General features: G+C 41.6%; 35 protein-coding genes (1 of these 35 only partly in view). 22 read left to right on the top strand and 13 right to left on the bottom strand.

Translation table 11 applies throughout. The features are described from left to right. Positions 1–312: 312 nt before the first annotated feature. Both Q4567_RS17400 and Q4567_RS17395 read left to right on the top strand, forming a co-directional pair. Entirely contained in the window at positions 313–3,348 is a 3,036-nt protein-coding gene (locus Q4567_RS17400) for a TonB-dependent receptor (RefSeq protein ID WP_216049741.1), read from the top strand. 95 nt (positions 3,349–3,443) lie between these two features. After that, positions 3,444–7,226 carry a VCBS domain-containing protein gene (locus Q4567_RS17395; protein WP_303501246.1) on the top strand — a complete coding sequence of 1,261 codons (3,783 nt, stop codon included), beginning with the start codon at positions 3,444–3,446 and terminating at the stop codon, positions 7,224–7,226. Positions 7,227–7,597: 371 nt separating this feature from the next. Here Q4567_RS17395 and Q4567_RS17390 read toward each other — a convergent pair whose 3' ends face one another. Then, positions 7,598–8,323, bottom strand: coding sequence for a YebC/PmpR family DNA-binding transcriptional regulator (locus Q4567_RS17390; RefSeq protein ID WP_216049739.1), 726 nt, complete (start codon positions 8,321–8,323; stop codon positions 7,598–7,600). A 66-nt stretch (positions 8,324–8,389) separates the two neighbouring features. After that, positions 8,390–9,496 (bottom strand): cell division protein ZapE, encoded by a 1,107-nt coding sequence (gene zapE, locus Q4567_RS17385; protein WP_303501244.1) that lies wholly within the window; start codon positions 9,494–9,496, stop codon positions 8,390–8,392. Positions 9,497–9,606: 110 nt separating this feature from the next. Between zapE and Q4567_RS17380 the strand changes: the two genes are divergently transcribed. The 4 genes from Q4567_RS17380 (at position 9,607) to Q4567_RS17365 (ending at position 13,402) form a co-directional block, all read left to right on the top strand. Next, entirely contained in the window at positions 9,607–10,041 is a 435-nt protein-coding gene (locus tag Q4567_RS17380) for a DUF1043 family protein (protein WP_216049737.1), read from the top strand. A gap of 316 nt (positions 10,042–10,357) precedes the next feature. Then, the gene (locus Q4567_RS17375) at positions 10,358–11,722 is read left to right on the top strand and encodes a DegQ family serine endoprotease (RefSeq protein WP_216049736.1); all 1,365 of its coding nucleotides are present in this window, start codon (positions 10,358–10,360) and stop codon (positions 11,720–11,722) included. A 136-nt stretch (positions 11,723–11,858) separates the two neighbouring features. Then, the gene (locus tag Q4567_RS17370) at positions 11,859–12,905 is read left to right on the top strand and encodes a trypsin-like peptidase domain-containing protein (RefSeq protein WP_303501252.1); all 1,047 of its coding nucleotides are present in this window, start codon (positions 11,859–11,861) and stop codon (positions 12,903–12,905) included. A 41-nt stretch (positions 12,906–12,946) separates the two neighbouring features. Further along, on the top strand, positions 12,947–13,402 hold the full coding sequence (locus tag Q4567_RS17365; RefSeq protein ID WP_216049735.1) for a hypothetical protein: 456 nt from the start codon (positions 12,947–12,949) through the stop codon (positions 13,400–13,402). A gap of 5 nt (positions 13,403–13,407) precedes the next feature. Here the strand turns inward: Q4567_RS17365 and murA are convergent, their stop codons facing one another. The 7 genes from murA to Q4567_RS17330 are packed head-to-tail and all read right to left on the bottom strand — an operon-like array spanning position 13,408 to position 18,013. After that, positions 13,408–14,667: a UDP-N-acetylglucosamine 1-carboxyvinyltransferase gene (murA, locus tag Q4567_RS17360; protein ID WP_216049734.1), complete on the bottom strand. Its 1,260-nt coding sequence runs from the start codon at positions 14,665–14,667 to the stop codon at positions 13,408–13,410. A gap of 11 nt (positions 14,668–14,678) precedes the next feature. Then, positions 14,679–14,936 (bottom strand): BolA family protein, encoded by a 258-nt coding sequence (locus Q4567_RS17355; RefSeq protein WP_216049733.1) that lies wholly within the window; start codon positions 14,934–14,936, stop codon positions 14,679–14,681. A gap of 28 nt (positions 14,937–14,964) precedes the next feature. Next, positions 14,965–15,288, bottom strand: a complete 324-nt coding sequence (locus tag Q4567_RS17350; protein WP_303501243.1) for a lipid asymmetry maintenance protein MlaB — start codon at positions 15,286–15,288, stop codon at positions 14,965–14,967. Then, positions 15,289–15,936: an ABC transporter substrate-binding protein gene (locus Q4567_RS17345; RefSeq protein WP_216049731.1), complete on the bottom strand. Its 648-nt coding sequence runs from the start codon at positions 15,934–15,936 to the stop codon at positions 15,289–15,291. It lies immediately after the preceding gene. Positions 15,937–15,961: 25 nt separating this feature from the next. Further along, positions 15,962–16,429, bottom strand: a complete 468-nt coding sequence (gene mlaD / locus Q4567_RS17340) for an outer membrane lipid asymmetry maintenance protein MlaD (protein ID WP_216049730.1) — start codon at positions 16,427–16,429, stop codon at positions 15,962–15,964. Positions 16,430–16,439: 10 nt separating this feature from the next. Then, a complete protein-coding gene (gene mlaE, locus Q4567_RS17335; protein ID WP_216049729.1) occupies positions 16,440–17,216 on the bottom strand; it encodes a lipid asymmetry maintenance ABC transporter permease subunit MlaE in 777 nt (258 codons plus the stop codon). Then, positions 17,216–18,013, bottom strand: coding sequence for an ATP-binding cassette domain-containing protein (locus Q4567_RS17330; protein ID WP_216049728.1), 798 nt, complete (start codon positions 18,011–18,013; stop codon positions 17,216–17,218). Before Q4567_RS17330 ends, mlaE begins: the two co-directional genes overlap by 1 nt. 453 nt (positions 18,014–18,466) lie before the next feature. Here Q4567_RS17330 and Q4567_RS17325 point away from each other — a divergent pair, with 453 nt between their 5' ends. The 13 genes from Q4567_RS17325 (at position 18,467) to Q4567_RS17265 (ending at position 28,547) form a co-directional block, all read left to right on the top strand. Next, entirely contained in the window at positions 18,467–19,423 is a 957-nt protein-coding gene (locus tag Q4567_RS17325; RefSeq protein ID WP_303501241.1) for a calcium/sodium antiporter, read from the top strand. Between the two features lie 16 nt (positions 19,424–19,439). Continuing rightward, positions 19,440–20,408: a KpsF/GutQ family sugar-phosphate isomerase gene (locus Q4567_RS17320; RefSeq protein WP_303501240.1), complete on the top strand. Its 969-nt coding sequence runs from the start codon at positions 19,440–19,442 to the stop codon at positions 20,406–20,408. Continuing rightward, positions 20,408–20,962 (top strand): 3-deoxy-manno-octulosonate-8-phosphatase KdsC, encoded by a 555-nt coding sequence (gene kdsC, locus Q4567_RS17315; protein ID WP_216049725.1) that lies wholly within the window; start codon positions 20,408–20,410, stop codon positions 20,960–20,962. The genes Q4567_RS17320 and kdsC overlap by 1 nt, the downstream gene beginning before the upstream one ends. After that, entirely contained in the window at positions 20,959–21,519 is a 561-nt protein-coding gene (lptC, locus tag Q4567_RS17310) for an LPS export ABC transporter periplasmic protein LptC (protein WP_216049724.1), read from the top strand. The genes kdsC and lptC overlap by 4 nt, the downstream gene beginning before the upstream one ends. Beyond that, positions 21,506–22,063 (top strand): lipopolysaccharide transport periplasmic protein LptA, encoded by a 558-nt coding sequence (gene lptA, locus Q4567_RS17305; protein ID WP_216049748.1) that lies wholly within the window; start codon positions 21,506–21,508, stop codon positions 22,061–22,063. Before lptC ends, lptA begins: the two co-directional genes overlap by 14 nt. Continuing rightward, on the top strand, positions 22,063–22,788 hold the full coding sequence (gene lptB / locus Q4567_RS17300; RefSeq protein WP_216049723.1) for an LPS export ABC transporter ATP-binding protein: 726 nt from the start codon (positions 22,063–22,065) through the stop codon (positions 22,786–22,788). Before lptA ends, lptB begins: the two co-directional genes overlap by 1 nt. A gap of 61 nt (positions 22,789–22,849) precedes the next feature. Next, the gene (locus Q4567_RS17295; protein WP_216049722.1) at positions 22,850–24,328 is read left to right on the top strand and encodes an RNA polymerase factor sigma-54; all 1,479 of its coding nucleotides are present in this window, start codon (positions 22,850–22,852) and stop codon (positions 24,326–24,328) included. A 27-nt stretch (positions 24,329–24,355) separates the two neighbouring features. After that, positions 24,356–24,643, top strand: a complete 288-nt coding sequence (hpf, locus tag Q4567_RS17290; RefSeq protein ID WP_216049721.1) for a ribosome hibernation promoting factor — start codon at positions 24,356–24,358, stop codon at positions 24,641–24,643. 18 nt (positions 24,644–24,661) lie between these two features. Beyond that, positions 24,662–25,108, top strand: a complete 447-nt coding sequence (ptsN, locus tag Q4567_RS17285) for a PTS IIA-like nitrogen regulatory protein PtsN (protein WP_216049720.1) — start codon at positions 24,662–24,664, stop codon at positions 25,106–25,108. Further along, on the top strand, positions 25,105–25,950 hold the full coding sequence (rapZ, locus tag Q4567_RS17280) for an RNase adapter RapZ (RefSeq protein ID WP_216049719.1): 846 nt from the start codon (positions 25,105–25,107) through the stop codon (positions 25,948–25,950). Before ptsN ends, rapZ begins: the two co-directional genes overlap by 4 nt. Further along, a complete protein-coding gene (locus Q4567_RS17275) occupies positions 25,947–26,222 on the top strand; it encodes an HPr family phosphocarrier protein (protein ID WP_216049718.1) in 276 nt (91 codons plus the stop codon). Before rapZ ends, Q4567_RS17275 begins: the two co-directional genes overlap by 4 nt. Before the next feature lie 88 nt (positions 26,223–26,310). Next, entirely contained in the window at positions 26,311–27,669 is a 1,359-nt protein-coding gene (gene mgtE, locus Q4567_RS17270) for a magnesium transporter (protein WP_303501237.1), read from the top strand. A gap of 59 nt (positions 27,670–27,728) precedes the next feature. Continuing rightward, positions 27,729–28,547 carry a DMT family transporter gene (locus Q4567_RS17265; protein WP_342806798.1) on the top strand — a complete coding sequence of 273 codons (819 nt, stop codon included), beginning with the start codon at positions 27,729–27,731 and terminating at the stop codon, positions 28,545–28,547. A gap of 133 nt (positions 28,548–28,680) precedes the next feature. Here the strand turns inward: Q4567_RS17265 and arcB are convergent, their stop codons facing one another. Beyond that, positions 28,681–31,026, bottom strand: a complete 2,346-nt coding sequence (gene arcB, locus Q4567_RS17260) for an aerobic respiration two-component sensor histidine kinase ArcB (protein ID WP_216049716.1) — start codon at positions 31,024–31,026, stop codon at positions 28,681–28,683. A 775-nt stretch (positions 31,027–31,801) separates the two neighbouring features. On the opposite strand from arcB, the gene gltB reads away from it, so the two are divergent. Continuing rightward, positions 31,802–36,268: a glutamate synthase large subunit gene (gene gltB / locus Q4567_RS17255; RefSeq protein ID WP_303501236.1), complete on the top strand. Its 4,467-nt coding sequence runs from the start codon at positions 31,802–31,804 to the stop codon at positions 36,266–36,268. 15 nt (positions 36,269–36,283) lie between these two features. Further along, on the top strand, positions 36,284–37,699 hold the full coding sequence (locus Q4567_RS17250; protein WP_216049714.1) for an FAD-dependent oxidoreductase: 1,416 nt from the start codon (positions 36,284–36,286) through the stop codon (positions 37,697–37,699). Between the two features lie 79 nt (positions 37,700–37,778). Here Q4567_RS17250 and Q4567_RS17245 read toward each other — a convergent pair whose 3' ends face one another. The 3 genes from Q4567_RS17245 to Q4567_RS17235 all read right to left on the bottom strand — a co-directional run bounded on the left by Q4567_RS17245 (position 37,779) and on the right by Q4567_RS17235 (position 42,782). Beyond that, on the bottom strand, positions 37,779–41,426 hold the full coding sequence (locus tag Q4567_RS17245) for a VCBS repeat-containing protein (protein WP_303501234.1): 3,648 nt from the start codon (positions 41,424–41,426) through the stop codon (positions 37,779–37,781). Between the two features lie 136 nt (positions 41,427–41,562). After that, complete coding sequence (locus Q4567_RS17240; RefSeq protein ID WP_216049746.1) at positions 41,563–42,198, bottom strand: DsbA family oxidoreductase; 636 nt, start codon at positions 42,196–42,198, stop codon at positions 41,563–41,565. A gap of 47 nt (positions 42,199–42,245) precedes the next feature. Next, complete coding sequence (locus tag Q4567_RS17235) at positions 42,246–42,782, bottom strand: DUF2937 family protein (protein ID WP_303501232.1); 537 nt, start codon at positions 42,780–42,782, stop codon at positions 42,246–42,248. Between the two features lie 106 nt (positions 42,783–42,888). On the opposite strand from Q4567_RS17235, the gene Q4567_RS17230 reads away from it, so the two are divergent. Beyond that, positions 42,889–43,175, top strand: partial view of a hypothetical protein gene (locus tag Q4567_RS17230; RefSeq protein WP_303501230.1) — the 5' portion only. 100 nt of this gene lie beyond the right edge of the window; 287 of the gene's 387 nt are visible here — the first part of the coding sequence; it begins with the start codon at positions 42,889–42,891; the stop codon falls past the right edge of the window.

Below are 43,175 nucleotides of genomic sequence, written 5' to 3'. Positions count from 1 at the left end.
TAACTAACCATCCATGGTTGTTGAGTAACTGTAAGCCTAGAACATCTAGAAAAAATTACCAAATAATCATGGATGTCCATTTTATATTGCCAAATAATCATGGATGTCCATTTTATATTCTTTATAACATCTCCGATAAATTGGTAATTGAATTGGTAATACAATCACTTGCGCGTTTGGTAATATAATTGTTAACAATTGGTTGATATATTGGTTTTCATTGAGTATATTGCTTTGTAACAATAAGGCAACATCATTATAACAAGCGATCCGCAACCATATGACCTCACAAAAACCATCGGAGAACTCGATATGTCGTTGATATCAGGGCACAACACAAAATTAATTTATCAAAAAGAGCTTTTTACACTTACACCTATTGCAAAATGGGTAAAAGCTGCAGTTTTTGCTTCTGTAGCTGGCTCATTTGCGTTTTCAGCAACAGCACAAAATGCACCTACTGAAAATGAAAACAATGCAGACGACGTCGAAGTTATTAATGTCGTTGGTACTCGAAAAACAATTCAAGACCAAATCGCCATCAAACGTGAGGCAACGACTGTTGTTGACGGTTTATCTGCTGAAGACATAGGTGACTTACCTGCACTTTCAATTGGTGAGGCATTGGAATCAATTACCGGTGCTGCATCTCACCGTGAAAACGGCGGAGCGACTGAAATCACGATTCGCGGATTAGGCCCCTTCTTAAGTGCGACCCATATTAATGGTCGTGAAGCGACAAACGGTAGTGGTGACCGTTCAGTTAACTTCTCTCAGTTCCCGTCAGAATTAATGAAGAAAGTAGCGATATATAAAACCCAAGACGCCTCTATGATTGAAGGTGGTGTTGCTGGTGTCATTACATTAGAAACTCTGAAACCGCTAGATTACGGAAAACAAAGTTTTCAGGCAGAAGCTAAACTTAACTACAACCCTGACGAAGCAGACATCGAAAATTCTCTACAAGGCGACTTAGGCTACCGTGGGACTATAAGTTATGTTGACCAGTTTGATTTTGATAACGGTGCAGCCGTAGGTATATCGGTGGGTTGGCAACGTCAAGATATCAGTCAGCCAGAAGCTGAATACCGTAGTTCCAGTCCTTCAGGTACCTCTTTGTGGGCTTGTTTAAATGATCCAACTAACATGAATGAAGGGTTTTTCCGTGGCGCAGCTGGTGATTGTGAAGACCAAGTTAGCGGCAGCAGTAACCAAGGTTACAACACAGAAATTGATCCAGAAACTGGCCGAGCAATCGATGCCGATACGCCTTATGCTTGGACTGGGTCCAGCCGTAGCTTCCGTCAAAATGAAACCTCAGATGAAAGAGATGCGTTATTTTTTGCAGTACAATTTCAACCAACAGAAGCGTGGGACATCAACTTTGACGCGCAAATTTCAGATCGTAACCAAGCCGAAGCGCGTCACGATCTAATCTTCCTACAAAAACGTGTTACCCCTGGAGTAACTGGTGAAAACCTAATTACTAACAGTGTAGGTAGTATTTTACATTGGGAAGGTGAAGATCGTATTGAATCTGCTGGTGAGCAATTCTCTCGTGAAGAAAACTATCGTGGCTACGGTTTAAACGTTGAACATTATGTGAATGATCAATTAACCATTCGTGGCGATATTTCTTACTCGCAAACAAAACGTGAAGAATTACAAATATCTAACCGAGGTAGAACCGCTGCATACCAGTCTTTTTCTTGGGACATGGGTGAGCAAATTCCTAACTTTACTCTCTCCGATTTTGACGTGACCGATATTTCAAACTTTACTGACAGTCTACGTACTCGTCTTGACCGTGAAAACGTGCGCGAAAATGAAATCACCTCTGCCCGTGTTGATTTCGATTATGCATTAAATGATGGTGCCTTCACTAGCATACAAGGTGGTTTGCGTGTTTCTGAACTGTCTTTTATCCAATACGGTGGTAGCAATGGAAACGGTTCAAGAACTGAGGTTGAATTAGATGAAACCGCTGCTAACGCAATCGACGTCCTCGAAAGCTGCCAAATTAACTTTCCAGAGTCCGGCTTCTTATCGGGAGTTTCTGACGGTGATATTGTTACTAATGTAGATAGTGACGGTAATGTTATTAGCAGTGGCACGGGCAATTCATGGGCAACATATGACAACGTATGTTTCTCACAAGCACTCACCTCCGCTGGCGGTGTAGAATTTGGATACCCTGATGTAGAGTACGAAAATCAGGGCACTATCGATGTAACTGAAAAAACCACTGCGGCCTACATGATGGCTAACTACGACACTGAAATGATGGGTAAATTCATTCGTGGTAACTTCGGTGTGCGTGTAGTCAAAACAGAAGTCAGTTCCGTTGGTTTTAGACAAGGTTACGTCTTCACACAAGACCCATTAACAGACTTATGGAGCTCTTCAGAAGCGGGAGATATTACCCGTACTGTGGCAGAAAGTGATTACACCGAAGTATTACCTAGCTTCAACTTAGTGATTGATTACAGTGAAGACATTCTATTCAGAGCCGGCGTATATCGTGGTATGTCTCGCGTAGACCCAGCAGATCTGAGTTATGATCGCACGATTGAAACCGATGATGAAGCTGAAGCAGCAACACGAGAAGAATTGCTAACGGGCGTGGATGGCTCTGGTAACCCAAGCACTAAACCTCTAATGTCATGGAACTATGATGTGGCGGTAGAGTGGTATCCTAACGACGATTCAATTTTCGCGTTTGGTTTCTATTACAAACAATTTAACGGTGGTTTCCAACAACAAACCGTATTAGAAAACTTCGTAATTGACGGTGTAGAAGTTGGATTACCGATCACTAACTCTGTCACAACAGATGAAAGTAGTGACCTGTTTGGTATAGAGATGTCGTTAGCTTACCGTTGGGATAACGGCTTTGGTGTGAAGATTGGCTATAACTACGCAGACTCAGATTATGAGTTTGAAGATGGTCTATATGGAGACACCTTCGTCACAGATCTAGATGGAGTAACGACTCAGCTTACAGAAGGTATCGTTGAGCCAGGAAACGTACCTGGATTCTCTGAGCATGTATTCAGTGGTCAAGTGTATTACCAAATCGGAGACTTCGATACCGCGCTAATCTACAAGTATCGTAGCGAGTACTTTCAGCCGTACACAAGTAACGGCACTAGACTTCGTTTCGTTGATGAAGCTGGAGTTTGGGAAGCCCGCGCGTCATACAAAATCAATAAACATTTCCGTGTAAAAGTTTCTGCAATTAACTTGTTCAGTGAACCTAAGTCTCAGGACTTCTTCACGATAGGCAACACAGGTGAAGTGAACGACTACGGTCCGCGCTTATTCGCAGGTATTAGCTTTAAATATTAATCACGCACAATGCATAGTTAGGACATACCTAACAATTAATCAATTTTGTTACCTAACTATGCAATATAAAAGAATAATTTTCAGGAGTAGAAAGCATGTTTAAGAAAAAACTTATACCCCTTGTTGTCGCCACAGCCTTGGTTGGTTGTACCGGTGATGATAAGGCTGAGTTGGATGGCAATACTCGCGGAAGTGTCGCAATCTCCGGTAGTGATTTTTTTGCCGGTGCCACACTATCAGCAACGGTGACTGATGCAGATGGAATTGATGGCGAGATCACTTATGCCTGGTCTACAGGCGTAACTGGCGATACTTATACTATTACCGAAGCAGACGAAGGTACGGTTGTCTCTGTGTCTGCTAATTATACCGATAACGCAGGTTTCACTGAAGGCGTGGGTGCATCCACTCCGATGATAAACCCGACTTTAAATGTCACTGCTAACGTAGTGAAGGGCCCTGTAAGTGGCGCAAGCTGCGACATATTTGCAATAGATGATGATGGTGCGGCAGTCTCCCCTGCACAAGCCACCGCAACGACAGCAGATACAGGTGAAGTAACCTTTAGCGACGTTCATTTTGAAGGCTACGGTCTTGTTTCCTGTACTGGTGGTACTTATACCGACGAATCAACAGGTGAAATTTTAGATGCACCAATGCTAAGAGCTGTGGTGGATGTTGTTGAAAATATAATTGATGAGAATGGCGTGGTACAGCCACCACCTACCTATGTTGTCTCTCCTTTGACTGAAATGGCGGTGCAATCAGCAGGCGCTGATTTAAATAGTTTTGCTACTGTGATTGATGCGATTAATGCCCGTTTTGGCATTCGTTTTGATGTAACAGAAGTTGCGCCTACAACGGTGGGGGTCGATGCCCTTGGTGCAGATGGAGCAGATAATGCCGACAGATATGGTTCAGTATTAGCCCTTTTGTCACAGTTAGATGCTGACGATGCCGATAAAGATTTGGCTGCGATTTTAGCTGACCTTGTTGCTGACATCGCTGACGGTACCTATTCCGAAGCTACCTTAGATGCATTTGAAATGGCGCAAACCAACCTGCAAACTACCTCCGAAGTTGCGAGTGATGTTGACGTAAGTCTACTAGACGCAATCGGTGCAGCAGTTGGTTACAATAACGATCCTGTTGTAGCAATCATCGGTGGTGTATTGAGTGCTACTGTACAAAATACTGAAACTGACACTTATACAGCTTCGGCAACAGTCACAGATCCCAATTTTGAAGAAGACGCTTTCATTGCGCAAACAGACGTCGTACTTGATTATGGAACTTTCAGTATTACCGAAGATGGTGAATGGTCTTATACAGTTGATACCACAAATGACATAGTGGCTAGCCTTGAAGTAGGCAGCTCAGTCAACGATATCATCACTATATCAACCATTGATGGTACCACTGCCGATATCGACGTTCGTATTGCAGCGCTTACTCAAGTGGTTAAAATTTCCGATACCGGTGATGACACAGGTGAGATTAGATTTGCCGTGAATAATTTACGTCAAGGTAAGCTTAGCGCTTCGTTCTCTAAAGAAGCGGCACTTGGTAGCGATGGCAATAATAAAGATGCGTATATCTCACTTTATGGCTCATCTGGAAGTTCTAGTGAGTCGCTCATTGATTTACGTATTCAAGGAAGCCAAACTGACGCTGACGGCAATCCTATCGACCCACGCTTCTTAGTGCGTAACACCGATAGTGACGATTACCCCGGCATCATGATTACTGCCCCATTTGTGGAAGAGCAGTTTTATAATGTTGAAATTGCTTGGGATTTGGACGCTACTGAACAATTAACAGTCACTATCGACGGTGAAGTTATCGGTGGTGGTTCTTTCTCAACAGCGGCCGTTGTTGATTCAGATTTCACAGATTTAGACCAATGGTTTGCAGATGGTGTGCAAGTTATCCAATTCAGATTTGGTGATAACAGCAGAACGATTCCTTTTGGTTCTTTCTATGTTGATAACATTGAAGTGTATTCCGACACAGATGGCACTGTAAGTGTATTTGAAGATGATTTTGAAAATTATGATGAAGGCGATACATTAAATGGTGACAGCAGCCTTTATGGTTTAGCTATCTACTCTGAAGTTGTAGTATTTGATGTAGGCGATGGCTCTGCAGAGCCTACTCCTGCAGCTTTCTTCGATTTGACAGCTACTGTTGCAAGCGATACCACTGTGCCCTTAACAGGTACTGTGAGCGTGATTGATCCAGACGCAGGTGAAGCCTTTATCATTGAATCCACGATTACAGGCACTTACGGCGTGCTGACAATACTAGAAGATGGTTCATGGACTTATACCCTTGATACTGCCGATCCAACAATCGCAGCCCTTGAAGTAGGCCAACGTGAAACCGATACCATTACCATTGAATCTGTCGATGGCACTACCGCGGAACTAGTCATCACTATAAACGGTACCATAGTGGTCGACACCGGCTCAGACAAGGCTGTTAGAATCACCGACTCTTCAACTGAAGATGCGGGCGAACTACGATATAAGCCTGATGAAGCTATTTTGAAAGGTAGAATGACCGCAACGATACAAAGAGAAGCGGGCGCTAAGGCTGAAGACCCATCTGAAGATGCACAAATAGCGATATTTGGCTCTAGTACCAGTACTAGTAACGCAATGGCATATATCTCACTAGATATTAGTGGTGATGATTACGACCTACGCGCTGATGGTTCTTCTAGTGGTGGCGGTTCTACTGCTGGTTTCCAAGAAGGTCAAGATATTGATTTCGAAATCTCTTGGGATGCAACATCGGCAAGTGACACTGTTGCGCCACTGGTTACTGTTACCATTGACGGTCAAGTCGCCTTTGAAGGTGAGTTCTCTTCACCCAGCGCAGATCTAGGTAGCGTGCAAGGCGGAGTTGAAACTATCTTCTTTAGAATCGGCGGCACCAGTGATGTAACCGCTTTTGGTTTGCTTGTTGATGACTTTACGGTTTACTCATCAGACTCAGGTTCAGAAGTTGAAGTATTTACTGACGATTTTGAAAGCTATACAGTTGGTAACTCGTTAGATCCTAATGCAGATACCGCAGACACTGCACCAATCGCAGGTGCAATCGTTGAAGCCAGTACACCATACGATAGCAACTCATTTGAAGCTTTTGTGGTGGAAACGGGTAGTACAGAGGAAAATAGTCAGTTTGCAATTATTACTGACTCCTCGTCTGAAGATGCAGGTGAGTTAAGATTTAAGCCTGATGATGCCATTGTAAAAGGCAGATTCACCGCGACGGTACAAAGAGAAGCCGGCGCAAAGGCTGAAGACCCTTCTGAAGATGCACAAATAGCGATATTTGGCTCTAGTACCAGTACCAGTAATGCTATGGCATATATCTCGTTAGATATTAGTGGTGATGATTACGACCTACGCGCTGATGGTTCTTCTAGTGGTGGCGGTTCTACTGCTGGTTTCCAAGAAGGTCAAGATATTGATTTCGAAATCTCATGGGATGCTTCAGCTGCAAACGATACAGTTGCCCCATTGGTTACCGTAACCATTGACGGTCAAGTCGCCTTTGAAGGTGAGTTCTCTTCACCCAGCGCAGATCTAGGTAGCGTGCAAGGCGGGGTTGAAACTATCTTCTTTAGAATCGGCGGCACCAGTGATGTAACCGCTTTTGGTTTGATGGTTGATGATTTCAAAGTGTATTCATCAGACTCAGGTTCGGAAGTTGAAGTGTTTAGCGATAGTTTTGAAACCTATACAGTAGGTAATTCATTGGATCCTAATGCAGATACTGCTGACACTGCACCAATCGCAGGTGCAATCGTTGAAGCTAATACACCCTATGATAGCAACTCATTTGAAGTGGTAGTGGGAGAAAGATAAGTTATAAGGGTGGATAACCTCCACCCAAACTTTAATCATTTAAGAGACCGACGGCCCAACCGTCGGTCTTTTTTATTTGTGTAGCGAGTCAATCTCCCTTCTTACGGATACCAACCCATGGCACGGGGTTATTCATGGTCAGTTATTCATAGCTGTTAGGGGATTTCGCCCTAGGGCGTCAAAGCATCTTGGCGGGTTGTCTAGCACACTAAAAATTTATTCGATTTAACGGCTACATTGGAGTGAATAAGTGAAGAAAAATGTTAGATTGCAAACAAAAATGCCCTCATATTTCGAGGGCACTTTTAATCGTAAAATTTCAGTGTAATGGCCTTATCTAATTCCCTTACACACCTTATTTACTATGAACATCATTCACGTTCAACAACCGCATTGTGATAAACATGTTGAACATCGTCGCAGTCTTCTAGCATATCCATAAATTTATCAAACACAGCAACATCCTCACCACTGACGGTTGATTCTGTTTGTGGGATAAAGGTAATTTCTTCAGCCTCGAATTGAATTTCAGGATTGTCTTCGGTCAATGCTGTGCGAGTACTGTTGAATTCAGTATGGGGAGCGTAAACAGTAATAATACCATCTTCACACTCAACTTCTGTTACATCCACATCTGCTTCCATTAACACTTCTAAAACGGCATCTTCATCGTCGCCTGGAAACGCAAACACAGCTTGATGATCAAACATGTGGCCGACTGTTCCTTCAACTCCCAATTTTGAACCTGTTTTTGTAAAACAATTACGTACATCGGTGATCGTGCGATTATGATTATCGGTTAGACAATCAACTATCACCATGCAGCCACCAGGACCAAAACCTTCATATCTTGCAGGCACGTAATCTTCACCTGCACCACCGGCGGCTTTATCAATTGCTTTATCAATTACATGACTAGGAACTTGGTCTTTTTTAGCTTTATCAATTAATCTACGTAGCGATAAATTGGCCTGTGGATCGGTCCCACCGTTTTTAGCTACCACATAAATTTCTTTACCGTATTTAGAATAAACTTTAGTTTTTGCTCCGGCTGTTTTCGCCATAGCGACTTTACGAACTTCGAACTTTCTTCCCATTGTAATTCAGCTCTTCTTGTATCGATTTAATTTCTATTTAAACGAATTCTACCTAAAATCGAGGGTCTAGGGCAAATGTTGTGTCGCTAAATAGTCATGAGACTGCATTTCTTTAAGCCGACTTAAACAGCGTTTAAACTCAAAATTTAATTGTCCCTGACCGTATAATTGCTCCATTGGAACAGCTGCAGAAATAATTAACTTAACATTTCGTTCGTAAAATTCATCAACCATTGCAATGAATCGTCGCGCAACGTCATCAATTTCCTTGCCCATTTGTTCAACATTAGCCAACAGCACTGTGTGGTAACATTGACTTAATTCCATGTAATCATTTTGGCTACGGGGACCGTCACATAGGGCGCGAAATTCAAACATCACTATTCCATCCGCGTCTTTAATCGAAGGGATTTTGCGTCCTTCAATTTCAATATCCCGTTTAATACCCCCTATTTCAGGTGCTAGTTGTGCGAAGTACTTATCTAAGTTTTGATTAGCAGCTTTATCTAATGGATAGTGAAATATCTCGGCCTGTTCCAAGGTACGCATTCGATAATCCACACCGGAGTCTACATTCACTATTCGACAATTTTGGTTTATCAATTCAATCGCAGGTAAGAATCTAGCCCGTTGTAAGCCATTACGATAAAGCTCATCAGGAATGATATTGGAAGTGGCCACTAAACAAATTCCGCGAGCAAAGAGTTCTTGCATCAAAGTACCTAAAATCATCGCATCAGTGATATCTGACACAAAAAATTCATCAAAACAGATGACTTTGGTTTCTTTTGCAAAAATATTCGCAACAATCTTTAACGGGTCGCTTTCTCCACCAAGGGATTTTAGTTCTTCGTGTACACGATGCATAAATCGATGAAAGTGAATACGCATTTTATTTTTGAACGGTAAACACTCGTAAAACGTGTCCACTAAGTATGTTTTGCCGCGCCCTACACCACCCCAGAAATATAGCCCTTGGATACTCGGCTTATGCATCCCTTTACCAAATTTACTGGCAAGCTTTACTCTCCAAGTGCGTTTCTTTTGGGGCTGTGTTAGCTCATCAAATAGTCGTTGTAATTCTTTTACCGCGTTCTCTTGAGCGGCATCGAAATGAAATTCAGGCTCTTTAAGGTCCTGTTGGTATTTTTCCCAAGGCGTTTTCATATACATCCGCTAATATTAAAAATTGTTACTAAATCATCTTGAACAAAAAAAAATTGTCCGCATAGTTTGCTAAGCGAGTATGATTAAGTAAAGCATTTATACAATTTGGAGACATTATGGACTGGATAGTAGGGTTATTGCTATTGGTTGTAGGCATGATTTTAGGATTTTTTATCTCAAAATTCTTTGCTGATCGAAAATTAGCGGATCAAAATTCGAAACAAAACGAAAATACAGTTAGGGAAGTGATGGCGCAAAACGCCACTGATCACATTGGTCAAACTCGCGATATCGTAACGGCTTTACAAAATCAGTGTGAGAGTTTATCAGAACAACTTGATGCATTTGAAAGTGCGATTGAGAGAACACAGGCAGATGATGGTGAAAAGTTAACTTACTTTGGTGAACAGGCATCGGTATATATCGGTCATCAACAATCTAAGCATAAACGCAAATCTGAAAATACTGAATTTCAACCCAAAGACTTTTCAGGTGAAAGGACTGGACTGTTTACTGACGCAAAAAATAAGCAAGTCGTCGACGAGAAGTAATTAAATCTGAACTTTGCGCACCATTGTACGGTCATTTGATTCAAGAACCTGAACTAGGGATAAGCAGGGTAACTCGATAATGGTATTTTGTGTCTAGCGTCGTTGTGTCTTCCAGTAATAGTTCACTATTAACTAAGAAAACTGACTTCGCTTTATACATCAAATTCATCATCGAGCGCATATCCACTTTTCGAGTTATTAAGCAATAGCGCAGATTGTTAAGCACAATGTGTGATTGATAAACGCTTCTTATCCCGAGTTTAGGTTAACTACATTAATTTGATTTTTAGTAGAATACTTTGGAGACAAATCTACGATGAAAAAAGTTGTTAATCGTTTCATACTTACCACCGCTATTGTTGTTGGAGCAGCGTCCATCGCTATGTCGGCCAACGCCGCGTTACCATTTTTTTCTTCCGACAAAAATGAAGTGCCGACCTTGGCTCCGATGCTAGAGGAAACCACTCCAGCTATCGTCAGTATCGCAGTAGAAGGCACGCAAGTTTCAAGGCAACGTGTGCCTGAAATGTTTCGTCATTTTTTTGGTGGTTCAGATGAACAAGTTCAAGAACGACCTTTTAAAGGATTAGGCTCTGGGGTCATCATTGATGCCAAAAAAGGCTACGTAGTGACTAATAATCATGTAGTCGACAACGCCAACGAAATTACTGTCAAACTAACAGATGGTAGAGAGTTAAAGGCCAAAAAACTCGGTGCTGATGAGCAAAGTGATATCGCCTTGCTTCAAATTGAAGCTGAAGATTTACAAGCCGTTCCATTGGCAAACTCTGATAAATTGCGAGTTGGCGATTTTGTTGTAGCCATTGGTAACCCTTTTGGTCTAAATCAAACAGTGACCTCAGGTATCGTCAGTGCATTAGGGCGTTCTGGTTTAAATATTGGTGGTTACGAGGACTTCATTCAAACTGATGCGGCCATTAACCGAGGTAATTCTGGTGGTGCATTAGTTAACCTTCGTGGTGAGTTAATTGGTATCAATACCGCTATTTTCGGACCAAACGGTGGCAACGTAGGTATCGGTTTTGCGATTCCCAGCAACATGATGAAAAGCCTAGTAGATCAAATTATTGAGTTTGGTGAGGTTCGTCGTGGCTTACTGGGTGTTATTGGTCAAGATGTAGATGCTGGATTGGCAGATGCGATGAACCTTGACGTCAATAAAGGTGCCTTCGTGAGTGAAGTTAGCCCAGATTCAGCAGCCGAAAAAGGTGGCATAGAATCAGGCGATATTATCACTCATATCAACGGTTTGGCGGTTAGCAGCTTCCAGGAATTACGCGCCAAAATAGGCACTATGGGTGCTGGTTCTGAAGTTGAATTAACGATTATGCGTAAAGGCAAATCTCGTAACATTGACGTCACTCTTGGTGATGCTACTGGCGCAGTGGTTGCTGCCCGAGAAATCCACCCGGCTTTGGAAGGAGCAACCTTAACTAATGGTAAAACCGTACGCGGTAACGATGGTGTGGTTATCTCCGAAATACAAAACCGCTCACCTGCAGCCAGTATTGGTTTGCAAGATGGCGATGTGATAGTCGGTGTTAATAGAGCCAGAGTAACTACAGTAGCTGACTTACGCAGACAAATGGACGAAGCACAGGGTGTAATAGCATTAAATGTTCAACGTGGTAAGACCTCGTTGTATTTAGTAATTCGATAGTTTATTAACCGTTTTAAGCATAACAGCCAACAAATCTGCGGCTGTTATGCTTTTATCCACCTTAGATACCTACCATCAATGATTATTCAGTGTTACTCTTAATAATCAGTCGTTTAACTTGATCTACCACGTGAAAATACCAGTCTGGCTCCAGTTTTTAACAAAATCCGTCGCTTTGGGATTAATTATCTCAGCGCTTATATTAGCATTAGTGCCAGAACTAAGACGTGGCAGTGGCTTGAGCTTTGATGTGTTTAATCGCAGCGAAGCAGAGCCTGAAAAACAAAGTTATTACGACGCAATAAGTCGCTCAGCCCCCGCAGTGGTTAATATATACAGCAGTAGTATTGATATTGTTCGACGTCGGCAAGTAAATCGCACTAGTCTAGGCTCAGGTGTGATAATGACCCAAAGCGGCTACATCCTCACCTGCTGGCATGTTATCCAAAATGCTGAAAGCACTATTGTAGGACTTCCAGACGGACGCCGTGTTACCGCTGAACTTGCGGGATATGATGAACTTACCGACCTAGCAGTGTTAAAAATTACAGCCGATAATTTACAAGTTATTCCGCAAATTGAAGATCCGCAAATTCGCGTCGGTGATGTGGTTTTAGCCATAGGTAACCCATTGAATATTGGCCAGACCATTACCCAAGGCATCATTAGTCGTTCGGGCCACACCATTACCCAAAATTTCAGAGAGTTTATTCAAACCGATGCGGTAATGCATGAAGGTAACTCTGGCGGCGCTTTGGTCGATAGCAACGGCGTTTTAATTGGTATTAATAACGCCAACTTCAAAACTTTGGATAGTCAACGCAGAGTGATTGATGTGAACGGCATCTTTTTCGCGGTACCTTACACATTGGCTCGTCGAGTCATGGATGAAATCATCGAAAATGGTAAGGCAACTCATGGACAACTTGGTTTTACTGGTGGTATCGATCCTAATCTAGCCGGCATAGTTGTTACCAACGTTGCCCCTGGAGGCCCTGCTGAATTGGCAGGTTTACAACAATACGATATCATTTTATCGATGAATCAAGTTGAGTTAGAAACATTGGATCAAACTTTCGACATGATTGCGAAAAGCCGCCCTGGTGAGCAATTAGATTTGTCGATATCTCGCAATGGTAAAGTTATCAATATTAAAGTGACGGTTGGCGAAGCTAGCACTTAACAGAAATTCAGTTATTGAAGTTAGTAAGGAAGTTTTAAACTATGGAAAATCCCTATAGCGCACCGAAAAGCGACATGGGCCAATCGTTATCCACTGACAGCACCTCAATCTTTTCACCGAATCAGATAACCTTAGGCGCTTTTATCGGTGGTCCTCTGGCCGCAGTATACTTTTTATATCAGAATTTTTCTGCTTTGAATCAGTTCGATAAAGCTCAACAAACCCTACGATGGGGGTTATCTTTGTGCTTGGTTTTTATCTGCTTATTGCCGATTATTCCTGAGAACTTCCCAAATACAGTTATTCCTATTGTCTATTGTATTGTTGCCCGTCAGATAGCTGAAAAACACCAGTGCAGTAAACAACAAATAATCGAAAGTGATTTGTTTAGATTTCAATCCAATTGGCGAGTTTTGGTTATTACTGTTACTGCACTAATACTGTTAATGGTATTGGTCATACCGGTGATTTTCGCGTTTGAAATGTTCAGCGCCTAACGTGGTTAACTGATACGTTGTATGTTGGCGCCCAATTTGGTCAATTTAGTCTCGATATGCTCGTAACCACGATCTAAATGATAAATTCGATCGACTATGGTTTCGCCTTTAGCGACTAAGCCGGCAATAATCAAGCTGGCAGAAGCCCGCAAATCAGTTGCCATTACTTGTGCCCCAGTAAGCTGCTCTACTCCTTCACAAACCGCGTTATTGGTTTCTAGGGATATTTTAGCGCCCATCCGCTGTAACTCTGGTACATGCATGAATCGGTTTTCAAATATAGTTTCAGTCACTACACCAGTACCGTCGGCCACACAATTTAACGCCATAAATTGCGCTTGCATATCCGTTGGAAATCCAGGATGAGGAGCGGTTTTAATATTGACACTTTTAGGGCGTTTACCATGCATATTCAATGACACCCAGTCTTCACCAGTTTCAATATCAGCTCCGGCCTGAGTTAATTTAGTCAGCACAGCATCTAGGGTATGTGGTGCAGCATTCGTACAGCGGATATTTCCCCCTGTTACTGCCGCAGCAACTAAAAAGGTCCCAGTCTCTATTCGGTCTGGTAAAACCCGATAGTGACAGCCTTGAAGACGTTTAACGCCGACAATTTTAATACTGTCGGTACCCGCTCCTGTGATTTTCGCTCCCATGCGATTTAAACAATTGGCTAAATCTACAATCTCAGGTTCTCGTGCGGCATTTTCCAACACGGTTTGACCATCAGCCAATGTCGCCGCCATCATCAAATTTTCAGTCGCGCCAACGCTGACAATATCCATGAAGATATGCGCTCCTTTGAGACGCCCATCGACTTCAGCACGCACATATCCCGCATCGACGCTGATCTTAGCGCCCATCTGTTTTAAGCCTTCAAGATGCAAATTCACAGGACGAGCACCTATGGCGCAACCTCCAGGTAAAGATACATTGGCTTTACCATACTTGGCTAACAAAGGGCCAAGCACAAGAATTGATGCGCGCATGGTTTTTACCAACTCATAAGAGGCGGTCATATTGTTAATCTTACTCGGGTCCAATTCTAACTCTTGGTTATCATGACGTTGCGCTTTTACGCCCAAACCACCCAGCAATTTGATGCTAGTGTTGATGTCCCTAAGGTGCGGAACATTGTCAAAAAAACAAGAAGAGTCCGCCAAAATACACGACATTAATATTGGTAGCGCGGCGTTTTTCGCACCGGATATCACCACATCCCCATGCAACGCAGGGCTGGTATTTATACTAAGTTTATCCATGATGCGCGAAGTTATTGGGGCACATTGAACATACGTTCACGTTGCCATTGCTTTTCGGAAAAGGTTTTTATGGAAATAGCGTGCATAGTGCCATCGGCAATTTGCTCTTTTAACGGGCCATAAATAAATTGCTGCTTTTTAACTCGACTCATGCTTTCAAATTTATCGCTTACAGCAATAATTTGAAAATGGGAGCCTTCACTAGTTACATGAACTTCGGCTAATTCCAACTGCTCTTTTAGCAGATCTGCTATTTGTTGATTATCCATTTGTACTCTTTCGATTGATAAATTTCGGCTATTGTATCGACAAAATAGTGCTAACGTTGCTTAAATTGGCAAGTTTTATTAATCCTTCAGGCAAGTTAAGCAATTCTAGAGGCACATTTTCCGATTTACAGTTTTTCGATAGCCGCATAACCCAGGCCAATCCAGCTGTATCAACCTGATTCACTCCGGCAAAATCGACCTGTAGTGTTGATGCGTTTGTCTTACAGGTTTGAATGTCACTTTGTTGTTGCGGCCAACACTTCATTACCGTATCGCGATTTAAATCACCTTTTAAATAAAAGGCGCCGCTATTACTTGTTGTAACTTCAATCGCGTTTGATTGCTCAGCCACTTAAGCCTCTTTCTTTTCAAGCGAAATAGGTTGTTCTATTTTCTCACGCATTAACTCAATGACTTTGTCGATGCCTTGTTGACGTAAAATGCTTTCGAATTCACTTTGTTTCGAAGACAACATACTGATTCCCTCAGCAACCATATCGTAAGCTTTCCATTCGTTGGTTTTTCTGTCTTTTCTAACTTTAAACGCAATCTTAATGTCTGGACGTTTTCCGTCTTTTACTATGGCTCGAACTGTCACGCTGCGCTCATCTTCAAAATCAGACTCAGGCTCGAACTCTACAGTTTGGTCGTCGTAATAGCCCATAGCCACTGCATAAGTGGTGACCAGGTATTCTCTAAAAACAGCAACGAATTCTTGTAGTTGCGCCTTTTCAGCTTTAGTAACGTATTTACCTAAAACCTTGAACGCAGAAAACTTATAGTCAACATGGGGTAACAATTCTTCTTTCATGATCACCCGCAATACTTCCGGATCTTCAGAAATTTTTTGCTTTTCACGTTTGATGCGGTCAAAAGTCTGAGACGCAACATCTTTTACCATGCTGTATGGGTTAGTCTCATCAATGGTTTGCCCGTGAGCATTTAAACCAATCGTCAACAATGCGATTGACGCTATCTTTATTAAAAACCTGTTTCTCATAATTTTTCCCAACGAGATTGGCAGCTTAGTCACTGCCTTTACTAAATAAAAATTGACCTATTAGATCTTCTAAAACGAGCGCTGATTTAGTGTCGGCAATATAGTCACCATCAGCTAGATTTTCGATATCATCGATAGTGAACCCCGGTTGAAATCCCACATACTGCTCGCCCAATAAACCAGAGGTTAAAATCGATGCTGAACTGGTTTCTGGAAATTGGTTATAGGTAGTAGAAATACTCAAGGTAACTACGGGTGTAAAGTCTTTTGGATCCAATTTAATTTTCTCGACTCGACCAATCACAACGCCGCCCACTTTTACCGAAGAACGCTCTTTTAAACCACCAATGTTGTCAAACTTGGCATACAGGGTATAAGTATCTCCCTGCCCCACAGAACCTCGACTGGCTACGTTTAGTGCTAACATTAGTGAGGCTGCAATCGCCATTGCAACAAACAATCCAACTAATACTTCAACTTTCCTTGATGTCATGCTCAATTCCTCACTCTATTCCAAACATAATTGCGGTTAAAACGAAATCTAATCCAAGTACAGCCAATGATGAATACACTACGGTTTGTGTTGTCGCTGCACTTATTCCTTCCGAAGTAGGCACTGAGTCGTATCCTTTGAAGATAGCGATCCAGGTGATCACAAACGCAAAGAAAACACTTTTAATGACACCATTCATCACGTCTTCGTTCCATTCAACGGTAGACTGCATGATTGACCAGTAACTTCCCACGTCAACACCAAGCCATTCAACACCAACTAAGTGTCCACCTAAAATACCTACCGCACTAAAAATCATAGTCAACATCGGCATTGATATTAAACCAGCCCAGAGCCTAGGAGCGACTACTCGACGTAGCGGATCAACGGCCATCATTTCTAAACTACTCAGTTGTTCTGTGGCTTTCATCAAACCGATTTCAGCGGTTAACGCCGAACCAGCGCGGCCAGCAAACAGCAATGCTGTAACAACAGGTCCTAGCTCTCGTAAAATAGACAAGGCAACCATAGGGCCTAAGCTACCTTCAGCACCATAATCAACTAAAATAGTATAGCCTTGCAGCGCCATAACCATGCCAATAAACAAACCAGAAACGATAATAATGGAAAGTGACTGCACACCAACCACGTAAACTTGTTTTATCGTCAATGAGATATTTTTAATTTGAGGGGCAGCTAACACTGCTCCCATAAGCATACCGGTCGCTCGCCCAATGGCTGCAAATCGATCAAGTGTTGATTGTCCAAGTTTTGCTAACCAATCCACTAACTCACTCCTAAAAATTCTTGCTCCAGCGATTTCGCTGGATAGTGGAATGGCACAGGTCCATCTGCTTCACCACGTAAAAATTGTTGCACTAACGCTGAGTCGCTTTGCTTAATTTCCTCAGGAGTCCCTGAGCCAATAATTTTCTTTTCGGCCAGAATGTAAACATGATCGGCGATACTCATCACTTCTTTTACATCGTGGGTTACCACCACACTGGTCAAATTCAACGCGTTATTTAATTCTTTAATCAGTTTAACCAGTACACCCATAGATATCGGATCTTGTCCGGCAAAGGGTTCATCGTACAAAATCAACTCAGGATCTAATGCAATAGCCCGAGCAAGCGCTGCTCGACGCGCCATTCCGCCAGATAATTCACTGGGCATTAAATTGACTGCACCGCGTAGCCCTACCGCTTGAAGTTTTAATAAAACAATGGTTTTAATTAAATCCTCAGACAAGTTACTGTGTTCACGCAAAGGATATGCAATGTTGTCGAAAACACTGATATCTGTAAATAAAGCACCACTTTGGAACAACATACTCATCTGACGGCGAACATGAAATAATCGTTTACGGCTCATTCCTGGAATGGATTCACCACGAAATTGAATATCACCACTGTTGGGGCGCAACTGCCCACCAATCAGTTTTAAAAGCGTTGTTTTACCGATCCCACTAGGACCCATTATTGCCGTGGTTTTCCCTTCTGGTATGTGTAACGAAATATTGTCGTAAATTACACGGTTACCACGTTTAAAGGTCAAACTATCTATTTCTATTAAATTTTTCACCGAAACTCCGAGTGGCCTGGATGAGTAGACACGACAAATACCTAAAATGTTTCAACCGATGCGACGATTTGAGGCCATTTTATCGTTTTTCAAGGTTAATAAACAATTATTCCACTCAAAATGACCAAAATTAATCACGCTATTTAAATGAATGATAACAGTATAGATTATGGGGCGTTATTGACTAACTGCTTCGATTTGTAACAAAGCGTAACGCAAAACGAATTGTATCTGTTGTTGTGGCTATAATATTTTAGATAACACCTATTCAGCCTTGATATAAATTGATAGGTCACAATATCTTGATCAAAGATTGTAAATACAAAGTAAAGGTCCGTTTAGATAAGTAAAATTATGGCTTATCTGAGACGATAAATTATTATTGTAAAGTCATTAGGAATTACATATGTATTTTGCGATAATCATATCATTGTTTTTTAAAGAAATAGTCAAGTGATATTAGAAATCCTTATTTTTATAGCCGGTCTAGCTGTTCTTAGCTGGAGCGCCGACAAATTTGTTTATGGTGCCTCAGCACTCGCCACCAACATTGGCGTTTCGCCCATGGTTATTGGATTAACAATAGTTGCCATGGGCTCATCTGCGCCTGAAATAGTTGTCTCAGCGACAGCATCTTTAAATAATAACCCTGATACCGCTGTCGGAAATGCCATTGGTTCTAATATTACTAATATTGCCTTGGTACTGGGTATAACCGCGATATTAAAGCCATTGATGGTTTCAAGTAGTACGATTAAGCGCGAACTTCCTGTTCTGTTATCTGTGACTTTGTTGGCCGTTTACTTTTTAGCAGATGGTCATTTAAGCTTTATTGAAGGTTTAGTGTTAATCGCTTTATTTGTGTTTACGATTGGGGGGTTAACCTGGATATCTCTAAGTGCTGAAAAAAATGATCCATTGCACACAGAAACCGCCGATGAAATTCCCCGCGATGTACCGCCATCAAAAGCTATTTTTTGGGTTGTTTTAGGGCTTATCTTCCTCCCCTTGAGCGCGCACTTCATGGTTGACTCTGCTGTTCATATCGCAAGATACTTGGGAATGAGTGAATTACTTATTGGGTTAACCATTATAGCGCTCGGTACTAGTTTACCGGAATTGGCAGCCTGTATAGCCGGAGTATTGAAAGGCGAAGACGATCTCGTATTAGGCAATATCATTGGTTCAAACATTTTCAATATTCTTGCCGTATTGGCTATGCCTGGACTTATATCCCCAGGAATAATAGACGAAAATGTCGCCAATCGAGATATGTACGCCATGTTATTCGTGACCGTCTTACTTATTTTATTTAGTTTTAATATCCGAGGCACAAGGCAAATAAACCGTTGGGAAGGTGTAGCCTTCGTCGTTTGTTATCTAGCCTATTGCGCATTCTTGTTTATGTAAATAAAGGGAATTAACTATGTCTTCAGATTATATCGCATCGGCACTTAAGGTTTTGGAAATAGAGTCTAAAGCGATTCTACAGTTGCGAGAATATATTGATGAAAGTTTTGAAAGAAGTTGTCAAATCATTCAAAACTGTAAAGGAAAAGTGGTTGTTTGTGGCATGGGGAAATCAGGTCATATAGGCCATAAAATTGCCGCCACGCTAGCCAGCACTGGCACCCCCGCCTTTTTCATGCATCCTGGAGAAGCTAACCATGGTGATTTAGGGATGATAACCAACCAGGATGTATTGTTGGCTATTTCTAACTCTGGTGAAACGGCGGAGTTACTGAATTTAATCCCCGTGGTTAAACGAATGGAAGTCCCCATCATTTCAATGACAAACAGTACTACCAGCTCGTTAGGTAAACACTCTGATGAAGTACTGTGTATTAAGGTAGAACAAGAAGCCTGTTCGTTAGGGTTAGCACCAACCGCCAGTACGACTGCAACTTTGGCAATGGGTGATGCATTAGCTATAGCATTATTAAACGCCAGTGGGTTTACCTCCGCCGATTTTGCGCTGTCTCATCCAGGTGGAAGCTTAGGTCGTAGGCTGTTATTAACAATTGCAGATATCATGCATACAGGTGATGAGTTACCCTTAGTGAAATTAGATCAAACCGTGCGCAATGCTTTGTTCGAAATTTCTCGAAAAGGGCTAGGAATGACAGGAATAATAGACGAAACTGGCAAGTTGGTTGGGATTTTTACAGATGGTGACTTGCGCCGCATCCTTGACGATAGGATTGATATACACTCAACCCCAGTTTCTGAGGTAATGACAGCTAACAGCAAAACGGGTCGACCGGAAATGTTAGCAGTTGAAGGACTTAATTTGATGGAGAAATACAGTATCAATTCAATGTTTGCAGTAGATCATGAAAATAAGCCAGTTGGCGCATTAAATATGCATATGTTACTAAAAGCCGGAGTTGTTTAGTGTCAATTATTGAAACCCTTTATGGTCCAGTTAATAACCATTTCATTAATAAGCTTAGTAAAATTAAATTACTGGTGTGTGACGTAGATGGCATCTTCTCTGATGGCAGCATTTTTATGGGAAACAATGGTGAAGAACTTAAAGCGTTTCATACACTTGATGGCTATGGCGTAAAGTCAATGTTGGAAATTGGCATTGATGTGGCAATAGTCACTGGTCGCCAGTCCGCCATTGTGGAAAATAGAATGTCAGCCCTAGGCGTGTCTCTGATCATTCAAGGTGTCGAAGACAAAAAGACCGCAGTACATAAACTCAAAACGGGATTAAACCTGAAAAAAGAGAATATCGCGTCAATGGGTGATGATATGCCTGATGTAGGTATGTTTGAACAAAGCAGTGTGTCGATCAGTGTTCCTAATGGCCACCCATATGTGAAATCAGTGGCAGAATATGTCACTAAAACAACTGGTGGTGCTGGCGCAGTGAGAGAAATCTGTGATCTAATTTTGTTTGCCAACAACAAATTAAATCGTATTTACGGTAGTAGTGTATGAATCGTATCACCCTAAGCATTGGCATCTTGTTTGTGCTAGTCTTGATGGTATATGTGCCAGGGTGGATGGGTTCAGATCCAGAACAGACAGATTCTAGTAATGAAGATTCCTGGCAGCCTAATTATCAGGCGAGAAATATGCGCAGCACTCTTTACAATGAAAACGGCGAAGTGAATCATCAGGTATTCGCGCTTAAAATGGAACATTATCAAATCCTAGGCTTCACTTTATTCAGCCAACCTAAATACACCATCTATGTTTCCGATGAGCAAACGCCTTGGCATGTAGAAGCTGAGGAAGGCACGCTGTATGAAGATAATCGAATTCAATTAGAAACTGATGTAGAGATTAGAAGCCTCGATGAATCGGGATTTGTGCAAACAATCAGAACCCAGTTTTTAGAAATTAATTTAGTCGATAAAACAATGATGTCTGACGAACCGGTTGAGATAAACGGGAAAGATTTCATTGTTAAAAGTAACGGTTTTGTAGCAAATTTAACTACACAGGAATATGAACTTAAAAATCATGTGCAAACTCAATATGCGCCGCGTTAGCGCTTTATTTATTAGCTTAATGTTCAGCGCCGCTATTATTGCCGGTGAGAACGATTTTAGCTTGCCAATCAAAGTTGACTCAAAGTCGAATTTTTTTGATGGCAAAACCAAAACGTCGATATTTAGAAAAGACGTCAAAATCACCCAAGGTAGCCTTGAAATTTTGGCTGACGAAGTCGAGGTTATTGCGGGTTTAGGGGAAGGTAAAGAAGTTTTTATTGCCCGAGGTAAACCAGCAAAATACAGCCAAACCCTCGATGATGGCAGTAATATTAGCGCCGCGGCCAATGAAATTAAATATGAAGTATCGAATCGTACTCTGACACTCAATGGTGCAGCCGAATTAAATCAGGATAGTAGCCTTGTTAAAGGTGAATCGATTCAATTTAATATGGAATTAGAGCAATTGATAGCAGAAAGTGACGGCAACGCAGAAGGCGGTGTCACTGCCATTTTCCAACCCGAAAGCATTCGCAATCGGCAAACTGACGACACTAAAAAAACTGAAGAAGAGCAAGACAAGTTGCAGGATGAAAAACCTTAATGGCAACGTTAAAAGCGACCAATTTAGCGAAGTCTTATAAATCTCGGCAAGTGGTGCGAGATGTAAGCATTGAAGTTTCTACTGGACAGATTGTTGGCCTGTTAGGTCCCAATGGTGCTGGTAAAACGACCACCTTCTATATGATTGTTGGGTTAGTGCCACTCGATAAAGGCGAGATTTATATTGATCAGACCGAGTTAACCTTACAACCCATGCACATCCGTGCACGAAAAGGAATTGGTTATCTTCCTCAAGAATCATCTATATTTCGTAAGTTAACCGTTTACCAAAATATCATGGCAATTTTGCAAACCCGAAAAGAATTAAGTTCTGATCAGCGAGAAGAGCAAGCGGATGCATTATTGGATGAATTCAATATTAACCATATTCGTAACAGCCTTGGCATGAGTTTATCAGGCGGGGAGCGCAGAAGAGTCGAGATCGCTCGTGCATTAGCGGCCGCCCCTGAGTTTATTCTATTGGATGAACCCTTTGCTGGTGTTGACCCGATTTCAGTAAACGATATAAAAAAAATAATTCAACACCTACGCGATAGAGGTATTGGTGTATTAATAACTGATCATAATGTGCGTGAAACGCTAGACGTGTGTGAAAAAGCGTATATTGTGAGTCATGGTGAATTGATAGCTTCTGGAACCGCAGAAGAAGTTTTAAATAATCAACAAGTCAGAGATGTATACCTTGGCGAGCAATTCAAGCTATAGTAGAGGTATGTTGTTTTTAACCAAAGCTTTGTGGCTAAACAAGTAAGAATAAAAAAACTAAATGAAACCCTCGTTACAATTAAAATTCAGCCAGCAACTAACAATGACGCCTCAATTGCAACAGGCTATACGTCTATTGCAATTATCAACGCTGGATTTACAACAGGAAATACAGGAAGCGTTAGAATCGAATCCACTTTTAGAAGTAGAAGACGGTTCAGATATCCCTACTGGGGATTCCGCTTTAGCAGACAGTAATGACAAGTTCTCAGAGGAGACGGTATCCGCAAGTTCTGATTCCATGGATACAAACGAGGCATTAGAAAAAGCAGATATCCCAGACGAATTACCCATAGATAGCACATGGGACGAATATATCAGTGCCTCCTCAGCCCCCGCCTCAATAAGCGGTGGTAGTGGCGGCGATGACGACCAAATTTTCCAAGGTGAAACAACCGAAAATATTCAAGATCACCTATTGTGGCAGATGCGCTTAACGCCTTTTTCTGAAGTTGATACTGCCATAGCAATCGCAATTATCGACTCTATTGATGAGTCTGGTTACCTCACTATCAGCACCGAAGATGTTCTTGCTAGTCTCGACCATGAAGAGGTTGAACTTGATGAGGTGGAATGCGTTTTAAAACGTATTCAAATGTTCGACCCTATTGGTTCAGGCTCAAGAAATCCGCAAGAATGTTTAATGGTACAAATGAATCAATTTGCACCTGACACCCCTTGGTTAAATGAAGCTAAGTTATTGATCAGCGAATATGCTGACTTATTAGGCAGTAAAGATTACCGAACTTTAATGCGTAAAACTCGTCTAAAAGAAGACGAATTACGAGAAGCTATGCGGTTATTGCAAACACTCAATCCACGCCCTGGTAGTTCATTGTTAATCGGTGAATCTGAATACGTCATTCCAGATGTTTCAGTGATGAAGAAAAATGGTCGTTGGCAAGTTGAGCTAAATCCCGATAGTTTGCCTAAGCTGAATGTAAATCAGCAATATGCGGCAATGAGCCGGAACGCTAAAAACACCAGTGATAGTCAATTTATTCGGTCGCATATGCAAGAAGCCAAGTGGTTTATAAAAAGTCTAGAGAGTCGTAATGACACTTTACTCAAAGTCGCAAACTGCATTGTTCAGCAGCAGGTTGGTTTTTTTGAGCATGGACCTGAAATGATGAAACCAATGGTGTTAAATGATGTCGCAGAAATGGTAGATATGCATGAATCAACTATTTCCCGTGTTACCACACAGAAATATATGCATACGCCTAGAGGAATTTATGAACTTAAATACTTTTTCTCCAGCCATGTAGCAACTGATTCTGGAGGAGAGTGCTCCTCAACGGCAATTCGCGCATTAATTAAAAAACTCGTCGCAGCAGAGCTTCCTACCAAGCCTCTTAGCGACAGTAAGATTGCTGATCTACTGGCAGACCAAGGTATTCAGGTCGCCCGTAGGACAATAGCAAAATACCGGGAGTCTTTATCGATCCCACCGTCTAACCAACGCAAGAGCCTGCTGTAGGCTCAACAACAGAAGGAATACGCTAATATGCAAATTAACCTTACTGGCCATCATGTAGAAATTACAGATTCTTTGCGAGATTATGTAGACAATAAATTTACAAAGCTAGAAAGGCATTTTGATCATATCAACAATGTCCATGTCATTCTTAATGTCGAGAAGCTTAATCAAAAAGCTGAAGCGACAGTTCATCTTAGCGGAGGTGAAGTATTTGCAACCTCAGAGCACAACGATATGTACGCAGCAATTGACGGATTGATAGATAAGCTTGATCGACAGGTAATCAAGCACAAGGAAAAAATTAAGCGTCATTAACATATATTAGATTAATTAATGGAAATTAAAGACATCCTTTCCCCTGACTGCACAAGTTGTGCAGTCCAGGGGACAAGTAAAAAACGAATTCTTGAAACTATCAGCCTGATAGCGGCAGAAAAAATCGATGACATTGATCAGACAACGATTTTAAATAGTCTGGTTAGCCGCGAAAAGATGGGCAGCACAGGAATCGGGAATGGTATTGCATTGCCACACGGTAGACTTTCGGGTTTAAAGGATGTGGTCGCAGTTCTAATCACCAGTGATCCTTCTATCAACTTTGACGCTGTGGATAATTGTCCTGTGGACATATTTTTCGCAATTTTAGTACCTGAAGATAAAGCCGCCGGACACCTGCAAACCTTAGCAACCATCGCGACAAAATTAAGTGATAAGGAAATTCTGAAACGTATTCGTCGTGCAGAAGATAATGCTCAGTTATACGAGGCAATCGTTGCATGAAACTGATAATTATTAGTGGCCGCTCTGGTTCAGGAAAGTCTATTGCACTGAGGTCTTTAGAAGACTTAGGTTACTATTGTGTCGACAATATCCCAGTTAACCTATTACCGACTCTAACCCATACGGTTATGGATGAATATGACCAAGTGGCCGTGAGTATCGATGTTAGAAACCTTCCCAAGGTACCTGGTGAATTAGTCGAAATTCTTGATTATTTGCCTGCCACTTGGGACATGACCATAGTCTATTTAGATGCCAGTGATGACATGCTGATAAAACGCTTCAGCGAAACTCGTCGACTGCATCCGTTATCTCGTCAAAACAAATCTCTTTCGGATGCGATTCAGGCAGAGGGTCAACTGTTAGCCCCTATTGCGGAACGCGCCGACTTATATCTAGATACAGACAAACTTTCGGTGCATCAATTAGCTGAATTGGTTCGAGAGCGAATTCTAGGCAAGAAAAGCTCTAGGCTAGTTTTGGTATTTGAATCCTTCGGTTTTAAATACGGCATTCCTAAAGACGCCGATTATGTATTCGATGCGCGATTTTTACCTAACCCACATTGGGAGCCAGACTTAAAGCACCTCAGTGGATTAGACTCTCCGGTCGAGATATTTTTAGGCTCACAGCCAATAGTGACGAAATTTATCTGGCAAATTCAAAATCTCATTTCAACTTGGCTTCCTCATCTAGAAAGAAACAATCGTAGTTACGTGACAGTAGCAATCGGTTGTACTGGAGGCCAACATCGCTCAGTTTATGTGGCTGAGTCACTCGCTAAAACATTTTCAGCGTCTCACCCAGATGTTCAAATAAGGCACCGAGAGTTAAATCGATGAATCGATTTGAAAAGCAAATAGTCATCGTTAACAAACTTGGATTACACGCAAGAGCGGCTACTGAATTAGTCAAAGTAGCCAATCAATTTGATGCCGTTGTTACCCTAGTTCAAGGGGAGAAATCGGCTTCCGCAAATAGTGTATTGGGCTTGATGATGTTAGAAAGCTCCCAAGGCAAAGAAGTTAACGTCATTAGCGAAGGAGTCGATGCTGAACACGCCCTTGCCGCGATTGAAAAACTCATAGTTGAGAAATTTCACGAAAACGAATAGTTAAGCAATGTGCAAATAATTGCTGACCTGCTGCCCTTAGTCCTCTAGACTATTAGTATTAGTAGTTTTTTCATTGAGCTGCATATTCATGGCAGAAGCATTAGAGGTTAAACACGCCCAACGACAACTGAAGGCTATCAATCAAGCCTTGGCCAGTGGTCGCTTTATGCATGTCCGCAAAACAATTCACGACATGCCAGCTTGCGACATCGCCCTTCTTCTAGAGTCTTCCCCAAGCAAATCAAGAACTGAACTGTGGGAAATGTTGGACTCCGATTTTTATGGCGATGTATTAGAAGAACTGTCCGAAGATGTACGTAATGGCATCATCGGACAAATGCTTCCAGACAAAGTTGTTGATGCCCTAGAAGACATGGAGATTGATAACTTAGCGGAAACGTTAAGCAGTTTACCGCAATCGGTCTCAAAAGACGTGCTGAAATCGATGGATGAGCAAGACCGTCAGCGCGCAGAAAAAGCCCTTTCTTATGGTGAGGATACCGCCGGGTTCATTATGAATACCGACACCATAACCCTACGCAGCGATGTAAACATTGATGTCATTCTGCGTTACTTGCGACTCAAAGGTGAAATTCCAGAAAGCACTGACACATTTTATGTTGTGAGTCGAAATGACACCTTAATTGGAACTGTACCAGTCACTAAGCTTCTAACGGCTCTGCCAGACTCCAGTATTGAAGATATTATGGATGAGGAAGCTGAAGCCATCCCCGTTGATATGCCAGAAACAGAAGTGGCAAAATTATTCGAACGCTATAACTGGCTGTCAGCACCGGTAGTCGATTCTAGCCGACAACTATTGGGTCGTATCACCATAGATGATGTAGTGGATATTATTCGCGAAGACGCCGAACACTCTATGATGAGTATGGCCGGTTTGGATGATGAAGAAGATACCTTCGCCCCGGTATTGCAAAGTACGCAGCGGCGTTCAGTATGGTTGGCCGTAAATCTAGTAACGGCACTTCTTGCCGCAGCCGTAAGTGATCTTTTTGAAGCAACACTAAGCCAAATGGCAGTGTTAGCTATTCTCAATACAATTGTCCCAAGTATGGGCGGAGTAGCAGGCAATCAAACACTAACCTTGGTTATTCGTGGTATGGCGCTAGGCCACGTAAGTGCTGATAACTCAAGATGGTTGGTGAGCAAAGAATTAGCCATTGGATTTTTTAATGGTGCGATTTGGGCGGTGTTAATTGCATCGGTCATTGCCATTTGGAAACAAGATTGGATGTTAGGAGGAGTCATTGCCTTTGCCATGATGATCAATATGGTTGCCGCTGGTTTAGCCGGAGCAACCTTACCATTGGTAATGAAAAAGTTGAAAATAGATCCTGCCCTAGCAGGAAGTGTAATTTTAACCACCATTACTGACGTCGTAGGTATTTTTGCCTTTTTAGGTACAGCCACTTTGTTGCTTGTTTAGTTTTAGGAAATAAAACGATTAAATCGATTGCACAGCTCGTCGTATACATTGGCATAGCCTTGCTTGCTTTTGCGGGGAATTCAATTCTATGTCGTTTGGCGTTAGCAGACTCAAGTATAGATGCCACTTCTTTTACCTTAATCCGCTTAATATCTGGCGCAATTATGCTTATCTTAATTTTGCTGATAAAAGGAAACGTCAATCAAATTAACAACAAAGGCAGTTGGCCGGCTAGCTTAGCGCTTTTTATATATGCTGCAGGGTTTTCCTACGCATACATTGAGCTTGATACGGGGGTAGGGGCGTTAATTTTATTCGCTTGTGTACAAATAACCATGTTAGTCATCAGTTGGTATTATGGTGCGCGATTAACCTTAGTTGAATCCTTGGGTGTGTTAGTCGCATTTGCCGGTTTTATTTATCTTGTTTCGCCTGGAGTAAACTCTCCTTCGATTTTTGGCGTTACACTAATGGCATTGGCAGGCATAGCTTGGGGATGTTATTCAATTATTGGTAGTCGCTCTGCAACGCCATTAATAGACACAAGCTCTAACTTTATAAGAGCATCGGTTATTAGTTTAGTGCTAACTCCAGTGTTATTTATTGAATCAAATCAATTACAAACAATGGGCGTGGTTTACGCCTTAGCATCAGGCATGATCACATCAGGAGTTGGTTATGCCATCTGGTACAAAGTGCTCCCACACATTCGCTCCAGTGTGGCTGCGGTGTTACAACTCAGCGTACCCGCAATAGCAGCCCTAGGTGGATTGTTGTTATTAGAAGAGCTACTCACGATGAAAATGTTAATTTCAAGTGGCGCTATACTCGGTGGTATAGCGCTGGTGATTTACGGCAAACAACAGCAAACAAGCTAATTAGTCATTCAAACAAGGCTCAATTAATCTAATCTTTTATGTTTTCGCAATATAATCCTGCGCTTTATGCCTAACAAAGCGCAGCTTAGTAAGTTAACAGCCGCAATTGACTATAGATGATTTACCCAATAAGTTAATCATCTATATTTTGTGAGCTTAGCCAATCGTTTAACTTCGCAGTGTCCTGCTTTTCTGCCATTTCGAGCTCTTCTACCCAATCATGCACGTTTTCCCACCAGGTTGGATGATCACCTTGCTGAATACGATTTGCAATTTTTTGCACTCGAGCAAGGCCAACAGAACCGGCTGCACCTTTAATTTTGTGAGCTTGAGAACACACTTCTTCTTTGTCATTTGCACTCAAGTTTATATTGAGTATTTCCATGTAGTCAGGCATGTTTTCTTGGAACACTCCAACACTTGTGCGCACCATTTCATGACCGATAGTATCCACCAGCATTTGTAACAAATCTAAATCTAGAATAGATTCTAATTCACTGGGTTTTGCTTCTTCTACGGAGAACTGCGGGATATCTTTTTGATCAACAAACAAGTTGTTAAAAACTTCAATTACCCGACTCTTTTTAATCGGTTTGGCAATAACATCATCCATGCCGTTATTTAAATATTCTTGACGGGTTTTAATCACATTTGCGGTCAATGCCACTATTGGAGTTTGTTCCACTAAACCTTCTTCATGTAATATTGATGCAACATTAAATCCCGTCATATCAGGTAGTTGAATATCTAACAATATTAAATCGTATTGCTTTTCACGGGCCATTTTTAATGCGTCTTGGCCGTTCATAGCAACTTCCACAGTTTGCCCTAGCTTCTCTAATAAAGCTTTAGCCACCATAACATTGAGTTCGATATCTTCTACCAACAGAATCTGCAAGCCATGAACCAAAAGCTCTTGTAACTGCAAAGGTTTATTATTAATAGTAAGGGGCAACTCGACTGTAAAGCAGGTACCCTCCCCTACTACACTATTCACTTTAATTTGGCCTTTCATCAGACTGACCATTTCTTTACAGATGGCCAAACCAATACCGGTTCCCGTTGCCGATTGATGATCAGGATGATTAACCTGATAATACATAGCGAAAATCTTATCTAATTCTGTTTTTGGAATACCAACACCAGTATCTTTAATCGTAAATTTGACCGAACTGATACCCGGTTTTTCTTCTGTCGCTTCAACCGTTAAGTTGACCTTACCTTTTTGCGTAAACTTAACCGCGTTAAATAGTAAATTCCACAAAACCTGACGTAAGCGCGTACCGTCTGCTTCCACTTGGAAAGGCAGAGGCTCAATAATTTGCGTTTCAAAACGCAAACCTTTATCAGCCGCTAGTAATTGAATGATGCTACCTAATTCGTTGGTAAACTCTTTCAATGAAACCGTTTTAAGGGATAGCTCTAACCTATCGCGATCAAGTTTGTCTAGATCAACTATATCATTGAAGATATTCCCTAAGGTGATACCGCTAGCATAAATAGTACTTACCCAAGCAAACTGCTCATCCGATAAGTTTGTGTCACGCAGCATTCGGCTAAGACCGACAATACCATTTAAGGGAGTACGCAATTCATGGCTAATAGTGGCAATGAAGGCCGTTTTATCTTTGTTCGCTTTAGTAACAACGTTTTCGGCTTGTTTACGTTCCGTAATATCGCGGCCGAAAGCAAGTAAACCCAGACGCTTACCTTCTTTATCGTAAAAAGGAACCTTACGCATTTCATAATAACGACGACGACCATCTGCAAATCTTAACCACACTTCTTCGGTAATACTGGCATTGGTTTCTAAAACTTCATGGTCACTAGCCACTACTTGACGAGCAAGATCTTCGTCATACACTTGATGGGGAGTTAGACCAATTAGCTCTTCTTCGGTCTTTCCGGTCATTTGTTCTGCGACCCGGTTACAGCCAGCAAATCGACCTTCTTCATTACGATAATAAATTAAATCGGGAGAGGCATCGATTATAGAACGAAGTAATGTAGACAGACGTTTAGCCTGGTCTTCTTGCTCAGATTTTTTATTAATTTCTCTTTCTAAATCGTGAAATACAATCTCTCGTTCCAATTGCGCATTTTTACGTTGTTCAATTTCGTAATTAAGTTTTTGTACCGATAACTGCAATTCATGATTTCGCAGCACATCTTCTTCGCGCATTAATTCAAGTTGTTGCACGGCTTCTGACAAACTATCTCTTGATTGCTCCAATTGTTTTACCAACTCAGTAAAAACAATTAGAACCCAAGGCGCACTTAACATGGTCAAGATGATCGCACTAATGAAATCCTTTATTTCCACTTCACCACTCATAATTATGCGTATTACATATGAACCGCAAATGGTGAAAGCCAATGTTAGTAAAACAAAAAATATGCTTATTTTGAGTGTACCGAAACGGATAACGAATCGCGCTACGCCGATGGCCCAAGATTCAATTGGAGCTTTTGAATGCATTTCTAAAATCTCTGTGTGAGTAGAAGACCAATGCTATCAAGAAACACTACCGTAGGTGAATGTTTCAATTAAATTAATGTTAAATAAACTGAATTTGTAACCCGCGCAGATGTCAAAAGACTTATTAACTGGGTTTTAAGCAAACTAATCTGTACCCAAGCAAACGAGTAAGTTTGACATTCCTAGGCCCTTGAATTGGTTTACACAGCCATGATTGAGTGAATTCTAAATTATCCAGAAACATCAATGTGTTTAATATTTATACTGCAACTGAATTACCAATCGAAACAATATGATATAAATTATTCTTAGCTAGTTCTTTACAGTTATGCAGTTTAATTAAATAATTATGCGGTTAGAAAGGACCAATAAAGTGGGTTGTTACAAAAACCACCAAATAATAAACGTATTGTTAACAAATGCTCATCTATTTTCAGCCTTTTTGAAGTGATTTACTTGATCAAAATGAATTTTGTAAGCATTTGATTTGGATTGATTTTATTATCATGAATTGTTAAACAATGGAAAAATTGAATGATTCGCTCGTTGCGCGGATTGATTTCTCCCTTTAATGTCGGTATTTTGTCAGGCCGCTTGGCTAAAAATTCATAAAAATTCGATAACCGGCTGGTACCCTCAAACAAACGACAAGAAAACAACATAAACCAGCAACGAGCAAAACTGACCACAGAAGTCAGGCTCAGTGCAGCTAAATACCAACATTCTAGTTGGCATGTACAACCTTTCTCAGCCAAAGGTTGAAGGAGTTACGTTAATGAGTTTGTATAACCCAAATGATTCAAAAGACAACTGTGGTTTTGGATTAATCGCCCACACTGAAGGTGAAGCTAGTCATAGACTGGTTACTACCGCAATTGAAGGCCTCGATCGCATGCAGCATCGTGGTGGTATTGCTGCGGATGGTAAAACCGGAGATGGTTGTGGATTGTTGTTGCAAAAACCAGATGAATTTTTCAATCTGATTGCAGCAGAAAATGGTTGGAAATTAGGCAAAAAGTATGGCGTAGGAATGATCTTCCTAAACCAAGATACAGAAAAAGCACAGATTGCTCGCCAAACAATAGAAGAAGAATTGTCCAAAGAAACCTTAGCAGTGGTAGGTTGGCGAGAAGTGCCAGTTGACCATTCGGTTTTAGGTGACCTTGCAGCCCAAGGTGTACCAAAAATGGAGCAAGTATTCGTCAATGCTCCTCCAGGATGGCGTAAAAGAGATTTAGAACGCCGCTTATTCATGGTTCGAAGACGGGTTGAAAAAAGATTAGTCGAAGACAGCGATTTTTACATTGCCTGTTTATCTGCACTAGTAACTATATATAAAGGCTTGGTAATGCCGAAAGATTTGCCAAACTTTTATTTGGATCTTGCCGATGAACGCTTAAAGTCCGCCATTTGTGTATTCCATCAACGTTTTTCTACGAATACATTACCTAAATGGCCGTTAGCGCAACCTTTCAGATTTTTAGCACATAACGGTGAAATCAATACCATTCGTGGTAATAGAGACTGGGCACAAGCTCGTTCGAAAAAGTTTGTAACACCGTTATTGCCTGATCTCCAAGATGCAGCTCCTTTTGTAAACACTGAAGGGTCAGACTCATCTTCGTTAGACAATATGCTGGAATTGTTTTTAGCCGGTGGTATGGATTTGTTTAGAGCCATGCGTTTGCTTGTTCCACCAGCATATCAAAATAACAGCACCATGGACGACGATCTTCGTGCGTTCTATGAGTTTAACTCAATGCACATGGAACCATGGGACGGCCCTGCTGGTATCGTTATGACCAATGGTCGCCATGTGGCCTGTAACCTCGATAGAAATGGTTTACGTCCTGCCCGTTATGTATTAACCAAAGACGGCTTTATTACCCTTGCCTCAGAAATTGGTATTTGGGATTACAAGCCTGAAGATGTGGTTGAAAAAGGTCGTGTTGGACCGGGCGAAATGCTTGCTGTTGACACATACACAGGTAAGATTTGGCGCTCCAACGAAATTGATGAAGAATTAAAAACTCGTCATCCTTATAAAGAGTGGATTGATCAACACATCAAACACCTCAAGCCGATTGAAGAGTGTGACGCCAGCCAAATTGGTAAACGTGCCTTTGATGACGACATGATGAGCACCTATCACAAGCTGTTCAATTACAGCTACGAAGAAAATCAGCAAATCATTAAAGTGCTTGCCAATGATGGACAAGAAGCGGTTGGCTCTATGGGTGACGATACGCCTATGGCTGTTATGTCATCGAAACAGCGCACTGTATATGACTACTTCCGTCAGCAATTTGCTCAAGTAACTAATCCACCAATTGATTCATTACGGGAAAATCACGTAATGTCGTTGGCGACCTGTGTCGGTCGTGAACAGAACGTCTTTAGTGAAACATCGGGATATGCGAATCGAGTATTATTTAACTCACCGGTATTAATGTATACCGATCTGAAACAGCTGCGCGAATACGATTCTGAATATTATTATTCCGAGATTATCGATTTGAATTACCTTCCTGAAGAAGGACTCAAAAAGGCAATTGAGCGCATTTGTAATGAAGTCGAATACCTAGTTAAACAGAAACGTGCTGCGTTTGTAATATTATCAGACCGTAATATTAAGCAAAACAGATTGCCTATCCCTGCAGCTATGGCTGTTGGAGCAGTGCAGCGCCGTTTGATTGAAAAATCACTTCGTTGTGATGCCAACATAATAGTAGAAACCGCTTCAGCTCGTGACCCTCACCACTTCGCAGTGTTGATTGGTCTTGGCGCAACGGCTGTTTACCCATTCTTAGCCTATGAAACCATTGAACAAATGGTAGAAGAAGGTGAAATTGAACTGACCGCAATGCAAGCCACATTGAATTACCGTAAGGGTATCAATAAAGGTCTGTATAAAATCATGTCTAAAATGGGTATCAGTACTATCGCTAGTTACCGTAGCTCAAAATTATTTGAAGCTATCGGTATTAACAAAGAAGTCACTGAGCTATGTTTCAAAGGAATCCCAAGCCGAATACAGGGCACTGGATTTGAAGACTTTGAACAAGATCAAATTAATTTGAATCGAATTGCTTGGTTGAAGCGCAAGCCAATGTCTCACGGTGGACTATTAAAATACGTACACGGTGGCGAATACCATGCCTATAACCCCGATGTAGTTACCACTTTGCAGGTAGCGGTTAAGTCAGGCCGTTATGAAGATTACCAAGCTTATTCTGCGTTAGTAAATGGACGTTCACCGTCACATTTTCGTGACTTACTTGAACTGAATCCAGATACGGATCCTATTGACATCAGTGAAGTAGAGTCGGAGGATAAGTTATTCCCGCGTTTCGATACGGCAGCGATGTCGATTGGTGCACTTAGCCCTGAAGCACATGAAGCACTGGCTATCGCCATGAACCGTCTAGGCGGACAGTCCAACTCTGGTGAGGGTGGCGAAGATCCGGCGCGTTTTAACACCGAGAAAAATTCGAAAATCAAACAAGTGGCTTCAGGTCGCTTTGGTGTAACACCACATTATTTGGTCAACGCTAATGTTATCCAAATCAAAGTTGCACAAGGTGCTAAGCCCGGTGAAGGTGGTCAGCTTCCTGGTGATAAAGTAAATAATTACATTGCAGAGCTGAGATTCTCAGTACCAGGTGTAACACTAATATCACCACCTCCGCACCACGATATCTATTCAATTGAAGATTTAGCGCAGCTTATATTTGACTTAAAACAAGTTAATCCTAAAGCGCTTATCTCTGTGAAATTAGTTTCCGAGCCAGGGGTTGGAACTATTGCAACGGGTGTTGCTAAAGCTTATGCCGATTTAATTACAGTATCAGGTTACGACGGCGGTACAGGTGCGAGTCCGTTAACCTCAGTAAAATATGCAGGTAGCCCATTTGAACTTGGTCTTGCAGAAACTCAGCAAGCATTAGTAGAAAATGGTTTGCGTCATAAAGTTCGAGTGCAAACTGATGGCGGTCTTAAAACCGGATTAGATGTAGTTAAAGCGGGTATTTTAGGTGCCGAAAGTTTCGGTTTCGGAACGGGTCCTATGGTTGCTTTAGGCTGTAAATATTTACGTATTTGTCATCTGAATAATTGTGCAACAGGTGTTGCAACTCAAGATGAAAAACTGCGGGATAACTACTTTATTGGTTTGCCTGAAATGGTGATGAACTACTTCAAGTTTATTGCGCAAGAAGTACGTGAAATCATGGCCTCTATGGGAGTGACTAAGTTCGAAGATTTAGTTGGCCGCACAGAGCTATTAAAAGTGATTGATGGTATTACTGCACGGCAAAGAAAACTCGATTTGAGTCCATTATTAGTGAAGCCCAAAGAAGGCTCACATACTAAGCTGTTTTGTTCAGAGGACGCTAATGCCCCCTTGGATGAAGGTTTATTAAACAAACAAATTTTAGCCGCATCACAAACTGCGATTAGCAAGATGTCTGGCGCAAACTTGTCGTTTTCAATTCGCAACACAGATCGTTCAGTGGGCGCACTTGTCTCTGGTGAGATTGCTAAACAGCATGGAAACCAAGGGATGCATGATGACCCAATCAAAGTGCACCTCACGGGTACCGCTGGCCAAAGTTTCGGAGTGTGGAACGCAGGCGGCTTAGAAATGACTCTTTGCGGTGACGCTAACGATTATGTGGGTAAAGGCATGACGGGTGGTAAATTGGTTATTTTCCCACCTCGCAACATTACTTTTGACCCTCATGTCAGCACTATCATGGGCAACACCTGTCTATACGGCGCTACAGGCGGCAAGTTGTTTGCAGCAGGTAAAGCCGGTGAGCGTTTTGGTGTGCGTAATTCGGGTGCCATTGCAGTAATAGAAGGCGCGGGTGACAACGGTTGTGAATATATGACCGGCGGCATAGTAGCGGTTCTAGGAAGTGTAGGCGTGAACTTTGGCGCAGGTATGACCGGTGGTTTCGCGTATTTATACGATGAATTCAACGACATCGAACACCGCGTTAATGGTGAACTTGTAGATATAATGTCAATTGAAGAAAAGGGCATATTATCTGAGCATTTACGTGGTTTGATTAACCAACACTACGAAGAAACGGGTAGCGAGCATGCGCTTATGTTATTAACTAATTTTGCCGAGCAATTGCAGAAATTTAGATTAGTAAAACCTAAGACTAGCGACGTGAAAAATCTGCTAGGCCACATAAGTCGGTCAACAGCAGAATTACGTATTCAGGCTCAGTAGAGGTAGGGTTAAAAAATGGCTAAAAATGTATACCAATTTGTAGATGTAGAAAGAATTGATCCTCCGAAGAAGCCCATTATTATGCGCAAAGAGGACTTCGGTGAAATCTATCAACCACTTTCTCAATCTCAAACTGAAGGACAAGCAGATAGATGCTTGGACTGCGGTAACCCTTATTGTGAATGGAAATGTCCAGTTCATAACTATATCCCTCAATGGCTAAAACTAGCCAACGAAGGAAAAATTTTAGAAGCAGCAGAGCTTTCTCATCAGACTAACAGTTTACCGGAAGTCTGTGGTCGAGTTTGTCCACAAGACAGACTTTGTGAAGGAGCATGTACGTTAAACGACGATTTTGGCGCGGTAACTATCGGAAGTATTGAAAAATATATCACCGACACTGCGTTTAAAATGGGTTGGCGACCAGATATGTCAGGTGTGATTAAAACTGACAAAAAAGTTGCCATAGTCGGTGCCGGCCCCGCCGGACTTGCCTGTGCAGACGTACTTGTTCGTAACGGTGTAACACCGGTTGTTTATGACAAATATGAAGAAATCGGTGGACTATTAACCTTCGGAATTCCTTCATTCAAGCTGGAAAAAGACGTGATTAAATTACGTCGTGAAATATTTACCAATATGGGTGTTGAATTCATTTTAAACACTGAAATTGGCAAAGATATTGAATTTCAACAGTTAATGGACGACTACGACGCGGTATTCCTAGGAATGGGAACTTATAACTCCATGAAAGGTGGATTTGAGAACGAAGGTGTTGCGGGTGTGTACGAAGCTCTTCCGTTCCTAATTGCCAATATTAATCGAGTGATGGGGATTGAAAAACAAGCATCAGACTTCATCGACATGAAAGGTAAGAAGGTTGTAGTGTTAGGGGGTGGAGACACCACCATGGACTGCGTACGCACATCTATTCGTCAAGGCGCTAGCTCTGTTACTTGTGCATATCGCCGTGATGAAGAAAGCATGCCAGGCTCTCGCCGTGAAGTGGTTAACGCCAAAGAAGAAGGCGTGCAGTTCCAGTTCAATCTACAACCTTTGGATATCGCAGTAGACGAATCAGGCAAAGCCTGTGGTGTGAAGCTGGTGAAAACAGAAATGGGTGAACCCGACGCACAAGGGCGTAGACGTCCTGTTGTGGTTGAAGGTTCTGAACACGTATTAGAAGCCGATGCGGTTATTATTGCCTTTGGTTTCCAACCTAGTCCTGCCAATTGGTTTGCCGATTACGGCATAATATTGGATGAAAAAGGCCGTGTTCGTGCGCCCGCTAAAGGTCGCTACCCGTTCCAAACATCAAATCCAAAGATATTCTCTGGTGGTGATATGGTACGTGGTTCTGATTTGGTGGTTACCGCCATTGATGAAGGCCGTAAAGCAGCCGATGGCATCATGGATTATCTAGGTGTGTAATTTGTTTTAATTAACATCTAAATGAAGCAAAACAAAAAAGGGCCAAAAGGCCCTTTTTTATTGATTTTAGAAATAGCGTTTATTTTATCCAATACATCATTTGCGAAGTGGACAGCATAAACTCTAGTTTCTGATCTGTGCCTAAGCGCACCTTTAAACCATGTGAACTAGGTTGTCCGATTAACCCAGGACTACTCCACCGAATTTTTCCTTGTGACGATAGCTTTTTAATCTGATACAGATATTCCTCTGGAAAAATATTATTATTTATTCGTTTAGATGTTGTGACAAATATATCCTGGTTTGTCTCTGAGGTTGGGTCTATCGCAAGATCATAAACTTCACTATCGACTTTATTACGGGCAACTTCTGTAAACCTATTATCGTTTAACTCATACACCACTAAAGTTTGAGAATAGGATGAATATTGTTCTGCTTGCAAACATGCCAGTTCCAATTCTGCATCACTATCAAAATTGAACAATTCTATTCTCATACAAGATTCGTCAATGAAAGACTGCTCTGAAAAGAAGCTACCATTGGTTGTTAGAAACGACATCTTGTCACCAAATGAAACTAGGACTACCCCTGTATCATTAATGCTAGTAGCAACGAAGTCCCGAATAGAATGATCAAATGTATAATTCGCTATTATCGATTGATTTTGCACATCTACCGCTTTCAAAGCTTGCCCATCGACATACACAGCATCGTCAAACCCATCGTCATTTAGATCTTTAGCGCGAATGATACCAATATCAGAATTGTAATCACCGGCTATCTGCCAGATAGTGCTGTAATCAGAAAGTTGAATAACAGAGAGTGCGCCATCGTATAACTCGGTGCTTGGTAAAAATATATCACCAAAACCATCGTTATTAAAGTCAGTAGTAACCGCATAACGATTATTACTCCAATTGGAAGAAATCTCGTCACTCAACAAAAACTCGCCGCTTTCATGCAAAGACAAAACACGTCCTCCACCATAACCATTCAACGTTGATGGTACGAAAAACACCGCTTTTTCATCATTATCTTCAATATTCGACCAGCCAGCACTGCTAAAGTAATCCAACTGCACTGCACCGGAAGTGTCTTTAACGGTAAGGCTGTCTCCATCAATATCCGCTACTACAAAGATGTTCTGTCCTGAGTGGGTAATACCTGTTCCCCAGTGCAGTTCTAGCTGTCCATCGTTGTCAGAATCACCACTGACAAGAGAGCTAGAGCCATGATCTTGGGAATCAACTTCCCACAATTTAGAGAGGTCATTATCGATCAAATTGTAAACCGTAATATTGCCCCATTGGCAATCACCAACAACAAGCTCATCTATCCCATCATTGTTTAAATCTTCACTTAATAAAGTGCAGGTATTAAAGTTGTCAAAGCTATACAACTGAGATTTATCTACCGCCGAATACAGACTTATATTCCCCCAGTTATCCGCGCCAGCAATTTCAGCAATACCATCGCCGTCAAAATCACCGGTTGTAAGATGACTATCTCCGAATTCAGTGCCGTTTAGCCACTGATTTTGCCAAGTAATTGCATCATAAACACGGCCGTTATTTGTCACTAACTCCAAGTTACTGTCAGCGTCGACGTTGGCAAATTCAATTTGTTTTGCAGAGTCCAAATTAGTAGTGAAAAGTGTGACATCAGGATTATTTAACGACACCACATGCAATTGAACTGTATCTGAATAAGTACTTTGTGCACTAAGAAATGCGATTTCTAGCGTTCCGTCACCATCGATATCAATTACCGAGGCAAAATGCAGGTAGTCAGTTGTTTCAAACAAAATGCTAGCCTGCTGATCGAGCTCGTTAATGACACTCACCCCTCGTTCAGTAATAACAACAATTTCTTGTTGGGCATCATCATCCAAATTTGCTTTAAGCACCTGGACAATTCGTCCATCAGTAGGCAACTTATAGGGGTATACCCATTTTTGTTGATATTTTTGTTCATTAAATTCAAGCAAGAAAAGGCTATAAAGATTATCAGTTGATAGAATTTCATTTTTGGTGTCGCCATCAAAGTCGGCTATTTGTATGGATTTACTATTAGTGGGGACGGTTATGCCTGAACGAGCTAACGGCATATCTACCTCGGCCGACACTTCAATTGGCACAACTATCCCTTCGGGCGTTGTCTCGTCATCATTCGGCAGTGAGAAAGTAAAATCATAAAATTGTTGTGAGAATGAGAAATCGCTAGGGACATGCCAAGTGACCTGTCCAGCGGTATCAATAACCGCACCTTCAGGACCAACAAGTAGGTTAGCCGCAGCTTCATCAACACCTAGATCAGGGTCATATGCGGTAACGTTAAATTTCACCACATCACCTGCTCGAATATTTTCCGGCACGTCACTTACGCGCAATTCAGCTGGAGCATCTTGAATGTAAATTTCTATTCCCACGCCTTCGATGCTATTGACTCCGTCCGAGACAACCATCGCAGCTTTAACGATATCACCATAAACAGCTAGATATGGAGGGAAGGTGTCAGCGGTTTGCTCACTGACGAGAATGTTATTGATGTACCAACGGTAACTAAGCGTTAAATCCTCGCTGCTATTGTCTGGATCATTGTAAAATCCCGGAGAAAGGTTAATTGCAGTAGTCGTGGTTATTTCGTCGTAATTATTCAGATAAGGTCTATCTACAGTGGGAGGAATTGACATCATCTCCACTGAGACTAATGTTTTAGCAGTGACTGACCCGTACAACAATTCGCTGACATTACTAAAATAAGTACCAATATCGTAAGTACCGTCAGAATCAGTATCTTCCAAATAACGAATAAAATTGCTGCTCAGGTCTGAACCAAAGTCGAAGGCAACCAACTTGTCGGCTTCTAGCAATACGCTACCAGAACTAAGAAAAGGTGGGGTGCCGACAGCGTCTTCCAAACTAAATGCTATTTTACCTTCTTCACCTATGAATAACTCCCCGGTTAAATCAAATGAATCTTGGTAGTCGACAGTGACAACTTCTAATTGAGCATCCAGTAATAATTGCTGGTCATCGATAATAAACAGGACATGTTGATGATTTTCTAGGCTGTAATTTTGGTCATTATCATATTGCGAAGAGTAAAAATCTGAATACCCGGTTAACTTGATAGATTGCTCATCAAAAGTCCAACCTAAATTATCGAAGTAATAGGTTATATCGACCTCTGTTTCGGTCAATGTTTGAATACTTAAAGCAATACTACCGGTAATTGGAAAACCATTATCAACGTCATTACAATTAGTATAGGTAATGGCCAAGTTCCCTTGATAAGCACTATTCAATTTTCCTTTATACTTAGCTGTACCTTGGTAATCACAGGCAAATGTAATATCAATATTGCCGTTGCCATCCATTTGATCCGTGAAATTATCATCAGCAATGAACGGAGTTTCAGTGGCATCATCATCAAATAAGTACTTAAAAGCCCGTTGGGCAACGTCAAGGTTGATACTTGCAACGTTTTTTTGGCCGATATATCGATAGCCCATTAACTCGGTAGCAGCACTTTTTAATTCAGTTGCTGAATAATCTGTCGCATTAGCAATAACTTGGGTAGGTGTGGGCGTATTATTAGTGGGTCCACCTCCTCCTCCAGAGTTGGAAGAATTGCCCCCATCTCCATCTCCACCTCCGCCACCACCACAGGCGGACAGAGCTAAAAAGCTAATCAACAAAAAAGACGAGCGACACGATAGCAGCATAATTTTTCCTTAAAAACACTTCACACAGCATTAAACGGTGAAGATGCAGCACGCATTCCCTTACATTTACGCTGATTAAAATCCATCAAAATAGTAAATCAATAATAATATTAACACTAGTGATTATTAGTTAAGCCTATTCTTCCTTAGCAATTTGTCTCAGTGCTTGTTCAAACACATCCACTGGTTGGCCGCCACTAATAAGGTGTTTATTATTAACGATGACGGCGGGCACCGAATGTATACCGGCTTGCTGGTAGTGGGCTTGAGCCGTTCTAACATCTTGTTCGAACTTATCGCTATTTAAAATTGCCGATGCTTTTTCACGATCTAAACCAACTTGTTCAGCCACCTCTAACAATTGTTGATGGTCACTTGGATTACCTGATTGTTTGAAGTATAGATCGAACAGCGCTAGTTTTAATTCTGTTTGTTTTCCGTACTCTTGCGCCCAATGGAGTAAACGATGAGCGTCAAAGGTATTGAAGATACGTCCCCCTCCCCGATTGCCGAACTCATAACCCACATCGAGACCTCGTTGTTTAATGGCTTCTCGATTTTGCTCTGCCTGCTCCATACTGATGCCATATTTTTGGGTGATATGCTCACCAATTTCCTGACCTTCTGGCGGCATTTGCGGATTAAGTTCAAATGGCTGCCAATCAATATTAACGGTTATCTCTGTTGCTAGATTTTCAATCGCTTGGGAAAGTGCTTTATAACCTATAATGCACCAAGGGCATGATACGTCTGAGACTATGTCTATCTGCATATTTTTCAAATTTTTGATCCTTAATAAAATAAATTGCTGGGTGAGATTTAGGAATGACTATGATGGTGACCACGAAGTTTGGCTGCACATTTGCGGCAGGTGAAGGCCGTCGTGTCAATGCTTAACAACAAAATCACCGCAAAGCCTAATCCCCAAATAATCGCTAATGGGCTTAGCGGTACTGTAAAATTAAAGCTTTGGAAAGCTTCTAGCCTGAGTGGTTCGTCTGCATCTTGCACTAGATGCCATGCCTGTTTAAGGGGATGTTGAGACATTGCGGTATACTCGGCCTCTAATAGTTCAACGCGCCGGTAAATAGAGCTGATACTAATAGCATCCTGCTTAAATACAGGATCGTTACTTTCATTATAATAGGCGATGAGTTTTTTTATATTGCCACTAAAATACCTATCAGCAGTGAATTGAAAGCCCGCAAGGTTATGTTTAGCTTCGAGTAAATGGGCTTCAACGCGCTGTTGATATTGCTGCATAAAACCGGGAGTTTGAACACCGAGCAGCACACCACTAGCGAACAGAAAGAGCCGTAGGTAATCTGCAAATTGTCGTACTAACCATCTGATCATACTGACTTACTCAATTGTATACGTTAAAAAAAGTCAATCGTCTTGCTCCCATCCCCGCCAACTTCTATAGTGTGACAAGATGTTTATATATGACAGGTAAAAAGCAGTGAAGTTTAGTTTAACCTTAAAAAGGCTCCCAATGGTTGCAGTTTTCTCTGCTCTGGCGTTATTCTCAATAGAGAATCAAGCTCAGGACAATGCAACGGCAGAAATGACATCACAATCTTGTCCGCAAGAATTTTACTCATTGCCCTTATTTCCAAACCCAAAAATGTGTCAAGTGTTCGCACCTGAACTCCCCGCTAGTCTGACCTATCATGCCGCAACGGATCAACAAAGTGCACAAAACTTTTATATTCAAAAATTGGGAAAAGCTGAACAAGTTAAAACACT

This window comes from Aliiglaciecola sp. 2_MG-2023 (assembly GCF_030548145.1).
Lineage (GTDB): Bacteria > Pseudomonadota > Gammaproteobacteria > Enterobacterales > Alteromonadaceae > Aliiglaciecola > Aliiglaciecola lipolytica_A.
Note: the sequence above shows the minus strand (reverse complement) of the source record. Positions and strands in the feature narration are given on the sequence as shown.

Bases quoted from the DNA above. Each gene is read 5' to 3' on its own strand.
- Q4567_RS17400 (WP_216049741.1), top strand. From the start codon at position 313: ATGTCGTTGATATCAGGGCACAACACAAAATTAATTTATCAAAAAGAG.
- Q4567_RS17395 (WP_303501246.1), top strand. From the start codon at position 3,444: ATGTTTAAGAAAAAACTTATACCCCTTGTTGTCGCCACAGCCTTGGTT.
- Q4567_RS17390 (WP_216049739.1), bottom strand. From the start codon at position 8,323: ATGGGAAGAAAGTTCGAAGTTCGTAAAGTCGCTATGGCGAAAACAGCC.
- zapE (WP_303501244.1), bottom strand. From the start codon at position 9,496: ATGTATATGAAAACGCCTTGGGAAAAATACCAACAGGACCTTAAAGAG.
- Q4567_RS17380 (WP_216049737.1), top strand. From the start codon at position 9,607: ATGGACTGGATAGTAGGGTTATTGCTATTGGTTGTAGGCATGATTTTA.
- Q4567_RS17375 (WP_216049736.1), top strand. From the start codon at position 10,358: ATGAAAAAAGTTGTTAATCGTTTCATACTTACCACCGCTATTGTTGTT.
- Q4567_RS17365 (WP_216049735.1), top strand. From the start codon at position 12,947: ATGGAAAATCCCTATAGCGCACCGAAAAGCGACATGGGCCAATCGTTA.
- murA (WP_216049734.1), bottom strand. From the start codon at position 14,667: ATGGATAAACTTAGTATAAATACCAGCCCTGCGTTGCATGGGGATGTG.
- Q4567_RS17355 (WP_216049733.1), bottom strand. From the start codon at position 14,936: ATGGATAATCAACAAATAGCAGATCTGCTAAAAGAGCAGTTGGAATTA.
- Q4567_RS17345 (WP_216049731.1), bottom strand. From the start codon at position 15,936: ATGAGAAACAGGTTTTTAATAAAGATAGCGTCAATCGCATTGTTGACG.
- mlaD (WP_216049730.1), bottom strand. From the start codon at position 16,429: ATGACATCAAGGAAAGTTGAAGTATTAGTTGGATTGTTTGTTGCAATG.
- Q4567_RS17320 (WP_303501240.1), top strand. From the start codon at position 19,440: ATGTCTTCAGATTATATCGCATCGGCACTTAAGGTTTTGGAAATAGAG.
- lptC (WP_216049724.1), top strand. From the start codon at position 20,959: ATGAATCGTATCACCCTAAGCATTGGCATCTTGTTTGTGCTAGTCTTG.
- lptA (WP_216049748.1), top strand. From the start codon at position 21,506: ATGCGCCGCGTTAGCGCTTTATTTATTAGCTTAATGTTCAGCGCCGCT.
- lptB (WP_216049723.1), top strand. From the start codon at position 22,063: ATGGCAACGTTAAAAGCGACCAATTTAGCGAAGTCTTATAAATCTCGG.
- Q4567_RS17295 (WP_216049722.1), top strand. From the start codon at position 22,850: ATGAAACCCTCGTTACAATTAAAATTCAGCCAGCAACTAACAATGACG.
- hpf (WP_216049721.1), top strand. From the start codon at position 24,356: ATGCAAATTAACCTTACTGGCCATCATGTAGAAATTACAGATTCTTTG.
- ptsN (WP_216049720.1), top strand. From the start codon at position 24,662: ATGGAAATTAAAGACATCCTTTCCCCTGACTGCACAAGTTGTGCAGTC.
- rapZ (WP_216049719.1), top strand. From the start codon at position 25,105: ATGAAACTGATAATTATTAGTGGCCGCTCTGGTTCAGGAAAGTCTATT.
- Q4567_RS17275 (WP_216049718.1), top strand. From the start codon at position 25,947: ATGAATCGATTTGAAAAGCAAATAGTCATCGTTAACAAACTTGGATTA.
- mgtE (WP_303501237.1), top strand. From the start codon at position 26,311: ATGGCAGAAGCATTAGAGGTTAAACACGCCCAACGACAACTGAAGGCT.
- arcB (WP_216049716.1), bottom strand. From the start codon at position 31,026: ATGCATTCAAAAGCTCCAATTGAATCTTGGGCCATCGGCGTAGCGCGA.
- gltB (WP_303501236.1), top strand. From the start codon at position 31,802: ATGAGTTTGTATAACCCAAATGATTCAAAAGACAACTGTGGTTTTGGA.
- Q4567_RS17250 (WP_216049714.1), top strand. From the start codon at position 36,284: ATGGCTAAAAATGTATACCAATTTGTAGATGTAGAAAGAATTGATCCT.
- Q4567_RS17245 (WP_303501234.1), bottom strand. From the start codon at position 41,426: ATGCTGCTATCGTGTCGCTCGTCTTTTTTGTTGATTAGCTTTTTAGCT.
- Q4567_RS17240 (WP_216049746.1), bottom strand. From the start codon at position 42,198: ATGCAGATAGACATAGTCTCAGACGTATCATGCCCTTGGTGCATTATA.
- Q4567_RS17235 (WP_303501232.1), bottom strand. From the start codon at position 42,782: ATGATCAGATGGTTAGTACGACAATTTGCAGATTACCTACGGCTCTTT.